The sequence below is a fragment of the Kosakonia arachidis genome, from assembly GCF_900116535.1.
Classification (GTDB): Bacteria; Pseudomonadota; Gammaproteobacteria; order Enterobacterales; family Enterobacteriaceae; genus Kosakonia; species Kosakonia arachidis.
In genome coordinates this window covers 113520-171190 of the sequence record NZ_FPAU01000001.1, presented here as the reverse complement: position 1 = coordinate 171190, position 57671 = coordinate 113520, and the positions used below count along the sequence as shown (strand labels likewise).

At 54.6% G+C, this 57671-nt stretch carries 56 protein-coding genes (2 of these 56 cut by a window edge); 21 read left to right on the top strand and 35 right to left on the bottom strand.

The window, feature by feature from the left end; translation table 11 throughout:
- Positions 1-434, bottom strand: partial view of a tRNA uracil 4-sulfurtransferase ThiI gene (gene thiI, locus BM427_RS00820; RefSeq protein ID WP_090118379.1) — the beginning only. 1015 nt of this gene lie to the left of the window's left edge; only the first 434 of its 1449 coding nucleotides appear in the window; it begins with the start codon at positions 432-434; the stop codon falls past the left edge of the window.
- Positions 435-648: 214 nt separating this feature from the next.
- On the opposite strand from thiI, the gene xseB reads away from it, so the two are divergent.
- From xseB to BM427_RS00800, 4 genes are read left to right on the top strand one after another with little or no spacing between them, the layout of a single operon-like run.
- Complete coding sequence (gene xseB, locus BM427_RS00815) at positions 649-891, top strand: exodeoxyribonuclease VII small subunit (RefSeq protein WP_090118378.1); 243 nt, start codon at positions 649-651, stop codon at positions 889-891.
- 2 nt (positions 892-893) lie between these two features.
- Positions 894-1793: a (2E,6E)-farnesyl diphosphate synthase gene (ispA, locus tag BM427_RS00810; protein ID WP_090118377.1), complete on the top strand. Its 900-nt coding sequence runs from the start codon at positions 894-896 to the stop codon at positions 1791-1793.
- A 24-nt stretch (positions 1794-1817) separates the two neighbouring features.
- Positions 1818-3680 carry a 1-deoxy-D-xylulose-5-phosphate synthase gene (gene dxs, locus BM427_RS00805; protein WP_090118376.1) on the top strand — a complete coding sequence of 621 codons (1863 nt, stop codon included), beginning with the start codon at positions 1818-1820 and terminating at the stop codon, positions 3678-3680.
- Positions 3681-3738: 58 nt separating this feature from the next.
- Positions 3739-4713, top strand: coding sequence for an aldo/keto reductase (locus tag BM427_RS00800; protein WP_090118375.1), 975 nt, complete (start codon positions 3739-3741; stop codon positions 4711-4713).
- Positions 4714-4788: 75 nt separating this feature from the next.
- Here the strand turns inward: BM427_RS00800 and pgpA are convergent, their stop codons facing one another.
- From pgpA to nrdR, 6 genes are all read right to left on the bottom strand, one after another.
- Complete coding sequence (pgpA, locus tag BM427_RS00795; RefSeq protein ID WP_090118374.1) at positions 4789-5319, bottom strand: phosphatidylglycerophosphatase A; 531 nt, start codon at positions 5317-5319, stop codon at positions 4789-4791.
- Positions 5282-6259 (bottom strand): thiamine-phosphate kinase, encoded by a 978-nt coding sequence (thiL, locus tag BM427_RS00790; RefSeq protein WP_090118373.1) that lies wholly within the window; start codon positions 6257-6259, stop codon positions 5282-5284. The genes pgpA and thiL overlap by 38 nt, the downstream gene beginning before the upstream one ends.
- Positions 6260-6333: 74 nt before the next feature.
- Positions 6334-6753, bottom strand: a complete 420-nt coding sequence (gene nusB / locus BM427_RS00785; RefSeq protein ID WP_090118372.1) for a transcription antitermination factor NusB — start codon at positions 6751-6753, stop codon at positions 6334-6336.
- Between the two features lie 19 nt (positions 6754-6772).
- Positions 6773-7243, bottom strand: coding sequence for a 6,7-dimethyl-8-ribityllumazine synthase (gene ribH, locus BM427_RS00780; RefSeq protein ID WP_090118371.1), 471 nt, complete (start codon positions 7241-7243; stop codon positions 6773-6775).
- An 89-nt stretch (positions 7244-7332) separates the two neighbouring features.
- Positions 7333-8436, bottom strand: a complete 1104-nt coding sequence (gene ribD / locus BM427_RS00775) for a bifunctional diaminohydroxyphosphoribosylaminopyrimidine deaminase/5-amino-6-(5-phosphoribosylamino)uracil reductase RibD (protein ID WP_090118370.1) — start codon at positions 8434-8436, stop codon at positions 7333-7335.
- A gap of 2 nt (positions 8437-8438) precedes the next feature.
- Positions 8439-8888, bottom strand: a complete 450-nt coding sequence (gene nrdR, locus BM427_RS00770; RefSeq protein ID WP_007373510.1) for a transcriptional regulator NrdR — start codon at positions 8886-8888, stop codon at positions 8439-8441.
- Positions 8889-9041: 153 nt separating this feature from the next.
- Here nrdR and BM427_RS00765 point away from each other — a divergent pair, with 153 nt between their 5' ends.
- Positions 9042-9584: a SadB/YajI family lipoprotein gene (locus BM427_RS00765; protein WP_090118369.1), complete on the top strand. Its 543-nt coding sequence runs from the start codon at positions 9042-9044 to the stop codon at positions 9582-9584.
- A 291-nt stretch (positions 9585-9875) separates the two neighbouring features.
- Positions 9876-10760 carry a nucleoside-specific channel-forming protein Tsx gene (locus BM427_RS00760; RefSeq protein ID WP_090118368.1) on the top strand — a complete coding sequence of 295 codons (885 nt, stop codon included), beginning with the start codon at positions 9876-9878 and terminating at the stop codon, positions 10758-10760.
- Positions 10761-10858: 98 nt separating this feature from the next.
- On the opposite strand, the gene BM427_RS00755 is transcribed toward BM427_RS00760, so the two are convergent.
- The 7 genes from BM427_RS00755 to queA form a co-directional block, all read right to left on the bottom strand.
- Positions 10859-11539 carry a helix-turn-helix transcriptional regulator gene (locus BM427_RS00755; protein WP_090118367.1) on the bottom strand — a complete coding sequence of 227 codons (681 nt, stop codon included), beginning with the start codon at positions 11537-11539 and terminating at the stop codon, positions 10859-10861.
- Positions 11540-11553: 14 nt separating this feature from the next.
- Complete coding sequence (locus BM427_RS00750) at positions 11554-11919, bottom strand: VOC family protein (protein WP_090118366.1); 366 nt, start codon at positions 11917-11919, stop codon at positions 11554-11556.
- A 144-nt stretch (positions 11920-12063) separates the two neighbouring features.
- Positions 12064-13035, bottom strand: a complete 972-nt coding sequence (gene secF, locus BM427_RS00745) for a protein translocase subunit SecF (RefSeq protein ID WP_090118365.1) — start codon at positions 13033-13035, stop codon at positions 12064-12066.
- 10 nt (positions 13036-13045) lie between these two features.
- Entirely contained in the window at positions 13046-14893 is a 1848-nt protein-coding gene (secD, locus tag BM427_RS00740; RefSeq protein WP_090118364.1) for a protein translocase subunit SecD, read from the bottom strand.
- A gap of 28 nt (positions 14894-14921) precedes the next feature.
- Entirely contained in the window at positions 14922-15254 is a 333-nt protein-coding gene (yajC, locus tag BM427_RS00735; RefSeq protein ID WP_007373486.1) for a preprotein translocase subunit YajC, read from the bottom strand.
- 22 nt (positions 15255-15276) lie between these two features.
- Positions 15277-16404 (bottom strand): tRNA guanosine(34) transglycosylase Tgt, encoded by a 1128-nt coding sequence (gene tgt / locus BM427_RS00730; protein WP_090118363.1) that lies wholly within the window; start codon positions 16402-16404, stop codon positions 15277-15279.
- A gap of 51 nt (positions 16405-16455) precedes the next feature.
- Complete coding sequence (queA, locus tag BM427_RS00725; protein WP_090118362.1) at positions 16456-17526, bottom strand: tRNA preQ1(34) S-adenosylmethionine ribosyltransferase-isomerase QueA; 1071 nt, start codon at positions 17524-17526, stop codon at positions 16456-16458.
- Positions 17527-17712: 186 nt separating this feature from the next.
- Between queA and acpH the strand changes: the two genes are divergently transcribed.
- Positions 17713-18294 carry an ACP phosphodiesterase gene (gene acpH / locus BM427_RS00720; protein ID WP_090118361.1) on the top strand — a complete coding sequence of 194 codons (582 nt, stop codon included), beginning with the start codon at positions 17713-17715 and terminating at the stop codon, positions 18292-18294.
- A 115-nt stretch (positions 18295-18409) separates the two neighbouring features.
- The gene (locus BM427_RS00715) at positions 18410-19012 is read left to right on the top strand and encodes a peroxiredoxin C (RefSeq protein WP_090118360.1); all 603 of its coding nucleotides are present in this window, start codon (positions 18410-18412) and stop codon (positions 19010-19012) included.
- A 181-nt stretch (positions 19013-19193) separates the two neighbouring features.
- On the opposite strand, the gene malZ is transcribed toward BM427_RS00715, so the two are convergent.
- The 5 genes from malZ to phoB form a co-directional block, all read right to left on the bottom strand.
- Positions 19194-21011 (bottom strand): maltodextrin glucosidase, encoded by a 1818-nt coding sequence (malZ, locus tag BM427_RS00710; protein ID WP_090118359.1) that lies wholly within the window; start codon positions 21009-21011, stop codon positions 19194-19196.
- 370 nt (positions 21012-21381) lie between these two features.
- Positions 21382-22731, bottom strand: coding sequence for a proline-specific permease ProY (gene proY / locus BM427_RS00705; protein ID WP_090118358.1), 1350 nt, complete (start codon positions 22729-22731; stop codon positions 21382-21384).
- Positions 22732-22815: 84 nt separating this feature from the next.
- The gene (brnQ, locus tag BM427_RS00700; protein ID WP_090120629.1) at positions 22816-24135 is read right to left on the bottom strand and encodes a branched-chain amino acid transporter carrier protein BrnQ; all 1320 of its coding nucleotides are present in this window, start codon (positions 24133-24135) and stop codon (positions 22816-22818) included.
- A 407-nt stretch (positions 24136-24542) separates the two neighbouring features.
- On the bottom strand, positions 24543-25841 hold the full coding sequence (phoR, locus tag BM427_RS00695; RefSeq protein ID WP_090118357.1) for a phosphate regulon sensor histidine kinase PhoR: 1299 nt from the start codon (positions 25839-25841) through the stop codon (positions 24543-24545).
- Between the two features lie 21 nt (positions 25842-25862).
- Positions 25863-26552 (bottom strand): phosphate response regulator transcription factor PhoB, encoded by a 690-nt coding sequence (phoB, locus tag BM427_RS00690; protein WP_090118356.1) that lies wholly within the window; start codon positions 26550-26552, stop codon positions 25863-25865.
- 200 nt (positions 26553-26752) lie between these two features.
- Between phoB and sbcD the strand changes: the two genes are divergently transcribed.
- Together sbcD and sbcC are read left to right on the top strand one after the other, a co-directional pair.
- Positions 26753-27955 carry an exonuclease subunit SbcD gene (sbcD, locus tag BM427_RS00685; protein ID WP_090118355.1) on the top strand — a complete coding sequence of 401 codons (1203 nt, stop codon included), beginning with the start codon at positions 26753-26755 and terminating at the stop codon, positions 27953-27955.
- Positions 27952-31092, top strand: a complete 3141-nt coding sequence (sbcC, locus tag BM427_RS00680) for an exonuclease subunit SbcC (RefSeq protein WP_090118354.1) — start codon at positions 27952-27954, stop codon at positions 31090-31092. The genes sbcD and sbcC overlap by 4 nt, the downstream gene beginning before the upstream one ends.
- A 74-nt stretch (positions 31093-31166) precedes the next feature.
- On the opposite strand, the gene mak is transcribed toward sbcC, so the two are convergent.
- On the bottom strand, positions 31167-32075 hold the full coding sequence (gene mak, locus BM427_RS00675) for a fructokinase (RefSeq protein ID WP_090118353.1): 909 nt from the start codon (positions 32073-32075) through the stop codon (positions 31167-31169).
- A 99-nt stretch (positions 32076-32174) separates the two neighbouring features.
- On the opposite strand from mak, the gene rdgC reads away from it, so the two are divergent.
- Positions 32175-33086: a recombination-associated protein RdgC gene (rdgC, locus tag BM427_RS00670; protein ID WP_090120627.1), complete on the top strand. Its 912-nt coding sequence runs from the start codon at positions 32175-32177 to the stop codon at positions 33084-33086.
- 46 nt (positions 33087-33132) lie between these two features.
- On the opposite strand, the gene ppnP is transcribed toward rdgC, so the two are convergent.
- The 5 genes from ppnP to BM427_RS00645 form a co-directional block, all read right to left on the bottom strand.
- Complete coding sequence (gene ppnP, locus BM427_RS00665) at positions 33133-33417, bottom strand: pyrimidine/purine nucleoside phosphorylase (protein WP_090118352.1); 285 nt, start codon at positions 33415-33417, stop codon at positions 33133-33135.
- Positions 33418-33503: 86 nt separating this feature from the next.
- Complete coding sequence (locus BM427_RS00660) at positions 33504-34181, bottom strand: AroM family protein (RefSeq protein ID WP_090118351.1); 678 nt, start codon at positions 34179-34181, stop codon at positions 33504-33506.
- Positions 34182-34417: 236 nt separating this feature from the next.
- Positions 34418-34609: a protein YaiA gene (gene yaiA, locus BM427_RS00655; RefSeq protein WP_090118350.1), complete on the bottom strand. Its 192-nt coding sequence runs from the start codon at positions 34607-34609 to the stop codon at positions 34418-34420.
- Positions 34610-34663: 54 nt separating this feature from the next.
- Positions 34664-35188, bottom strand: coding sequence for a shikimate kinase AroL (gene aroL, locus BM427_RS00650; protein ID WP_090118349.1), 525 nt, complete (start codon positions 35186-35188; stop codon positions 34664-34666).
- A 270-nt stretch (positions 35189-35458) separates the two neighbouring features.
- Positions 35459-35920, bottom strand: coding sequence for a YaiI/YqxD family protein (locus BM427_RS00645; RefSeq protein ID WP_090118348.1), 462 nt, complete (start codon positions 35918-35920; stop codon positions 35459-35461).
- Positions 35921-36058: 138 nt separating this feature from the next.
- Between BM427_RS00645 and proC the strand changes: the two genes are divergently transcribed.
- On the top strand, positions 36059-36865 hold the full coding sequence (proC, locus tag BM427_RS00640) for a pyrroline-5-carboxylate reductase (protein ID WP_090118347.1): 807 nt from the start codon (positions 36059-36061) through the stop codon (positions 36863-36865).
- Between the two features lie 38 nt (positions 36866-36903).
- Here proC and BM427_RS00635 read toward each other — a convergent pair whose 3' ends face one another.
- From BM427_RS00635 to BM427_RS00610, 6 genes are all read right to left on the bottom strand, one after another.
- Entirely contained in the window at positions 36904-38427 is a 1524-nt protein-coding gene (locus tag BM427_RS00635) for an FAD-dependent oxidoreductase (protein ID WP_090118346.1), read from the bottom strand.
- A gap of 181 nt (positions 38428-38608) precedes the next feature.
- Positions 38609-38929 (bottom strand): phosphate starvation-inducible protein PsiF, encoded by a 321-nt coding sequence (psiF, locus tag BM427_RS00630; protein ID WP_090118345.1) that lies wholly within the window; start codon positions 38927-38929, stop codon positions 38609-38611.
- Between the two features lie 91 nt (positions 38930-39020).
- Positions 39021-40436: an alkaline phosphatase gene (phoA, locus tag BM427_RS00625; RefSeq protein ID WP_090120626.1), complete on the bottom strand. Its 1416-nt coding sequence runs from the start codon at positions 40434-40436 to the stop codon at positions 39021-39023.
- Positions 40437-40533: 97 nt separating this feature from the next.
- Positions 40534-40794, bottom strand: a complete 261-nt coding sequence (iraP, locus tag BM427_RS00620; protein ID WP_090118344.1) for an anti-adapter protein IraP — start codon at positions 40792-40794, stop codon at positions 40534-40536.
- Positions 40795-41181: 387 nt separating this feature from the next.
- Positions 41182-42372, bottom strand: a complete 1191-nt coding sequence (locus tag BM427_RS00615) for a multidrug efflux MFS transporter (protein ID WP_090118343.1) — start codon at positions 42370-42372, stop codon at positions 41182-41184.
- A 169-nt stretch (positions 42373-42541) separates the two neighbouring features.
- The gene (locus BM427_RS00610; protein WP_425280068.1) at positions 42542-43180 is read right to left on the bottom strand and encodes an extensin-like domain-containing protein; all 639 of its coding nucleotides are present in this window, start codon (positions 43178-43180) and stop codon (positions 42542-42544) included.
- A gap of 151 nt (positions 43181-43331) precedes the next feature.
- Between BM427_RS00610 and ddlA the strand changes: the two genes are divergently transcribed.
- Positions 43332-44432 carry a D-alanine--D-alanine ligase gene (ddlA, locus tag BM427_RS00605; RefSeq protein WP_090118341.1) on the top strand — a complete coding sequence of 367 codons (1101 nt, stop codon included), beginning with the start codon at positions 43332-43334 and terminating at the stop codon, positions 44430-44432.
- A 3-nt stretch (positions 44433-44435) separates the two neighbouring features.
- On the opposite strand, the gene BM427_RS00600 is transcribed toward ddlA, so the two are convergent.
- Positions 44436-44657 carry a DUF2754 domain-containing protein gene (locus BM427_RS00600; RefSeq protein WP_090118340.1) on the bottom strand — a complete coding sequence of 74 codons (222 nt, stop codon included), beginning with the start codon at positions 44655-44657 and terminating at the stop codon, positions 44436-44438.
- A gap of 280 nt (positions 44658-44937) precedes the next feature.
- Between BM427_RS00600 and BM427_RS00595 the strand changes: the two genes are divergently transcribed.
- Positions 44938-45246: a DUF2755 family protein gene (locus BM427_RS00595; protein ID WP_090118339.1), complete on the top strand. Its 309-nt coding sequence runs from the start codon at positions 44938-44940 to the stop codon at positions 45244-45246.
- Here BM427_RS00595 and BM427_RS00590 read toward each other — a convergent pair.
- From BM427_RS00590 to BM427_RS00580, 3 genes are all read right to left on the bottom strand, one after another.
- On the bottom strand, positions 45243-46352 hold the full coding sequence (locus tag BM427_RS00590) for a DUF1615 domain-containing protein (protein WP_090118338.1): 1110 nt from the start codon (positions 46350-46352) through the stop codon (positions 45243-45245). The genes BM427_RS00595 and BM427_RS00590 overlap by 4 nt on opposite strands.
- A 13-nt stretch (positions 46353-46365) precedes the next feature.
- Positions 46366-47586, bottom strand: a complete 1221-nt coding sequence (gene sbmA, locus BM427_RS00585; RefSeq protein ID WP_090118337.1) for a peptide antibiotic transporter SbmA — start codon at positions 47584-47586, stop codon at positions 46366-46368.
- Between the two features lie 133 nt (positions 47587-47719).
- A complete protein-coding gene (locus BM427_RS00580; protein ID WP_090118336.1) occupies positions 47720-48253 on the bottom strand; it encodes an isochorismatase family protein in 534 nt (177 codons plus the stop codon).
- 191 nt (positions 48254-48444) lie between these two features.
- Here BM427_RS00580 and ampH point away from each other — a divergent pair, with 191 nt between their 5' ends.
- From ampH to BM427_RS00545, 7 genes are all read left to right on the top strand, one after another.
- On the top strand, positions 48445-49602 hold the full coding sequence (gene ampH, locus BM427_RS00575; protein WP_090118335.1) for a D-alanyl-D-alanine-carboxypeptidase/endopeptidase AmpH: 1158 nt from the start codon (positions 48445-48447) through the stop codon (positions 49600-49602).
- Between the two features lie 120 nt (positions 49603-49722).
- Complete coding sequence (hemB, locus tag BM427_RS00570) at positions 49723-50694, top strand: porphobilinogen synthase (RefSeq protein ID WP_090120623.1); 972 nt, start codon at positions 49723-49725, stop codon at positions 50692-50694.
- A gap of 158 nt (positions 50695-50852) precedes the next feature.
- Positions 50853-52571, top strand: a complete 1719-nt coding sequence (gene olsF / locus BM427_RS00565; protein ID WP_090118334.1) for a bifunctional ornithine lipid synthase OlsF — start codon at positions 50853-50855, stop codon at positions 52569-52571.
- Between the two features lie 714 nt (positions 52572-53285).
- The gene (gene eat, locus BM427_RS00560; RefSeq protein ID WP_090118333.1) at positions 53286-54662 is read left to right on the top strand and encodes an ethanolamine permease; all 1377 of its coding nucleotides are present in this window, start codon (positions 53286-53288) and stop codon (positions 54660-54662) included.
- A gap of 9 nt (positions 54663-54671) precedes the next feature.
- A complete protein-coding gene (locus tag BM427_RS00555; RefSeq protein ID WP_090118332.1) occupies positions 54672-56060 on the top strand; it encodes an ethanolamine ammonia-lyase subunit EutB in 1389 nt (462 codons plus the stop codon).
- The gene (eutC, locus tag BM427_RS00550; protein WP_090118331.1) at positions 56057-56836 is read left to right on the top strand and encodes an ethanolamine ammonia-lyase subunit EutC; all 780 of its coding nucleotides are present in this window, start codon (positions 56057-56059) and stop codon (positions 56834-56836) included. The genes BM427_RS00555 and eutC overlap by 4 nt, the downstream gene beginning before the upstream one ends.
- 158 nt (positions 56837-56994) lie before the next feature.
- Positions 56995-57671, top strand: the 5' portion of a protein-coding gene (locus BM427_RS00545) for a D-2-hydroxyacid dehydrogenase (RefSeq protein ID WP_090118330.1). 280 nt of this gene lie beyond the right edge of the window; 677 of the gene's 957 nt are visible here — the first part of the coding sequence; it begins with the start codon at positions 56995-56997; the stop codon falls past the right edge of the window.

The following is a 57671-nucleotide window of genomic DNA, read 5'->3' as shown; positions in this document are numbered from 1 at the left end:
TGTGTCAGCTTAACGCGTGCAGATTCGACATGCTGGTTCAGCCCGCCGCCCACGTAACGTTCCACTTCAATAGAGCTGAATTCATGTTTACCACGGCGTTTCACGCGCACGCAGAAGGTTTTACCTTCAATCTGCTCGCGATACTGTACCAGCGCTTTCTCAAAAATATCGTGCAGGGAAGTGAAAGGCACATCTTCCACTTCCAGAATATGGTGGATCCCCGGAATGCGGGTCAGCGCGTCGCGAATAGCCAGGCGCTGGTTTTCATCTTTGGCGCGAACTTCGATATGGTCCCAATGGCGTACAACGGCAAGGGTTTCATCGTAGTGCTTCAGAACGTTACGAATGTTCCCGGTCAAAATTTTAATAAAGCGCAAGCGCACAGATTGGCTTTTGATGGTGATTTCCGGGAACAATTTAATGATAAACTTCATGGCGGCAATGGTTCGTTGGCAAGCCCGACAGGGCCTGTGAGGGAAAATAATACAGCAGCCCATACCTGCGGCTGCATCCAGGCGCGGAAGTATACCACCATCGAATAGACCTTGCGCAATGCATTACCCTTGAGCGTAATTGGCTAAGTGCCACGACTCCGCTACCATAGCTAAGTTGAGTCAGAATGAATAATAGAAGAGTCAGACATTCACTATGCCAAAGAAAAACGAAGCACCAGCCAGTTTCGAAACAGCGCTGAGCGAGCTGGAACAGATTGTCACTCGTCTTGAAAGCGGCGATCTTCCGCTTGAAGAGGCACTCAATGAATTCGAACGTGGCGTGCAACTGGCACGCCAGGGGCAGGTAAAATTACAGCAGGCGGAGCAGCGCGTGCAGATCCTGCTCTCCGATTCCGAAGAGGCGCCGTTAAAGCCTTTCGCACCGGACGCTGAATAACGATGGATTTTAATCAACAACTGCAGGCCTGCGTCGATCGGGCAAATGACGCGCTGCGCCGTTTCATCGCTCCGCTGCCCTTTCAGAACACTCCTCTGGTTAACGCTATCGAGTATGGCTCACTATTGGGTGGTAAACGTCTACGTCCGTTTCTGGTTTACGCAACTGGTTCGATGTTCGGCGTCAGCCAGCAAACGCTGGATGCGCCCGCAGCCGCAGTGGAGTGTATTCATGCTTACTCGCTGATCCATGACGATCTGCCTGCGATGGACGACGACGATTTACGCCGTGGCCTGCCGACCTGCCATATTAAATTTGGCGAAGCCAATGCCATTCTTGCGGGAGATGCATTGCAGACGCTGGCCTTCTCGATTCTCGCCGATGCGCCGATGCCGGAAGTGGCGGCACACGATCGGCTGGCGATGGTATCAACGCTTGCGATCTCCAGCGGCGTGGCTGGCATGTGCGGAGGCCAGGCGTTGGATCTGGCGGCTGAAGGCAAGCAAATTTCACTGGAAGCGCTGGAGCAGATCCATCGTCATAAAACCGGTGCGTTGATCCGTGCAGCAGTAAAAATGGGCGCACTGAGCGCGGGCGACAGAGGGCGGGAAGCCTTGCCTCAGCTCGATCGCTACGCCCAGAGCATCGGTCTGGCATTCCAGGTTCAGGATGACATTCTGGATGTGGTCGGTGATACTGCCACCCTTGGTAAACGCCAGGGCGCCGATCAGCACCTGGGTAAAAGTACCTATCCCGCACTCCTGGGTCTTGAGCAAGCCCGGACAAAAGCCCGCGACCTGATTGACGATGCGCGACAGGCGCTTAGCCTGCTGGCAGCACAGTCGCTTGACACAGCGGCACTGGAAGCACTGGCGAATTATATAATCCAGCGTAATAAATAAAACGACACACTAGATGAGTTGCTGATGAGTTTTGATATAGCCAAATACCCGACGCTGGCGCTGGTAGATACCACACAAGAGTTGCGTCTGCTGCCGAAAGAGAGTCTGCCGAAGCTGTGCGATGAACTGCGTCGCTATCTGCTCGACAGCGTAAGCCGCTCCAGCGGGCACTTCGCCTCCGGGCTTGGCACGGTCGAACTGACCGTCGCGTTACATTACGTCTACAATACGCCGTTTGATCAGTTAATCTGGGACGTCGGCCACCAGGCCTATCCGCATAAAATTCTTACCGGGCGTCGAGACAAAATCGACACCATCCGGCAGAAAAATGGTCTGCATCCGTTCCCATGGCGCGGCGAAAGCGAATACGATGTTCTCAGCGTTGGTCACTCCTCCACCTCTATCAGCGCGGGAATTGGCGTTGCCGTCGCCGCCGCCAAAGAGGGCAAACAGCGCCGTACCGTCTGCGTAATTGGCGATGGCGCGATCACCGCGGGCATGGCCTTCGAAGCGATGAACCACGCCGGTGATATCCGTCCGGATATGCTGGTGGTGCTGAACGACAACGAGATGTCGATTTCCGAGAACGTTGGCGCACTGAACAATCACCTCGCGCAGTTGCTCTCCGGCAAGCTCTACTCAACCTTGCGCGAAGGCGGCAAAAAAGTGCTTTCCGGCGTACCGCCGATCAAAGAGTTGATCAAGCGTACCGAAGAACATATCAAAGGCATGGTCGTGCCAGGCACGCTGTTTGAAGAGCTGGGCTTTAACTACATTGGCCCGGTAGACGGTCACGATGTGCTGGGGCTGGTGCAGACCCTGCGCAATATGCGCGACCTGAAAGGTCCGCAATTCCTGCATATTATGACCAAAAAAGGGCGCGGCTATGAGCCGGCCGAAAAAGACCCGATCACCTTCCACGCGGTGCCGAAATTCGATCCGACCAGCGGTACGCTGCCAAAAAGCAGTGGCGGCATGCCGAGTTATTCGAAGATTTTCGGCGACTGGCTGAGCGAAACCGCCGCCAAAGACGACAAACTGATGGCGATTACACCAGCGATGCGTGAGGGTTCCGGCATGGTCGAGTTTTCACGCAAATACCCGGATCAGTATTTTGATGTTGCCATTGCCGAGCAGCATGCCGTGACTTTCGCGGCCGGGCTGGCAATTGGTGGCTACAAACCGGTGGTAGCGATCTACTCCACCTTCCTGCAGCGCGCTTATGATCAGGTGATCCACGATGTGGCGATCCAGAAACTGCCGGTGCTATTTGCCATCGATCGCGCCGGGATTGTCGGTGCCGACGGTCAGACGCACCAGGGCGCTTTTGATATCTCCTATCTGCGCTGTATACCGGGCATGGTCATCATGACGCCAAGCGATGAAAACGAGTGTCGCCAGATGCTGTTTACCGGCTATCACTATGCCGATGGCCCAAGCGCCGTACGTTACCCGCGCGGCAATGCCGTTGGCGTACCGCTGGAGCCACTGGCGAAACTGCCGATTGGTAAAGGCGTGGTGAAACGTCAGGGTGAGAAGCTGGCGATTCTGAACTTCGGTACATTATTGCCGGAAGCACAAAAAGCCGCCGAAGCTCTGAACGCAACGCTTATCGACATGCGTTTTGCCAAGCCGCTCGACGAAGCGCTGATTCTGGAAACCGCTGCGCATCATGACTCGCTGGTGACGCTGGAAGAGAATGCTATTGCAGGCGGCGCGGGCAGCGGCGTCAACGAAGTACTGATGGCGCACCGCAAACCGGTGCCGGTGCTCAACCTCGGCCTGCCGGATTTCTTCATCCCACAAGGTACGCAGGATGAAGCCCGCGCCGATCTGGGGCTGAACGCCGCAGGCATCGAAACCCGCATCCGCAACTGGCTCGCCTGATCCCCCCTGCCGCTCCTGCTATGCTTAAACGTAAGTTTTTAATAGCAGGAGTGGAACCATGCAATACAGCACATTAGGAAAAACAGACCTCAAGGTTTCCCGCCTTTGCCTTGGCTGCATGACATTTGGCGAACCTGACCGGGGCAAACACGCCTGGACGCTGCCGGAAGAGAGTAGCCGCCCTATCATTCAGCGCGCGCTGGAAGGCGGCATCAACTTCTTTGATACCGCCAACAGCTATTCCGATGGCAGCAGCGAAGAGATTGTCGGGCGCGCGCTACGCGATTTCGCCCGCCGCGACGAGGTCGTCGTCGCCACCAAAGTCTATCACCAGGTGGGCGATCTGGCGGAAGGTCTCTCCCGCGCGCAGATCCTGCGTTCTATTGACGATAGTCTGCAACGACTGGGCATGGAGTATGTCGATCTCCTGCAAATACATCGTTGGGATTACCATACGCCAATTGAAGAGACGCTTGAAACCCTGGATGAAGTCGTGAAAGCGGGCAAAGCGCGCTATATCGGCGCGTCGTCGATGCACGCTCGCCAATTCGCTCACGCGCTGACCTTGCAGCAAAAAAATGGCTGGGCGCGTTTTGTCACCATGCAGGATCACTACAATCTGATCTATCGCGAGGAAGAGCGCGAGATGCTGCCACTGTGTTACAAGGAAGGCGTGGCGATTATTCCATGGAGCCCGCTGGCACGTGGACGTTTAACCCGCCCATGGGGAGAAACTACCGCACGTCTGGTGTCGGATGAATTCGGCAAAACGCTGTACAGCGAAACCGATGAAAATGACAGTCAAATAGCCGAACGCCTGACCGCAGTGGCAGAAGAAATTGGTGCCTCCCGTGCCCAGGTGGCGCTTGCCTGGCTGCTGAGTAAGCCGGGCGTCGCTGCGCCGATTATCGGCACATCCCGCGAAGAGCAGTTGGAAGAGCTGTTAGCCGCAGTGGATTTAACGCTGAAACCGGAGCAGATTGCCGAGCTGGAAACCCCGTACAAACAGCACCCGGTGGTAGGATTTAAGTAACCCGAGAAGGTAAAATGCCCGGTGGCGCTGCTGTATGACCGGATAAGGCGCCAGCCGCCATCCGGCGCATCACCCTCAGATCAAGCCAATCGGCCAGTGGTGGCCAATCAGATACAACAGTCCGGCAGCGATGATCCCGGCAATGATATCATCAACCATGATCCCCATACCGCCATGAACATTGCGATCAAACCAGCGAATCGGCCACGGTTTCCACATATCCAGAATACGGAATAGCACAAAGCCGACGGCGACCCACTGCCAGTCACTGGTCGGGAGCGCCATCAGCGTAATCCACATTCCGATGAACTCGTCCCAGACAATGCTACCGTGATCGTGTACGCCCATATCTTTTGCCGTCTGGTGGCACAGATACACACCGAGGCAAATCCCCAGCATGACCACCAGCGAATAGAGCTGCCAGGGCAGAAATGTCATCGCCCACCAAAAGGGAATTGCCGCCAGCGATCCCATAGTGCCCGGAACAATCGGGCTTAAACCGCTACCAAACCCGGTAGCCAGCAAATGCCAGGGGTTTCGCAAGTTCAGACGGCTTTTGGCGATATCTTTAGCTCTCGGCAAAATGGTCGTATCCTTTCCAGTCAAGGGTGACAGCCTTGCCGCTACGGGTAAAATGCAGCCCTTCCACATCGGCGCTGATCTGCCCGATGCAGGTAAAAGGCACACCGAGCTGGCCGATGGCGACATCCAGCGCGCCGCGATTCAGTTCCGGCACGGTAAAACACAATTCATAATCTTCACCACCGGAAAGCGCCCAGCGCAGCGCCTGCTCAGGCTCTACGTGACGACTGAACGCGGCGGAGAAAGGTAATGCATCCAGATCGATACGCGCACCGCACTGGCTGGCTTTCAGTATGTGCGCCAAATCGGAGATCAGGCCGTCAGAGAGATCGATCGCCGAACTTGCCAGGCTGCGCAGCGCCTGACCATGCAATACACGCGGGGTTGGCCGTAAATGACGCTTGAGCAGAGACTCCGCATCGGCTTTATCACTGACGGATAAACGTTGCTGCAAAATCGCCAGGCCAGCAGCGCTGTCGCCCAGCGTTCCGGTAACATAAATCCAGTCGCCCGGTTTGGCGCCTGAGCGCTTCATTGCCCGTCCTGGCGGCACATAACCATGAATGCCGATAGTCATCGACAGCGGGCCACGCGTGGTATCGCCGCCAATTAACTGCATATCGTAGTAGCTAAGCTGTTCAAACAGGCTGTCGCTAAATTTCTCCAGCCAGCTTTCATCTACCTCCGGCAACGTAAGTGCCAGCGTCATCCACGCTGGATCCGCGCCTACGGCCGCCAGATCGCTTAAATTGACCGCCAGTGCTTTGCAGGCCAAATCCGCAGGATCGATCTCCGGCAGAAAATGGTTGCCCGCCACCAGCGTATCGACGCTAATCGCCAGTGTCTGTTTTTCAATAACGTTGAGCAGAGCACAATCGTCGCCAATGCCGGTTTCTACATCGCGACGGGAATTTCGTACACGGTCAAAGTAACGGGCAATCAGGGAAAATTCGCCACATGCCATACGTTAATGCCTCGGTAGAAAAAAGAAAAAGCCGGGACAGGCGCACACAGCATCGCTTATCACCGGCTTACGGATCATTTTTTGCGGGGACGGATCGCAGGAGCGGCTTTATCCAGCACGCCATTAACAAACTTGTGGCTGTCTTCAGCGCCAAAGGTTTTTGCCAGCTCGATAGCTTCGTTGATCGCCACTTTGTAGGGCACATCATCACGTTTGGCAAGTTCGAACAGCGCGATACGCAACACCGCTTTCTCAACCTGACCCAACTCTTCCAACTGACGGGACAGATACGGCTGCATTAAGCCATCGAGATATGCGCTATTAGTCGCCACCCCGGTCAACAGCTCACGGAAGTACAGAACGTCGACATCTTTTACGTCCTGTTCCGCCAGGAACTGGTATTCAACATCAGCGATGTCGTTCTGGGACAATTGCCAGGAGTAGAGCGCCTGGACGGCACACTCACGGGCGCGGCGACGAGCAGCAGGTTTCACGGAATTCCCCTTACTAAAATCAAGCCCTAATGGCTTTCAATACATTAATCATTTCAAGCGCGGTCAGTGCGGCTTCTGCACCTTTATTACCGGCTTTAGTGCCTGCGCGTTCGATAGCTTGCTCAATACTTTCAGTAGTCAGCACACCGAAAGCAACCGGAATTTCGCTGTCCTGGGCAACATGCGCCAGGCCATTGCTTGCGCCACCAGCAACATATTCGAAGTGTGCAGTGCCGCCGCGAATCACCGTGCCGAGCGCGATGACCGCATCGTATTTAGCGGTTTTCGCCAGTGCACCAGCCGCCAGCGGCAGTTCGTAAGCGCCCGGTACCCACACGACAGTGATGTTTTCATCTTTCACCTGGCCGATGCGTTTCAGCGCATCAATCGCACCTTCGAGCAGGCTGTCATTGATAAAGTTGTTGAAACGCGCAATGGTGATGGCGACGCGAGCGTCCGGAGCAGCAACGTTGGCTTCAATAATGTTCATACATTTCCTTTACAGGTTCAGTTCGGACCCCGCAGGGGGGCGGATTTTAGCATAATATTTTATGTGCTGCTTCCCTTTTACAGCAGGCATCACGCTTGGGTAAGATGCAGGCAGACATCCGGGCCAACCTGCCTTATCTCATTGAATGTAAAGTGCGGCGCATCGGCAAGCACCGACAGTCCCGGCAACACGCACAGGCCGCGCGCGTCCGTACCTAACAGCGTCGGGGCAAGATAAACCACTAGCTCATCCACCAGACCAGCCTGCAATAACGCGCCGGCAAGCGTAGCGCCCGCTTCCACCCAAATGCTGTTAATTTGCTGTTTTCCCAGCAACATCATCAACATCACCAGATCGGCGTGGCCGTTATGTTCCGGCACGATAATGTCACGCACGCTCGCAGGCCAACTGCGCTCATCCGCTTTCGTACGGGCAAACCAGGTTTCACCCGGCATTCCGATCAGTTTGTGCGCAGGCGTGACCCGATTCTGGCTGTCGATCACAATGCGCACCGGCTGTCGCACATTTTCTTGCGGGTAGAGCGCCTGGCTATCGGCATCCAGCTCTTCCCAGCGCACCGTCAGCGAGGGGTTGTCCGCCAGCACGGTAGCGCTGCTGGTGAGAATTGCATGGCTTTGCGCCCGCAGACGCTGTACGTCCCGGCGCGCCTGCGCGGAAGTGATCCACTGGCTTTCACCGCTGGCCATCGCCGTTCGGCCGTCCAGCGATGCGCCGAGCTTAAGCTGCACATACGGAAACCCGGTACGCATCCGTTTGAGGAAACCTTTGTTCAACGCTTCAGCTTCACTCATCATCAGCCCGTGGCTAACATCAATACCTTCCTGCTGCAGGCGATAAAGGCCGCGTCCAGCCACCTGAGGATTGGGATCCTGCATCGCCGCGACAACGCGCGCGACGCCAGCAGCAATCAGCGCTTCGCAGCAGGGCGGTGTACGACCGTGATGGCTGCATGGTTCCAGCGTCACATATGCCGTCGCGCCGCGGGCGCGCTCACCTGCCATACGCAGCGCATGCACTTCAGCATGCGGCTCGCCAGCGCGATAGTGAAAACCTTCGCCAACGATCTCGCCATTATTGACGATCACACAGCCGACGCGTGGGTTCGGATGGGTGGTAAAACGCCCGCGTTGCGCCAGTTTCAGCGCCCGCGCCATGTACATTTCGTCCTGCATGATCAGTCCTGTAGGCGTGCGATCTCTTCGCCAAATTCGCGAATATCTTCAAAACTGCGGTAAACGGAGGCAAAGCGGACATAGGCCACTTTATCGAGCTTTTTCAACTGCTCCATTACCAGATTGCCGATCATTTTACTGGGAACTTCGCGTTCGCCTGTTGCGCGAAGTTGCGATTTAATGTGATTGAGCGCCATTTCCACGTCGTCGGCGCTTACCGGTCGTTTCTCCAGCGCTTTCAGCATACCGCTACGTAACTTATCTTCATTGAAGGGTTCACGTACTTCATTGCTCTTCACCACGCGCGGCATCACCAACTCAGCCACTTCAAAAGTGGTAAAACGCTCATTACAAACCAGACACTGCCGACGACGGCGGACAGAGGAACCTTCCCCTACCAGACGAGAATCGATTACTTTGGTATCCACGGCGAAACAGAATGGGCAATGCATACGGCGTCCTGACGTGTGAGTTAACTGAAATCTATTTTACCCTGGACTGACTTGACAACAAAGGCAGACCGTTTTTGAGATAATGGATCGATGGCAACGCAACCGTTGCGATCTACCATTACAACACTCTTTCTTTTCACGGAAACAGACATAATGACAAGACGTTACCTAAGAACACTCTTACTGGGAAGCCTTTTTGCCCTCAGTGCCTGCGCCCAGCAAAGCGAAGTCAGCCAGTTGCATCAAAGCGTCAGCACGCTGAATAGCGAGATGAGCAAATTGAACAAAGAGACGGTGAAAATCACCCAGCAAAACGCACTGAATGCAAAATCCGGCAGCGGTGTCTATCTATTGCCCGGCGCCAACACGCCAGCCCGCCTGAACAGCCAGATTGGCATGTTGCGTATGTCTCTGCAAAACGTCGCGCCAAATGCCGCAGGAACCCGCGTTCTGTTGCGCATTCAGGGCGAATCGCACGATCCATTACCGGCGTTTAGCGGTACAGTTGAGTGGGGACAAATTCAGGGCACCACGCAAAATTACCAGGAAGTTAACGTACAAAATCAGTTAATTAACGCACCGGCCAGCACGCTTGCACCCAGCGACGTCGATATTCCGTTGCAGTTGAACGGCATCACGCCGGAGCAGTTAGGTTTCGTCCGTATCCACGATATTCAGCCCGCCAGCGCACAGTAATTCCATGGGGCGACAATGTCGCCCTTTATTGCGTTTTGTAACGCTTTTTCTTCTTTTTGCACCTTTGACCATCACATTCACGAATTTGCAATATTGGTAAATGCCAGTACAATCGCCTCGTTTATTGCACGCAAACGTGAGCGCAATCGATTACGCATATGTCAATAATGTGAAACAACACATATTTTTGTGAGCGTGGATACTTATAATAGCGCCAAGAAATATGAAACATTTAATTTCAATGCATGCTTTCTTTCACTCCCTTCTGGGATATCAATCAGTGGCGAAAAGATGAAAAAAACAATCCTCGCAGCCGGTGCTGCTCTGGCGCTTTCTGCGTCTTTTACTGCAAACGCAGCGGATAACGCTAAGCCTGAATACGTTTCCGACTGGTGGCACCAGAGCGTCAACGTGGTGGGCAGTTATCACACCCGTTTCGGACCGCTGATCCGCAACGATACCTACCTTGAGTACGAAGCGTTCGCCAAAAAAGACTGGTTTGACTTTTACGGTTATATGGATGCGCCGGTATTCTTCGGTGGTAATACGGATGCGAAAGGTATCTGGAACCACGGTTCCCCACTGTTTATGGAAATCGAACCGCGTTTCTCCATCGATAAACTGACGGGGACCGATCTGAGCTTCGGACCGTTCAAAGAGTGGTACTTCGCGAACAACTACATCTACGATATGGGCCGCAATGCCTCTGGTCGTCAGAGCACCTGGTATATGGGTCTTGGTACCGACATCGACACCGGCCTGCCGATGAGCCTCTCCCTGAACGTATATGCGAAATACCAGTGGCAAAACTACGGCGCCGCTAACCAGAACGAATGGGACGGTTACCGCTTCAAAGTGAAATACTTTGTACCGATCACCACCCTGTGGGGCGGCCAGTTAAGCTATATCGGATTTACCAACTTTGACTGGGGCTCCGATCTGGGTGATAAGAGCGGTTACGCCAATAACGGCATCAGAACCCGTACCAATGATTCTATCGCGTCCAGCCATATCCTCTCTCTGGGTTACGATCACTGGCACTACTCTGTTGTTGCCCGTTACTGGCACCACGGTGGCCAGTGGAACGACGACGCCAGTCTGAACTTCGGCAACGGCGACTTCAGCGTACATTCTACCGGCTGGGGTGGTTACCTGGTTGTGGGTTACAACTTCTAACCAGTGCGGGGTTGTGTGGGCTGATACCCTCACGCCAACCATCTCCCGCTCACTGTGGGAGATGGGGAAAACACATAGCCAGCTCAAATGCTGGCTTTTTACTGCTTAACCTGCCGCAAAAAATCCGCCAGTGACCTGTCAGCACTCTCGCTAAAATGCCGCTCCGTCTGCACAATATTGAGGCATCTGTCGAGCCGGAAACACCGATAGTCATCGCGCCGTTCACACCAGGCCACCAGTAGCCAGCGCTCCCCCCAGAAGAACAGCCCCAACGGTTGAACCTCACGTTTAGAGAGCTGTCCGGCTTCATCACGATAATGCAACGCCAGCACGCGCTGGGCGGAAATCGCTTGATGAATCATGTCAAAATCGCTGCGGGAGTGGCTTTGCATGCAAAAATCCGGAGCGTAGATACGCGTCTGCTCCGCCTTTCGACGACTCTCCTCGGGCAGGATAGCCAGCACCTTTTCTTGTGCCGACTCCAGCTCGCGCGACAGCGATTCACCGCCCCAGGTTTTGAGCAGGCGAATCGCGACGATCAGCGCCTCTGACTCCTTATTTGTCAGCATCAGCGGCGGTAAGTCAAAACCCGACATTAGCCTATATCCACTTCCTGCCTCACCTTCCACCGGCACGCCAGAAAGTGAAAGGTCGCGGATATCGCGGTAGACCGTGCGCTCGGACACACCAAGCCGCTCAGCCAGATACGCTGCCGTTGTCAGACGCCTGCCCCGCAGGATCTGCACAATCTGAAACAAACGGTCAGCACGTCGGGTCATATCGTATTCAGCTCTCAGGCAGGTTGATGGAGGCCGACGCGATTACCTTCGCAGTCGGTAAACAAAGCGATAGTGCCAATGCCACGTGGCAATTCCAGCGGCCCGAATACGCACTCGCCGCCTGCGGTAACGATACGATCGAGCGTGGCCGCCAGGTTGTCAGTATGCAGGTAGATAATAGCGCCTTCGTGAGACGGTACAATGCCCTCAAATTTTGCCAGTGCCCCGCCGGTACCCGGATCCTCATATGGGAAAACGGCCAGCTCTACGCAATCCATTTTCTCGCGTTTTAACGCAACCTGCATCACAGGCTCATAAAAAGTAATCGCGCGATCCATATCTGTGACAGGGATTTCAAACCAGTTAATTACGCTTTTCATACATCCTCCTGACTGTTGTTTGGGTTCGAAAAGAGTCTACGACAGGGCTCCTGACAGCATACTGTCAGGAGTGTTTGGCAGGAGCAGATAAAAAAAATCCCGACCAACAGGCCGGGATTTTTTGATAACGCGTTAAACGTCGCCTTACGGCAGAATTGACGGCTGATCCGCCCCTTCTTTTTCCACTTTCTGCTGCAACAGATGTTCGCGCTTCATCCCCAGCTTCAGCGCCAGCGCCGATGCAACGTAGATAGAAGACGCCGTACCGATGGAAACCCCGATCAACATGGTCAGCGAGAAGCCTTTCAACATCGCGCCGCCAAAGAGATACAGCATCAGGATCACAACCAGCGTGGTGCCGGAGGTGATTAAGGTACGATGCAGGGTCTGCGTCAGCGAGATGTTGAAGATCTCATACGGCGTACCGCGACGGATCTTACGGAAGTTTTCACGAATACGGTCCGATACCACGATACTGTCATTGAGAGAGTAGCCGATCACCGACATCAGCGATGCCACGATGGTCAGGTCAATCTCAATATGGAACAGCGACAGCACGCCCATGGTAATGATAACGTCATGCGCCAGCGCGATAACCACACCCACCGCCAGACGCCATTCGAAGCGGAACCCGACATAAATCAGGATACAGATCAGCGCAACCAGCAACGCCATACCGCCAGTCTGCGCCAAATCCGCCCCGACACTCGGGCCGACGAATTCGATGCGTTTCACCACAGCGTTCTGGCTGGTCGCTTCGTTAATCACGCTGACAACTTTGCTGCCCAGTACCTGCCCGCCGGTTTCACCCTTCGCAGGTGGCATACGCACCATGATGTCACGGCTGCTGCCAAAGTTCTGCAACAGCGGATCCGCAAAGCCCGCTTTCTCCAGCGCGTCACGCATTAAATCCATGTCCGCTGGTTTTTCCAGCGAAATTTCAATAACCGTACCGCCGGTAAAGTCCAGGCCCCAGTTAAAGCCGCGAACCCCCATCACAATGATAGAGAGGATCAGCAGCCCACCGGAAATCATAAAAGCCCAGTAGTCCCAGCGCATAAAGTCCCAGACTTTACGGCCGTGGTTCAATTGTTCAACAGTATAATCCTGTGCCACAACGCACTCCTCAGATAGACAGCTTGTTAATGCGTTTGCCGCCGTACAACAGGTTGACGATGGCACGGGTACCGACAATAGCGGTAAACATGGAGGTCGCTACACCGATACCTGTGGTGATTGCGAACCCTTTAATCGAGCCAGTACCGACTGCGTACAGAATAAGCACTTTAATCAACGTCGTGACGTTTGCATCGAAAATCGATGAAAATGCGCCCTGATAACCCTCATGAATCGCCTGCTGGACGGAACGCCCGTTGCTCAGCTCTTCCTTAATACGTTCGTTTATCAGTACGTTGGCATCTACCGCAACCGCAAGGGTTAACACGACGCCCGCAATCCCCGGCATCGTCAGCGTTGCGCCAGGCAACAGCGACATAATACCAACGATAAGCACAAGGTTCGCCACCAGCGCAGACGTGGCGATCAGACCAAACTTCTTATAGAAGAAGATCATGAAGATGATCGACACCACCAGACCCGCCAGACAGGCTTCCAGACCCTGAGTGATGTTCTGTGCGCCCAACGTTGGACCAATGGTACGTTCTTCAACAATCTGAATCGGCGCAATTAGCGCACCAGCACGCAACAGCAGCGAGAGCTGACGCGCTTCGGTCGGATTGCTGATACCGGTGATGCGGAAGCTGTTACCAAGACGAGACTGGATGTTGGCAACGTTAATCACCTCTTCCTGTTTCACCAGTACCGCATGACCATTGGCATCTTTCTTACCGCTGTCTTTGTACTCCACAAATAGGGTCGCCATCGGCTTGCCGATATTGTCCTTGGTGAAGTTCGACATGATGTTGCCACCCGCGCTATCCAGTGAAATATTCACCTGCGGCTGGTTGTACTCATCCTGGCTGGATGTGGAGTCAGTGATATGGTCACCGGTCAGAATCACGCGTTTGTACAGCACAACCGGCTGACCTTCGCGAGTCTGTTTCACTTCGGAATCACCCGGAACACGACCGGCAGCCGCGGCAGAAGCGTCCACGCTGGTGTTGACCAGACGGAACTCCAGGGTTGCGGTCGCCCCCAGGATCTCTTTAGCACGCGCAGTATCCTGAATCCCCGGCAGTTCAACCACGATACGATCAGCGCCCTGGCGCTGTACCAGCGGTTCGGCAACGCCGAGTTGGTTCACGCGATTACGCAGGATATTGATGTTCTGCTGAACAGCGTATTCACGCGCTTCATTCAGACGCGCATCGCTCATCACCGCACGAAGTACGTTGTCGCCCTGATTGGTGATCACCAGATCACGGTGGCGGCTGGTCAGGTAAGTATTCGCCTGATCGCGCGCCGCGCTGTCGGGGAACTGGATGCTCAGACCATAATTATCTTCCTTACGCACGGTAGTGTAAGGAATCCCTTTCTCGCGCAGATCACTGCGCAGGCTGTCCATATTTTGTTCCTGCAGCTTGGTCAGCGCTGTTTGCATGTCCACTTCCATCAGGAAGTGCACGCCGCCGCGCAAATCGAGACCGAGCTTCATCGGCTCGGCGTTGATGGCGCTCAGCCAGCGAGGCGTTGCAGGAGCAAGGTTAAGAGCTACGACGTATTGATCGCCTAACGCGCTGACCAGCACCTCACGGGCACGCAGTTGTGTGTCAGTCGAATCAAAGCGAGCAAGAATAGCGCCATTTTCCAGTGCCACGGACTTCGCGTTGATTTTTTCTTCTTGTAGATTTTTCTGGACCTGGATCAGCGTTTGTTCACTGGCGGCGACACCGCGCGCACCAGTGATCTGAACAGCCGGATCCTCACCATACAGGTTGGGAAGTGCGTAAAGCAGGCCGACGATAATCACGACGACCAGCATGATGTACTTCCACAAAGGATAACGGTTTAACACGGCAGTTCCCTTTGGGAAAACGAAATGATTACAGCGCCTTCATAGTGCCTTTCGGCAGAACGGCAGCTACGAAGTCACGTTTGATTACCACTTCAGTGGTGTCGTTCAGCGCAATCGCAATGTAGCCAGTTTCAGCAACTTTTGTTACGCGACCGACCAAACCACCGTTGGTCAGTACTTCATCACCTTTGGCGATGGAGTCCATCAGCTTTTTATGCTCTTTAGTGCGTTTTTGCTGCGGGCGCAGGATCATGAAGTAGAAAATCAGACCAAACACCACCAACATCAGGATCAGAGATATCGGGCTGCCCTGTGCCGGCGCGCCAGCTGCCGCTACCGCATCAGAAATAAAAAAGCTCATTCAAATTCCCTCATTTATTTAATTAATCAACATTCAAAGGTGGAACCAGTCGACCCTGACGTTGGTAAAAATCCGCTACGAAGCTCTCTAATTTACCCTCTTCGATAGCCTTGCGTAAACCAGCCATTAAACGCTGATAATACCGCAGGTTATGAATCGTATTGAGACGCGCGCCCAATATTTCGTTGCAACGATCGAGATGATGCAAATACGCGAGTGAATAATTGCGACAGGTGTAGCAATCACACTCAGCATCGAGCGGGCCGGTATCGCTTTTATATTTCGCGTTACGGATTTTCACCACGCCGTTGGTCACAAACAGGTGACCGTTACGGGCATTACGCGTCGGCATAACACAGTCGAACATATCAATACCACGACGCACACCTTCAACTAAATCTTCCGGTTTACCCACGCCCATCAGGTATCGAGGTTTGTCTGCAGGGATTTGCGGGCAGACATGCTCCAGGATGCGGTGCATATCTTCTTTTGGCTCCCCTACAGCAAGACCGCCGACAGCGTAGCCATCAAAGCCAATCTCTACCAGACCTTTGACCGATATATCTCGTAAATCTTCGTAAACACTGCCCTGAATGATGCCAAAGAGCGCATTTTTATTGCCTAATCCGTCGAATCGGTCACGACTGCGTTTCGCCCAGCGTAGAGACATTTCCATAGAGCGTTTCGCATAGTCCCAGTCGGCCGGGTAAGGCGTACATTCATCGAAGATCATCACGATGTCGGAACCGAGGTCGTATTGGATCTCCATCGACTTTTCCGGGTCGAGGAAAATCGGATCGCCATTGATCGGGTTGCGGAAGTGCACGCCAGATTCGGTGATCTTGCGGATGTCCCCAAGGCTGAAGACCTGGAAGCCACCGGAATCGGTCAGAATCGGGCCTTTCCACTGCATAAAATCGTGCAGATCGCCATGCAGCTTCATGATTTCCTGGCCCGGGCGCAGCCACAGATGAAAAGTGTTGCCCAGAATAATTTGTGCGCCAGTGGCTTCCACTTCTTCCGGCGTCATCCCTTTTACGGTGCCATAAGTACCCACAGGCATAAACGCCGGCGTTTCAACCACGCCGCGTTCAAACACCAGACGACCGCGGCGGGCGCGTCCGTCGGTGGTATCCAGTTCAAATTTCATTTTTTCTCCAGCCAGAAAAACAGTCTGACGTTTAAAGCTAGCGCCGCGGACCTATTCCCCGACGCGTTCAGTAATGGCCTGCGGATTGTACGTGATAAACATCGCATCGCCATAACTAAAGAAGCGATATTCCTGCGCAACGGCGGCGCGGTACGCATTCATGGTGTGCTGATATCCGGCAAACGCGGAAACCAGCATGATCAGTGTCGATTCTGGGAGGTGGAAGTTGGTCACCAGCGCATCGATCACCTGATATTGATAACCCGGATAAATAAAGATCTGCGTATCGCCGAAGAACGGCGCAATCAGCGCATCGTTAGTAGCTTGCGCGGCGCTCTCCAGCGAGCGTACGGAAGTGGTTCCCACGGCGACAACACGGTTGCCGCGCGCTTTCGCCGCCAGCACCGCGTCCACAACCTCCTGCGGTACTTCGGCATATTCGGAGTGCATGATGTGATCTTCAATGCTGTCGACGCGTACCGGCTGGAAAGTCCCGGCACCGACATGCAGGGTAACGAAAGCCATTTCAATGCCTTTATTACGCAGACGTTCCAGCAGCGGCTCATCAAAATGCAGGCCCGCCGTCGGTGCGGCCACCGCGCCAGGCTTCTGGCTGTAAACCGTCTGATAAAGCTCGCGATCGGCATCTTCATCCGGACGGTCGATATATGGCGGCAGCGGCATATGGCCAATGGCGTTAAGAATATCCAGCACCGGGCGCTGATCATGAAACTCAACCTCAAACAGCGCATCGTGGCGCGCCACCATGGTTGCCTGAACATCGTCCGCATCGCCCAGCAGCAACTCAGCGCCGGGTTTTGGCGCTTTAGACGCGCGAATATGTGCCAGAATACGTTTATCATCCAGCATGCGCTCAACCAGCACTTCAATCTTACCGCCGCTTGCTTTACGGCCAAACAAGCGAGCAGGGATCACGCGTGTATTATTGAACACCAGCAGATCGCCAGGGTTGAGCTTATCCAGTAAATCGGTGAAAGTACCATGCGTCAGCGCGCCTGTTGGGCCATCCAGCGAAAGTAAGCGGCAACTGCTGCGCTCGGTCTGTGGGTAGTGGGCAATCAGGGATTCGGGTAATTCAAAGGAAAAATCGGCAACGCGCATGACACGAACTCAAGACAAAATTAAGAGGCGGGTAGTCTAGTGCCCGCGCCCTTTCGCTGCAACCGTTAGCCGCTTTTGGTTCAAAAAATAACCTAAAAAAACAAAGTAACATAACAGCACCTGCGCGGGTTCCACCGGGCGCTCGCGAAAGCAAGAACACCTGCAATAGACAATAATGGACAGAACATGAATTTTTTAGCGCACCTGCATCTTGCACATCTGGCGGACAGCTCACTGCCTGGTAACCTGCTGGCGGACTTCGTTCGCGGCAACCCGGAAAATCTCTACGCGCCAGCAGTAGTGGATGGCATTTATATGCATCGCCGTATTGACGTGATGACCGACAACCTGCCGGAAGTCAAAATCGCCCGTGAAGGATTCCGTGCGCAAACGCGCCGGGTCGCGCCCATCACGCTGGATGTGATGTGGGATCACTTCCTCTCCCGCCACTGGGCGCAGCTCTCCCCCGATTTTTCGCTGGAGGATTTTGTTCGTTATGCCCATTCGCAGGTAGCCACCATTCTGCCGGAGTCCCCGCCGCGTTTTGTGAATTTAAATGACTACCTGTGGTCTGAACGCTGGCTGGAGCGCTACCGGGAGATGTCCTTTATTCAGAATGTACTCAACGGCATGGCGAACCGCCGCCCGCGGCTTGATGCACTACGCGACTCCTGGCAGGATCTCGACGCGAACTACGCCGAGCTGGAAAACCTGTTCTGGCAGTTCTACCCGCGCATGATGGAGCAGGCAATTTCACGCACGCTTTAATCGATAGGTAAAACCTGTCTCAACGATTGTCAAGGGCGCGTTGAGCCACTTCCGCCCTCTTCCTATACTGGCATGCGTTGCGTTCTAATTAACCTTGTAAATCACAGGAGTACACATGGTACTGGTCACTCGTCAGGCACCGGATTTTACAGCAGCAGCCGTACTGGGCAGCGGTGAAATCGTTGAAAACTTTAATTTCAAACAGCACACCAACGGCAAAGCCACTGTGCTGTTTTTCTGGCCGATGGATTTCACCTTCGTCTGCCCGTCTGAACTGATCGCTTTTGACAAACGCTACGAAGAGTTCCAGAAGCGCGGCGTCGAAGTGGTTGGCGTCTCCTTCGACTCCGAGTTTGTTCACAACGCATGGCGTAACACGCCGGTTGAGAAAGGCGGCATCGGCGCGGTGAAATACGCAATGGTTGCGGATATCAAACGTGAGATCCAGCAGGCTTACGGTATCGAACACCCTGACGCAGGCGTTGCGCTGCGCGGTTCTTTCCTGATCGACAAAGACGGTATCGTGCGTCATCAGGTAGTTAACGACCTGCCGCTGGGCCGTAACATCGACGAAATGCTGCGTATGGTTGACGCGCTGCAATTCCACGAAGAGCACGGCGAAGTTTGCCCGGCGCAGTGGGAAAAAGGTAAAGAAGGGATGAGCGCCTCTCCGGAAGGCGTGGCGAAATACCTGAGCGAAAACGTCTCCAGCCTGTAATCGGCAGCGTTTGATAAAAGGCCCGCACTGGACTGCGGGCCTTTTTGTTAGCGTGTCTTCACTTCACGCCAGATACGCAGCGCCAGAAACAGCACTACCACACCGAATATCCAAAGACCATCTACGTATTATCACCTTCGCTAAAAGGGAGACATAACACCCCCCCTCATCGCGTGACGATTCAGGCAGCAGACCAGACAGATGCACTGGTAGCTGAAAGCGTCAGCACATCATCCTGTAACGTACCTGTACCTTCCTGAAGTCGCCAATTTTTCCCCTCTAACAGCGGTGACCCCTCCAGCACCACTTCGCAAGCATCACCGCGGTTGATAGCCACCAGTACGCGCTGTTGCTGCCAGACACGAACAAAAACCAGCACGTTATCATGGGCGTATATCATCTGGCAGCCGCCGCGCCGCATTGCCTGGCTCCGCGAGCGCAGTTTCGCCATTCGCTGGTAAAGTGCCAGCAGTTGCGCATCCTGACGTTTTTTATCCCACGGGAAGGTCTTACGGCAAAAAGGATCGTTCGCCCCGTCCAGACCCACTTCATCGCCATAATAGATGCACGGCGTTCCCGGCCAGCTAAACAGCCAGATCACCGCCACCGGCAACCGGGCAACATCTTTGCCGAGCACGGTTTTAAAGCGCGGCGTATCGTGGCTGTCGAGCTGGTTAAACATGCGCAACTGCTGCTGGTGCGACAGTCCGGCACGGTAGTTATCCATCCATGCCGCGCAAGTTTGCGCATCGATCTGCTGGGGATCGTAGGCGATATCCGTATTTGCCAGAAACGCCCACACCGGCAACGTAAAACCGCGATAGTTCATGGCCGCATCTTCCGCATCCGCCTGTAGCCACTGGCGTGCATCGCCAAAATGTTCGCCAAAAACATAGGCCTGTGGCAGTGTTTCTTTCGCCGCGCGGGTGATCCCCGAAATATGGTGCAGGTTGTTACGCGCCCCACCGTCTTCGCCCAGCATATGCACCACATCCAGCCGCCAGCCGTCCATGTTCCATGGCGCTTTCAGCCAGTGGCGCACAATACTCTCCTCTCCCTGATAAATCTCCTCAACCAGCGTCGGCGACTGATAGTCGAGTTTCGGCAGACTGGCATAACCCAGCCAGTCGCGAGCGTGGCCATGTTCGTCAAAACTGTACCAGCTACGCCAGCGGGAATCGGGGTTATGACAGGCGCCGCCGGTGCCACGGTTGTGGCGATCGAACCACGCATGGGAATCACCGCTGTGGTTGAAAACACCATCGAGGATCAGCCGCATGTTCAGTTGCTGCGTATTGTGCCGCAGGCGCAGCAATGCTTCGTCACCACCAAACTGCGGATCGACATGGCGGTAATCTTCGGTGTCATATTTATGCACGCTGGGGGCGACAAAAACCGGGTTGAGATAGAGTGCGGTAACACCCAACTTTTTCAGGTAGGGCAGCTTTTCACTGATCCCGTCGAGATCGCCGCCATAAAAGGTTGATCCCCCGGCGTGATCTGTTAACGGATCGTCCCAGTCACGCAGTACAATCGGCTGACCTGCGGCATGGTGATGGTAAACCTTATCCTGTTGTTCACTGCGCGGCTGGCTGCGCGCAAAACGATCCGGGAAAATCTGGTAGAACACCTGGTCAGCCACCCACAGCGGCCCGTCATCCGGCACATCAACGGCGAACTGTTCGAGCCGGGAGGGTGGAAAATGGCTAAATCCCTGCGGCGTAAACCACAGTTGCCGATTCTCCCACAGTAGCTTAAAGCTGTAGCGGCGACGCGGTTGCCCGCCGCTGATGTCCAGTGCAACTTGCCAGGTGCTGACGCCGTTCGCCGCAGTTTTCCGCCGCCGGTGCATTGCCAGCGGCATCTCTTCATTGTCGATTTCGGTACGTAGCATTACCCGCTCCGGCACACCGCTCCCACTCAGCCAGAGCGTGATAATTAGCTGATCTTTATTCTGTTTCACAAACGGCGCGACAGGCAGGTGCCATGCATTCAACATCAAAAATCCCCTTTGCTCAAAATGACGCAACTCTTCCACACCCGCACATCTGCCGCCTCCTTCTTTCACTTTTTTTATAGGGCTGAGAGACAGGGCGCAGAGGTAATCCGGCGTGGCGAAAACGCATCATGTCATTAATCGTGAACTGCTGGAAGGCCGGGCCTGAAGGGATTCTGGTAAATATTGCGCGTAGCAGCGCGGTGGATAGCGACGCGTTGCTCACTGTGCTACAGGAAGGGAAGTGACGCGGTGGAAACCCGTCAGGCGCAATGGCGAAAAGTTGCTGATCCCGGAGGGGTGATTTTCTCTCGGGTAACGCTGCACTTCTCAGGCCGATAAAACCTCCAGGCCTGAGAAGGTATCACCGCCATCAGGCGGATTTTTTAAACGCCCAGCCAATCAGCAACAACACAATCCATGCCAGACCTACGTACAACGAAATACGGGTTTCCGGGTGCCAGCCAATCAGCGCGATGATAAACACAAGGAACAGCAGTCCCACAACGGTGGTGATGACACCGCCAGGAACTTTGAATTTCAGCGCCTTCACTTCATCGGCAGAAAGACGGCGGCGGAAACCGATTTGCGACAGCAAAATCATGATCCACACCCATACCGTGGCAAAGGTCGCCAGCGACGCAATGACCAGGAAAATGTTCTCTGGCATGATGTAGTTCAGCCAGACCGCCAGCAGCAGTGCAACAGTCATCACCACTACCGTTACCCACGGGATACCGCGACGGGAGGTTTTGGCAAACATCTTCGGCGCGCTGCCCTGCTCCGCCATGCCGTGCAGCATACGCCCCACGCCAAAAACATCGCTGTTGATCGCCGAAAGCGAGGCAGTCAACACCACAAAGTTAAGAATGCTGGCGGCAAAGGTGATGCCCATATGCTGGAAGGTCAGGACAAACGGGCTACCGTCGGTACCGACCTGGTTCCACGGGTAAATGGACATGATGACGAATAACGTCCCGACATAAAACACCAGAATACGAATCGGTACGGAGTTAATGGCACGCGGGATCGATGTTTCCGGATCTTTTGCTTCACCAGCGGTGATGCCAATGATTTCGATGCCACCGTAGGCGAACATCACCATTTGCAGCGCCATCACCGTGCCCAACCAGCCATTGCTGAAGAAACCGCCGTGGCTCCACAAATTGCTGATCCCGGTCGGCTGACCGCCATTTCCGAAGCCCCAGATGATGATGCCGAAACCGGCGAGGATCATAATAATAATGGTGGCGACTTTAAAGAACGAGAACCAGAACTCCAGTTCGCCGAAAACTTTTACGCTCATCAGGTTAATAGCGCAGATGATCATCACCACGCTTAACACCCAGATCCAGTGCGGCACCGTCGGGAACCAGACGCCCATATAGATGCCGAAAGCTGTTACATCGGCAATCGCCACAATCAGGATTTCAAAACAGTATGTCCAGCCAGTGATATAGCCAGCAAGCGGGCCGAGGTTTTCCTGGGCATAACGAGAGAACGAGCTGGCGGAAGGGTTATGTACCGACATTTCACCCAGTGCACGCATAATAATATACGCGGCTACGCCACCAATAATGTAGGCCAGCAACACGCTCGGCCCGGCCATTTTGATGGCATCGGCGGAGCCGTAAAACAGCCCGGTACCGATCGCCGATCCCAGCGCCATAAAGCGGATGTGGCGGGTGCTTAACCCACGCTTCAGCTTATTCGTACTTTCCATCGTTTCCACTGCCATTATTCAACACAAAAATAAAAAACCACGGGGCGCAAAACCCCGTGGTTAAACAAACCGTATCTGCGACTGTTAATGCGCGCTGGAAGTCACCTGACGCCCTGCAGTGCGATCCCAGACTGCCGCCAGAATCAACATCACCAGGCTCGGCATCAGCCAGGCCAGCCCTTGTTCCGCCAGCGGCAAACGCTGCGTCCAGGCCGGTAAATGCTCAGCAAAAGCGGAGGCTTTCACGCCGTCAAGGATACCAAAAAGCAGGCTAATAAACATGGCCGGGGCAATCACACGGGTTGAGTTGTTCCACCACGAACGGCTGAAGCTCAGCACCACCAGCACGATGCACGGTGGGTAGATCATCGTCAGCACCGGGATGGAGATCTGAATCAGGTGGCTCAGCCCCAGATTGGAAACTGCCATCGAGAAGATGCCCAGAATAAACACCAGCGAACGGTAAGAGAGCGGCAGATACTGCGCGAAAAACTCGGCGCAGGCACAGGTCAGGCCAACCGCCGTCACCAGGCAAGCAATGAAGATCAACGCAGCCAGCAGTAAGCTACCCGCGCCACCAAAGGTGTGCTGAACGTAAGCATGGAGAATCGCTGCGCCGTTAGCGGATTGATCCACCAACGTCGCGCTGTCTGAGCCCAGACGGAACAGTGCCAGATAGAGCAGCGTCAGTCCCGCGCCCGCCATCAGCCCGGCCCAGACGGTGTAACGGGTCAGCAGACGCGCTTCGGTCACGCCGCGTGAACGGGCAGCATTTACGATCACGATACCGAACACCATCGCGCCCAGCGTATCCATCGTCAGGTAACCATTAACGAAACCGTTAGAGAATGGCGCAGTCTGATAAGCTTCCAGCGCATGGCTGATAGGACCGGCCGGCCAGACGATCGCGGCAATCGAGAGAATGGTCAGCGCGATAATTTTCAGCGGAGCCAGGAAGTTGCCCACCGTATCCAGCAGCTTGCCCGGATAGAGCGACACCAGGATCACCAGCGCAAAATAGACGATGCTGTAGATCATCAGCGGCATCGCGCCATCACCGGTCAGCGGCGCAATCCCCACCTCAAACGAAACGGTCGCCGTACGCGGCGTGGCGAACAGCGGCCCTACCGCCAGATAACAGACGGTTGCCAGCAGCACACCAGCGACTTTACCAATCGGTGTACTCAGGCTATCCACACCGCCACCCACTTTGGCCAGCGCAACGACAGTCAGCACCGGCAGGCCTACGGCGGTAATCAGAAAACCAAACGCCGCCGTCCAGACATGTTCACCCGCCTGCAAGCCGACCATCGGCGGAAAAATGATGTTCCCTGCGCCAACGAACAAGGCGAAGGTCATAAAGCCCAGAGCAACAATGTCTCGTGGTTTTAAGTGATTGGTCATAAGTTTACTGCCCGTGGATGTGGTGTCGTCAATAATGGTGAATTTTTCGCCTTCCCAGCCGAACAATAACGCGTATAAACCGTGATACATCAGCGGGAAATGCTTAATATGAAACGTGGTGCAGTATAGTTTTTCGATTTACCACGTAAACATAGTCGGTCTGACACTGTCAGGGGCGCAATTTAAACGCTTATAACGTTTAAAGACAAGATGGGATCGTAAAACCAGATGGATATGCCAGATTAAGATAAATACATAGCCCAATGCTCTATTTATAAGAAAAACACATGGCTGATCATGCGAACAAAAAAGCATCACGCGTACAAAAATAGGTTTAATCGTGGCAAAACAGCAGGAAATTGCGGCCTGTTTTTACAGGCCGCTGGAAAGATAAGCTGACAGGGGTTTCAGGCTGTAGGCGTTTTGGCAACCAGACATTCCGGCAGAACAAAGCTAAAGCGTGTCCCTTTGCCGGGTGTACTCTCTATATCAAGGCGGCTTTCATGATGGCTGACGGCATGTTTTACGATCGCCAGCCCAAGGCCGCTCCCGCCGGTTTGCCGGGAACGGGCTTTATCGACGCGATAAAAACGCTCGGTCAGACGCGGAATATGTTCGGCGGCAATGCCCGGGCCATTATCCTCAACGCTGAATTCTGCCCCCTGCGGCACATGCTGCCAGCGCACAATAATGTGCGTTCCGGCGGGCGTATGATTCACCGCGTTATACACCAGGTTGGAGATGGCGCTGCGCAATTGCTCTTCATTACCGAGCACTTTTAAGGTGTTATCGACCTCAAACTCCAGGTTATGCTTTTTTTGACTGAGCGTCTGTGCTTCCCGCTCAACCAGACGCAGCATCATCGGTACATCGATTGTCTCATTAGGTGGCAGTATCGGCGCCGCTTCAATCTTCGACAGCGTCAGCAACTGGCGCACCAGACCTTCCATTCGCGATGTTTGTTCACGCATGGTATGCAGCGCTTTTTCGCGCGGCACGCCTTCCAGCGTCTGCTCCTGCATCATCTCCAGGTAACCTTGCAGCACCGTCAACGGCGTGCGCAGCTCATGGCTGACGTTAGCGAAAAAGTTACGCCGCGCCCCTTCCAGTTGGTGCATCTGCGTCACATCGCGCGCCACCAACAGCAATTGCTGTTCGCTGTAAGGCATCACGCGGATCTCCAGATGGCGACCGCTGTTCAGTACCAGATTGAGTGGCCGGGTAAACTCTTGATTTTTAAGATACTGAGTGAATTCGGGGTAGCGCAGCAGGTTCAGGATATTCTGCCCGTTATCATCCGGCCAGCGCAGCCCCAGCAGTTGTTGCGCCAGGCCGTTACACCAGAAAATTGCCCCTTCTTCGGTGGCAAGAATCACCGCATCCGGCAACGACTCCGCACCGCTACGAAAGCGTTTGATGAGATTGCCCAGCTCGCGCCGCCGCTTTTTATTACGCATCTGCATCTGGTGCAGCCCGTATAACAGCGGCTCCCAGCTTCCCGTCCCGGGCGGTGGCGTCATACTTTTATCGACCCACAACCACCAGGAGAGGCGCAGTAAATTCCAGAAATGCCAGATCAGCAGCCCGGTTACCGCGGCAAATAAAAACCAGGGCAGGTAACCAAAAATCGCACCGAGTATAAAAGCAGGTAGACAACAAAGGAGGAGCTCCAGCACCAGCCTTTTCCATGACAGCCGTTCCAGCACGCGTCACACTCCTGTCAAATTTCAGAAACGGGTCGAAAAACGATATCCCGTACCGCGCACTGTTTGCACCATACGATCATGGCCGCTGTGTTCCAGCGCTTTGCGCAGGCGGCGAATATGGACATCAACCGTTCTGTCTTCGACGTAAACATTGGTTCCCCAAACATGGTTCAGCAGTTGTTCACGACTGTACACGCGTTCCGGGTGGGTCATAAAGAAGTGTAAGAGTTTAAACTCCGTCGGCCCCATATCCAGCGGATTTTCGCCGGTCATCACGCGATGTGAAGAGGGATCGAGGCTTAACCCCTGCATTTCAATCACTTCTTCCACCGCCATCGGCGAAATACGGCGCATCACCGCTTTAATGCGGGCAACCAACTCTTTCGGCGAGAAGGGTTTAGTAATGTAATCGTCCGCCCCGGTTTCCAGACCGCGCACCCGATCTTCCTCTTCGCCACGCGCTGTCAACATCATCACCGGAATATCGCGGGTCATGGCCTCGCGTTTCAGATGCTTAATAAACTGAATACCGGAGCCGCCAGGCAACATCCAGTCCAGTAAAACCAGGTCTGGCCAGGGTTCGTTCAGTTGATTCACCGCACTGTCATAATCTTCAGCTTCTATCGGTTGAAATCCATTTTGCTCGAGCACAAAGCACACCATTTCACGGATGGGTGCTTCATCTTCAACGACCAGAATTCGTCTCGCCATAATTCGCCTGTTTTCTCATATAAGTCGTCAGTTTGTATAGCGGCGCCATTATGCGTCAGTTTTATGACAGATTTATGAATAACATGACCGCCAGATGAACCTTCCCGCGACATGATGACAGCGCGAATATTCACGCAGTTAATGTCTCTAACACACTGAATGTTATAATCGCGTTTATCCATTTTCGCCACGGAATCGTTATGCGCATAATTCACACTTCAGACTGGCATTTGGGTCAGAACTTTTACAGTAAAAGTCGCGCTGCAGAACATGAAGCCTTTCTCGACTGGCTGCTGAATGCGGCAGAACAGCACCAGGTTGACGCCATTATTGTCGCAGGCGACATCTTTGATACCGGTTCACCACCCAGTTATGCGCGCGAGTTATATAACCGCTTTGTGGTGAAACTCCAGCAAACCGGCTGCCATTTAGTGGTGCTGGCAGGCAACCATGATTCCGTGGCGACGCTGAACGAATCGAAAGAGATCCTCGCTTACCTGAAAACTACCGTTGTCGCCAGCGCAGGCACCGCGCCTTTCTGGCTCAATCGCCGCGATGGTACACCGGGCGCTGTTTTCTGTCCGGTACCGTTTTTGCGCCCGCGTGACATGGTCATCAGCCAGGCCGGATTATCAGGGCAGGAAAAACAGCAGCATCTGCTGGCCGCTATTACTGATTACTACCAGAAGCAGTATGACGCCGCCTGTATTCTGCGCGGCGAGCAGGCGCTGCCGATTATCGCCAGCGGCCATTTGACCACCGTCGGTGCCAGCAAAAGTGACGCCGTACGGGACATCTATATCGGCACGCTGGATGCTTTTCCGGCGGAGAACTTCCCGCCAGTTGACTATATCGCACTTGGACATATTCACCGCGCGCAGAAAATTGGCGGACAGGAGCACATTCGCTACTGCGGTTCACCGATCCCGTTGAGCTTTGATGAGACCGGGAAGCGTAAAAGCGTCAATCTGGTCACGTTCAGCGACGGCAAGTTGGCGGACGTTATCGCACTCGACGTTCCTGCCACGCAGCCGCTGGCAGTGATCAAAGGCAACTTTGCTGATATTTGCCGCCAGCTTGAACAGTGGCGCGATGCCCCCGCCGATATGCCAGTCTGGCTGGATATTGAAATTGAAAGCCACGAATATCTGGCTGATATGCAGCGCAAAATTCAGCAAGTTACCGAAGATTTGCCCGTCGAAGTGCTGCTGGTACGCCGCAGCCGCGAACAACGGGAGCGGATCCTCGCCGGTGAACTGCGTGAAACACTCAGTGAATTGAAAGTTGAAGAGGTCTTCGCCCGCCGCCTCGCACAGGAAGAGATCGATGAGATGCAAACGGCGCGCCTGCAAACGTTGTTCAGTGAAGCGCGCCAGGCGTTGGATAGGGAGAAAGGAGTATGAAGATCCTCAGTTTGCGGTTAAAAAACCTCAACTCGCTGAAAGGCGAATGGAAAATTGACTTTACCGAAGAGCCGTTCGCCAGCAACGGTTTATTCGCCATTACCGGCGCGACGGGCGCAGGGAAAACCACCCTGCTCGACGCCATATGCCTGGCGCTGTACCACGAAACACCGCGTCTCAGCACCTTGTCACAATCGCAAAACGATCTTATGACCCGCGATACCGCCGAGTGCCTGGCGGAAGTGGAATTTGAAGTAAAAGGCATCGCTTACCGCGCCTTCTGGAGTCAGAGCCGTGCACGCGGTCAGGCAAATGGCAACCTGCAAGCGCCGCGCGTCGAGCTGGCAACCTGCGCCGACGGAAAAATCCTCGCCGATAAAGTCAAAGATAAACTTGATCTCACCGCCTCATTAACCGGGCTGGACTACGGCCGCTTTACCCGCTCAATGCTGCTATCGCAGGGGCAGTTTGCCGCCTTCCTCAATGCCAAACCGCGCGAACGCGCAGAGCTGCTGGAAGAGCTGACCGGCACGGAAATCTATGGCCAGATATCGGCCATGGTGTTTGAGAAACATAAAGCGGCCAAAATCCGGCTTGAACAGCTACAGGCGCAGGCGGAAGGGGTGGTGTTGCTCAACGACGAACAGCGCCAGCAATTGAATGCAGGTTTGCAGGCGCTCACTGACGAAGAAAAAACGCTGCTGACCGGGCAACAAACCTCGCAGGCACAGGCGCAATGGCTAAACCGCGAAGACGAACTTCGCGCCGCGCTCGGACGAGCACAGGCCGCGCAGGTGCAGGCTCAGCAGGCGCTGGCTGCTGCCCAGCCGCAACTGGAGCGGCTTGCTCTGGCGCAACCGGCACAGCAATTACGTCCGCTATGGGAACGTCTTGAAGAGCAACATAAAGCACTGACCCGCACCCGCAGCCAGAGTGAAGAAGTAAATACTCGCTTACATACCAGCCTGTTACAGCGCGCGCGTATCCGCGCAACCGCCGTCGGGCAACATGCAACCCTGCTGAGTCGTCAAAAAACGGTTGCCAGTTGGCTGAGCGAACATGCCCACTTCCAGCGCTGGCACAGTGAGATGACCGGCTGGCGCGTGCTGTTTAACCAACTGGAAGAAGAGAAAAAGCAGTGGAAAAGCTTGCAACAGCGCGAGCTGACACAACAGCAGAAATTACGTACGTTGCCGGAGTCCACGCTGGAACTGACGGCGGAAGAGACAGCAGCGGCAATGGCACAGTGCGCACAGCAGCGCCCACTACGCCAGCAACTCGCAGCCCTGCACGCCCGCTTCGCCCCGCTGCGTAAACAGTTGAGCCTGCGCCAGCAAAGCCTGCTGGATCTGCAAGCCGAGCAGGAAAAGCTCACTACAGAGCGGGAACGTAAGCGCACGTTGTATAAAGAAAAGAACCAGTTGCTTACGGAAGTCGCCACCATCTGCGAGCTGGAAAAAACCATCAAAAATCTGGAGAGTGAGCGCGCACGCCTGCAAGCGGGCCAACCCTGTCCGCTGTGTGGTGCCACCGAACATCCGGCGGTAGTGCATTACCAGACGATCGAACCGGGAGTGAATCAGGCTCGCCGTCAGGTGCTGTTTGACGAAGTGCAAAAGGTAAAAGAAGAGGGCGTGGCGCTGGGTGAACGGCTGAAAGGCTTAGCCGAGCGCTATGAAAAAGACGAGCGCGAAGTTCACTCGCTCCAGCAGGAGGAACAAAAGGGATTGCAGGAGTGGGTCGCGCTGTGCGAGAAGTTGAACGCCACGCTGGATCCGCACCGCGAATTGACCAGTTGGCAAAGCGCGCAGGATGCGTATGAACACCAGCTCTATCTGCTTAACCAGCGCCAGACACTGCTTTTTCAAATCCATGAACTGCAACAGCAGATCAACCAATACCAGCAGGCAGTCACCACCCGCCGCGACACGTTAGCTGCAGCGCTGCAACAACTGGATCTGACTCTGCCGCCGGAAGGTGAAGAAGCTGCATGGCTGGCGGCACGCGCGCAGGAAGCAGAACAATGGCAACAGCAGCAGCAACAGCAGACCGCGCTTCAAGAACAAATCGCACTGCTTACGCCTATCCTCGATACGCTGCCCATAGACGAAACGCCCGCCGAAGCGCAAAACGTGGCGCTGGAGGGCTGGCGTCAGGTGCATGACGACTGCGTGTCGTTGCGAAGCCAATGGCAAACCCTGCACCAGCAACTGGCGCAGGAGAGCGAAACGGCCGGGGCGCTGGAGAAACAGTTCCTTGCAGCGCTGGAAAGCAGCGTATTTGCCGATAAACACGCCTTCCTCAGCGCACTGCTTTCCGATGACGAACGCCAACGGCTGGAGCAGTTACGTCAGAGGCTCGACGCCGATTGCCAGCAGAAACAGGCGCTGTCCGCCAGCGCCGAACAAGCCGTTACCGCCCATCGGGCGCAGCCGCCTGCCGGGCTGCAGGAAAATATTACAGCTGACAATATCGCGCAGACGCTGGAACACGTTTCGCGTCAACTCCGTGAAAACACGACCCGCCAGGGGGAACTTCGCCAGCAGTTAAAACAGGATGCCGATAACCGTACGCGCCAGCAGGCAGTGTTGCAGGAGATCGGTCAGGCCAGCACACTGTACGACGACTGGGGCCATCTCAATGCGCTTATCGGCTCGAAAGAGGGAGATAAATTCCGCAAGTTCGCGCAGGGGCTGACGCTGGATAATCTCGTCTGGCTGGCAAACAACCAGCTTACCCGTCTGCATGGCCGTTACCTGCTGAAACGCAAAGCCAGCGAGGCGCTGGAGCTGGAAGTGGTGGATACCTGGCAGGCGGATGCGGTGCGCGATACACGTACGCTTTCCGGCGGCGAAAGCTTCCTTGTCAGCCTTGCGCTTGCGCTGGCGTTATCAGATTTGGTCAGTCATAAAACCCGCATCGATTCGCTGTTCCTTGATGAAGGTTTTGGCACGCTTGACAATGAAACGCTGGATACCGCCCTTGACGCCCTCGACGCGCTGAATGCCAGCGGCAAAACCATCGGCGTGATCAGCCACGTCGAAGCGATGAAAGAACGGATTCCGGTGCAAATTAAGGTTAAGAAAATCAACGGGCTGGGTTACAGCAAGCTCGACGGGAAATATGCAGTGTCATAAGTCATGCGCCGTTCCGTAGGCCGGATAAGACGAAACCGCCATCCGGCCTACAGAGCGTCTTTCCGTCTGTGGTTTTACTCGCCCTGCGGCCACAACCAGGCCGCGCCGCGCACGCCGCTGGAATCGCCGTGCAGCGCTTTGCGGATCGGCGTTTCGCATTCGCCGCCAAATACCCAGTTGCGCACCAGAACAGGAACGGTCTGGTACAGCCTGTCGACATTGCTCATGCCACCGCCGAGCACAATCACATCCGGATCGAGAATATTGACGACGTGCGCCAGCGACTTCGCCAGCCGCAGCTCGTAGCGGTTGAGCGCCAGTTCAGCCACCGCATCCTGCTCGCCGACCAGACGCATAATCTCATTACCTTTTAGTGCATTGCCGCTTAAACGCTGGTAATCGGTGGCAAAGCCGGTGCCGGAGATAAAGGTTTCGATACAGCCTTGCTTGCCGCAGTAACAGGGCACTTCGGCGCGATACCGCAGCTCGTCATCGTCCATCCACGGCAGCGGATTATGCCCCCACTCGCCTGCCGTGCCATTACCCCCAGTATGTACATGCCCGTTGATTGCCACGCCGGAACCGCAACCGGTGCCAATGATCACTGCGAACACCGTTTGCGCCCCGGCCGCTGCGCCATCCACCGCTTCGGACACCGCCAGACAGTTGGCATCATTGGCCAGCCGCACTTCCCGTTGCAGTCGCTGGCTTAAATCTTTGTCGAACGGTTTTCCGTTCAGCCAGGTGGAGTTGGCGTTTTTCACCACGCCAGTATAGGGCGAAATGGAACCGGGGATCCCCATACCGACGGTTCCTCGCAGGCCGGTCTCTTTTTCCGCCAGATCCACCAGCGTCGCAATCAACGCTATGGTTTGCAGATAGTCGCGCGGCGTGGCCTGCCGATGACGAAAAAGTTCTTCGCCGCGATCGCCCAACGCAATAATCTCTGTTTTCGTACCACCTAAATCGATACCGATACGCACATCAAACTCCTCATGGTGGACCACGCATTAGCAATGCAAGGCGGACAACAATTCGCTATCATGCCCGCTGCATTTAACGACAAGGCCGTGGAAAAAATCATGCTGTGGTTCAAAAATTTAATGGTATACCGTCTCAGCCGCGATGTGGTGCTGCGAGCGGAAGAGATGGAAAAACAGCTTGCCCCACTATCGTTTACTCCATGCGGTAGTCAGGATATGGCGAAAACCGGATGGGTTCCACCGATGGGTTCACACAGCGACGCGCTGACCCATACCGCCAATGGTCAGATTATTATTTGCGCCCGCAAAGAAGAAAAAATTCTGCCGACGCCGGTGATTAAACAGGCGCTGGAAGCGAAAATTTCCCGTCTTGAAGCCGAACAGGGCCGCAAGCTGAAGAAAACGGAAAAAGATTCGCTGAAAGATGAAGTGCTGCATTCGCTGCTGCCGCGCGCGTTTAGTCGTTTCAGCCAGACCATGATGTGGATCGACACCGTTAACGGCTTAATTATGGTGGACTGCGCCAGCGCCAAAAAAGCTGAAGATACGCTGGCGCTGCTGCGTAAAAGCCTCGGTTCGCTGCCGGTCGTGCCACTTGCGCTGGAAAACCCGATTGAGCTGACGCTGACCGAGTGGGTACGTTCCGGTAACGTCGCGCAGGGTTTCCAACTGCTGGACGAAGCAGAACTGAAAGCGATTCTCGAAGATGGTGGTGTGATCCGCGCGAAAAAGCAGGATCTGGTGAGCGACGAAATCGCGGTACACATTGAAGCTGGAAAAGTGGTGACCAAGCTGGCGCTCGACTGGCAGCAGCGCATCCAGTTTATGATTTGCGACGACGGTTCAGTGAAACGCCTGAAGTTTTGCGACGAAATTCGCGACCAGAACGAAGATATCGACCGGGAAGATTACGCCCAGCGCTTTGATGCCGATTTTATTCTGATGACCGGCGAGCTGGCGGCGTTGATTCAAAATCTGGTGGAAGGTTTGGGCGGAGAAGCTCAGCGCTGAGTCTGCAGCACAAGAGAAACGCCCGGTTTTTTCCGGGCGTTTTGCATTACAGGTAGCGGCAAAGATAGGCGCTGGGCTCGGCGACCTGCAAATAGAATTCACTCTGGCCAGGCACATTGAATACTTCACCCACGGTGTAAATTTTCCACTCAGTTTCCCCTGGCAGCAAAACATTTAGCGCCCCACTGACCACCGTCATCTCTTCCGGCTGCGCGGTACCAAATGTGTATTCCCCTTCCGCCATTACGCCCACGCTGGCACGGCCGGTGCTGCTGCTGGTAAAACCAATGGATTTCACTTTACCGGAAAAGTATTCGTTACTTTGAAGCATGACTGGCCCTTATAAAGACAATGTATGAAAAACCACTATAGGGGCCGGGATTCACTTCTGTCACGCGAAATTGCACAGCACGGCGACTAGACCAACAGTTCAGATGCGAGACGCGCCACCAGTACGTTAGACAATAATACCGGGACATCCAGCGCTTTCTGGAGCATATCGCGGTGCTGTTGGTGGAAACCCAGACAATCCAGCATCAACACATCCGCACCGCGCTCCAGCAATGCGCGTCCGGCATCAATAAATTCTCTTTCTGTCGCAAGAAAAGGATGCGCCAGTTCGTAATACGGTTCTTTTTCCAGAACCGTCCACTTTTTCTTCTGCTGCGCCATCAATTCAGGTACCGGAACAATGACCCCAACCTGATGCCCGTCGACAATCGACGCCACCAACGGTGGAATAATGCGCTGCGGTTCGACTAAAATCGCATTGCGCGTTACAAATCCCCGGATATCGGCGGTACTCATTAGCAGAATGACATCGTAGCCCTGGTTATCCAGCACTTCGATAACACTCTGCAAATCACGCTCCACCTTTGTACGAGAGACCATACTGAGGCTGTCATCACGTAATCGCGTCGGAATCGCGAACTCGCCAGCTTCGGCACCGTACTCCTCACGTACTTCTTCCGGGTCCATCTTCCCCAGTAGGCTGATATGCGTGATCTGCTGCTCCGAAATATGCTCCGTCAGGAGCGGTAAGACAGCTTGCACTGGCACGACACCAATGGTCAGGATCGCCAACGTTGCACTCATTTTTACTTCCCGCCTTTCAATACTATTACTATTCCACTGTTATTCGTTCTTATCTGTTCTCTTTACACTGCAGTACAGCTTATGTCGGGTGAAAAGAACATCGCACTCCTATGTTCGAATAAATTCCAGCAACTATAAAATAGTAACCGTTGAGCGACGTTAAGCCAGCAAAAAAATGTGATACAAGTCTCTTTCTGGAATGTTCAGGCGTCCAGCCAGAATAATCGTCGCCCGGCTTAACTTTTGTCAGGATCTTCATAACGCCTTTTGGCGTCCAACGCTTCCTGTTCGGTAGGGTGTTCGCTGATCAAAGAGTCCGGTTTCGGATGATCGGCGCGTAATTGATACCAGGTAACAGTCAGGTTTCCTGTGCCTTTTTCAATCGCAACAATGCGGGCTTCACGCGGGTAAGGCGGTTTTGTCGGCATATAGATCTTCCTCATTATTTTCCGGTCGAGCTATAAGTATAGACAAACGTTTCGCTAACTGGCGCGCGCCAGCTGTAATGCCGCCTCAATATCAGACACCACCTGGTCAGGCAATTGCGCCGCATTCACCACGTGGTGAGCCGCTTCTCGATACAGGGCATCGCGCAGCGCCAGCACTTCGCTGACCTCTTCGCTAATCGGCTTACCGGTCAGCGTCGGTCGTTGTCCCTCCTCCGGAAAGGCTTCCAGCCTGTCCGCCAGCACAGCGACAGGCGCGCAAAGGTAAACGACGATGCCTTTTTCGCGCATAAAGTGCCGATTGTATTCACTTAAAATAATACCGCCGCCGGTGGCAATCACCCGTGCGGGCGCGGTGACGGCTTTCAGCGCATCGGTTTCCCGGGCGCGGAACGCCTCCCAACCATCATGGGCAACGATATCCGCGATGGTCTGTTGAGCCGTTTCCTGTAACCAGAAATCGGTATCGATAAATTGACATCCCTGCGCCAGCGCCAGCGCCCGGCCCACAGTGGTTTTACCGCAACCGCGTGCGCCGACTAAAAAAATGGGTAGCGTCATGAGCAGGTGTTCCCTCCGCGTCCCACGCGAGGAGGGACGGAAAATAAGACGGCGATGATATCATCAAACAAGTACAACACTAATCGTAAAAATAACGTTACACATTTATGTCGCTCAGTGCGCTAATCACAAATGAAACCTGATTAGACACCGATTCAACCTGTAAAGATTCCGTGGCGACAGTGTAGCGGCAACCTTACTGAATCTGCTTAAGGCTGGCAAGCCCGCAAAACGGCAAACAGTAGTATATCCTGCTTGCCGGTACCGCATTTACTCCGGCTGACGGCGTTGAACCTCCAACAGCCATTTATCAAGCTGGGCGGCAAACTGCTGCCGATCCCGTTGCGAAAGGCTATCCGGGCCACCGGTCTGAATCCCGCTCGCACGCAGCGTATCCATAAAGTCGCGCATCGTCAGCCTTTCACGGATTGTCGCTTCAGTATAGCGTTCGCCACGCGGGTTCAGTGCCGCTGCACCTTTAGCCAGCACTTCGGCCGCCAGCGGAATATCAGCGGTAATCACCAGATCGCCGGCCTCGCACAGCCGCACAATTTCGTTATCGGCCACGTCAAACCCCGCCGGAACACGCAGCGAGCGGATAATGCGCGACGGCGGCACACGGATATTCTGGTTCGCCACCAGCGTCAGCGGCGTCTGTGTGCGCTCGGCGGCGCGGAATAAAATTTCTTTAATCACATTCGGACAAGCGTCCGCATCAACCCAAATCGCCATTTTCGCTCCTTATTTGGGGGCGCATTGTCGCTTTAATTTCCCCCAGGGGAAAGCAGATATCTTTTAGCTTTAGCCCTGATTGCCATTCCACGTTAAGCTATACCTCACACACAATGACAAGCAAAAGAGACAAACGTGATGGAGAAAAAAATCGGTTTTATCGGCTGCGGCAATATGGGCAAGGCGATTCTCGGCGGGTTGATTGCCAGTGGGCAATTGCTGCCAGGACAGATTTGGGTCTATACCCCGTCGCCGGATAAAGTAGCCGCTCTGCACGATCAGTTTGGTATTAACGCCGCGCAGAGCGCACAGGAAGTGGCGCAGATTGCCGATATCGTCTTCGGCGCGGTGAAACCGAACATCATGGTGAAAGTGCTGAGCGAAATCACATCCAGCCTGAATAAAGAGACGCTGGTGGTGTCGATTGCCGCAGGCGTGACGCTCGATCAACTGGCGCGCGCGCTGGGTCATGATCGTAAAATTGTACGTGCGATGCCCAACACCCCGTCGCTGGTTAATGCGGGCATGACCTCTATTACCCCTAACGCGCTGGTCACGCCGGAAGACACAGCGGACGTGCTGAATATTTTCCGCTGCTTTGGCGAAGCGGAAGTCATTGCCGAAGCGATGATCCATCCGGTTGTCGGCGTGAGCGGCTCTGCGCCTGCTTACGTCTTTATGTTTATCGAAGCGATGGCCGATGCCGCCGTGCTGGGCGGTATGCCACGTGCACAGGCTTATAAATTCGCCGCACAGGCGGTGATGGGTTCCGCGAAGATGGTGCTGGATACCGGAAAACACCCCGGCGAGTTAAAAGATATGGTCTGCTCACCCGGTGGCACTACCATTGAAGCGGTCAAAGTGCTGGAAGAGCGTGGTTTCCGCGCAGCGGTGATTGAGGCAATAGAAGCCTGTATGAATAAATCAGAAAAACTGAGCAAGTAACCGCCGCCCCCTCCCTGTCTGGAGAGGGCGTAGCCCTGTCAGGCCAGCAGTTCGCTGGCCGTTTTCATACTGAGGGGCTTTTGCATCTTTAACAGCAGCCCCGCCGTGGCGCTGTTCTCACCGCAGCTCAGCACTGCTTTCAGCATCCCCTCTTCGCCGTACAATATGGCAAAACGTTTATCGTCAAACGAACCAAGCATTTTCATGGTATCCCACTCGCGAGCATAACCCAGGTATTCGAAGCGGTTGCCGTATTGCATGGTCCAGAAAAACGGTACCCGATCAAACAGGCGACGTTCGCCAAGCATATTCAGAGCGGCCACTTTTCCTTGCTGTTGCGCCACGCGCCAGTGCTCAATACGTCGACGCCCTTCCGGCGCCGGGTAGCTGGCGATATCGCCAACGGCCCAGACATCCGGCGCCGCGCTGAGGGTTTCATCTACGGTCAGGCTGCCGTCCTGTTCATGATGAAGATCGTGAGCCAGCCCGGTAGCAGGCTGTACACCCGTGGCGAAAACCACCACATGCGCGGGCAATGTGCGCCCATTTTTCAGCGTTACGCCTTGTACGTGGTCGTTGCCTTGCAGTGCCGCCGGCTCGCCGGTAACAAATTTCACGCCGTTTTGTTGATGAAGATTTAAGAAACGCTGGCCGACCTCTTCGCCAAATTGTGGCACAAACGGCAGAGCATGGCGCGATACCACCGTGACCTCGATATCCTGATTGCGCAGCGCGGCGGCCAACTCCATCGCAATAAAGCTGTTGCCAATCACCACCAGTTGCTGCTCCTGTTCAACGTCATTGAGCAGCGCCTGCGCCTGGTGGATATCGCGCAGCACATGGACGCCCGCCAGATGGTTGCCGGGGATCTCCGGCCATACCGGCTGCCCGCCGGTAGCCAAGAGCAATTTGTCGAACGTAACATGACGCCCATTCGCCAGCGTCAGTTGATGCCCTTCGCAATCAAGGTGGGTCACCTCTTCGCGTAGGCTCTCCACGCCGGGCTGGTTGTAAAAGGCATCGTCGAGGATATGTGGAACTTCGCTGATCTTCATCTTCCCGGCGGGAACAAATTTACTGAGTGCGGTACGGTCATACGGTGCGCTGTCCTCTTTATCAATCAGGATCAGATGCCCGTTAAACCCGGCATCACGTAGGGTGATGGCTGCCGCGCTGCCTGCCGCGCCGGTACCGAGGATCACCGCAGTTTGCGGGCGATCACCACGGATCAGTGAATAACTGGCAGGCGAACGCGCACGCGGGCTGACCAATACGCGGTTCTCTTCGAGGGTGACTGGATACTGTTTGAGGCTCTTCAGCGCCAGCGGCTCGCGCCACTCGCCAGTGGTAATATCAAAATTGGCTTTATGCCAGGGACAAACCAGCTTGCCATCACACACAGCGCCTTGTTCCAGGGGCGCGCCAGCATGCGGGCATTTACTTTGAAAGGCGCGCACCTGCGCAAGAGTACGGATAAGGATCATCGATGTCCCCGCGACATCAACTTTCACCGGCTGGTTTTCCGGCAGGGAATTCAGATCAGCAACATAGTGGTAATTCATATTTTTTCTCCCGGGTCAGTGTTGCAAAAGCGGGCGTAACGCCGGACAGCGCACAACCACCAAGAGAGACAAAAGTGAAACATTGCTCACCGTTTAAGCCTGGCAGAGATTGAGGAACGGGCAATAAGAACGTGGGAGGAAGCGTAAAGGGTGAGCGAAACGGAACGCCCACCCGGCTGAATTACTGTGTTTTTTTCAGGCAGCCGCTCATGAATTTACTGCGATCTTCGCCTTTCAGCGATTGCTGTGTTGCCTGAGCATTACATTCGCGCATCCGCTGCTGTTGCGGCGTCAGACTTTTTTGCCCAGGCTCGATTTTGGTGGTTTTCAGGCAGTTGCTCATAAACGTCTTACGGGCATCGCCTGTCAGGGTTTGTGTCTTGGCTTGTTGATTACAAAGCGTCATACGTTGTTGTTGCGGGGTCAGTGTTTTTTCCGCCGCACTGAGCGTACCGACAAACAACAGACCAAAGATGAGGGTAACCAGAACTGTTATTTTCATTGCTCCATCCTTCTGTCAATGTGACCCTTTAAGGATGGTCTTAATTACTGAAAAAACCACCCGGCGGAAGAGATTTACCGCCGGGCAGCCGTTACTTCAGGTTCAGGGCCGCTTTCATGGTGTAGAACAGATCGGTCTGATCGGTTAACCCCACCACATTGCCGGCACGCGGGCCGTAAGCCGCAATGCGGACTTGCGTACCGGTGTGTTCCATCGACTCCTCTTCCGAGTTGCCGTAGGTTATCGCCATTACCGCGCCATCTTTGGTATTCAGCGCCTGGCTCAGCCCCGGCGCTTTGGTATCCACCGGGATAATCTGGCTGGCGTGCGCGTGGTCGGCAGTCACTATCACCAGCGTATTGCCCTCTTTTTTCGCAAATTCCAGCGCCTTCTGCACCGCTTCATCCAGATCGACAGTTTCACCAATCTGACCGCACGGATTCGCTGCGTGATCCTGTTTATCAATAGACGCGCCTTCCACCTGCAGGAAGAAGCCCTTCTCGTTTTTGCTCAGCAGATCAATGGCCTTTTCGGTCATTGCTGCCAACGTCGGTACGCTGTCGGTACGTTTGGCATTCGGCGTACAGGTCACGGCAGGTTTGTCGAGATTACCGTGCAGCGACGCTTTCGGCCCTTCCCAACGTACCGGCATATTGCCCTCGGCGAAGAGGCCGAGCAGCGGTTTATCCTGGTTAGCTTCGGTAATGGCCGTCAGCGCAGAGGCATCGCTCACTATCTGGTAACCGCGGGCCTGGGCCTGCTCGCGCAGTGTTTTCCCCTGCCACTCGCCCGCCGTCGCGGTTTCGCCGAAGGTTTTCGCACCGCCGCCCAGCGTCACATCCGCGCGAGCATTCAGCAGTTGCTCCGTGATCGAGCCCTTACCGCCTTTTTCCAGCGCGTTGACGGCGCATTTTTCGCTGGTCACCGTCGGGCCGTAGCAGCGACGGGAGATCACATGCGAAACCAGCGCCGCCGGCGTGGCATCCTGCAACTCAGCGGTAGAGACGTTGCCGGTCGCCAGCCCCGCCGCTTTCGCCATCTCGAGGAGGGTTATATGATCTTTTTCATGAATATCGACGCCGAGCGCGCCGTTGTAAGTTTTGACGCCGGTGCTCCAGGCGGTGGCTGAGGCAGCCGAATCCGTCACGTAATCCGGTTTACCGGTTTTTTTGTCCAGCGCATAGTGCGTGTACTGACCGGTTAACGGTAATGCGTCAATTCCTTTGAAATATCCACCCGCGCCTTCGGCATAATTTCGCGCAGCGGTAATTTCTGAATCGCCCATACCATCGCCAATTAATAAAATAATATTTTTAGCGGGCTTATCGGTGAGTGAATCACGCAATGCAGCGGTTTGATCGGCAGTCAGACGACGCGCACCACCAGGTGTGGAAATATCACCCTGAGCAGCCCGATGATCAAGAACAGAGGTTGCTGTTGTTTCTGCATAAATAACAGAGGTAAAAAAGACAGGTAGTAACGCGAGGTATAATGTGCTCTGTTTCACTTTAATATTCTCCATGTACAAATACTTAAAGAAAATAAAACAGAGCGAATATAGGCAGCGCGTATGACAGCCAAATGACAGCGGCAGGGGAAAAGATTTAGTTACGCGGATGCCTTAAAAGCTTTTTTAGGTACTGTTGCAACAACTCCGTGTCCTGATCGGTAACGTGCGTTCCCTGTCTGACTTCGTCCAGCGCACCTTCAATACTTACAATCAGCGCCTGTTGTTCAGATGCGGCCATTTGACGCAGCAGCGCAGTCACTACAATTTCCAGTGCCTCCACCTGGGCGACCAACTCTTTCGACTCCTCTTCTTTTTCCGCAAGCTTAACCAACAACTCAGCAATGAGATTTTTCATAGCGCAATTTCCTTATGTGATGTGGGAAGACGTTAGCACTCAGTTCTGATGTTGCAAAGAAGATACCTTTTTATTTTGTGCATTTTTTCACAGTCCTTAAATACACACAAATAAAAAGGTTAGCGAAACGTTTCACTGGTAACTTAAGCCAATTCAATTAATCTGTTAGTGGCGCTAAAAAAGGAATACGAAGCGGCTGAAGCGTTATTTTATATATACACAAAATCATTCACACTGCGTCGAGGCGGCAAGACTGCGCAGCCCCAGGAGCTGACATAAGTAAATGACTGGGGTGCAAAGGCGAAGCTTACAAAGAGGCAGTGTGAAGGATAACGTGTATAAGTAATAATTATAGTAAGGCCGAAAAATTTCGGCCTGTTTGCAGCGTTAGCGCTTCACCCGGCGAAATACCACTACTAACTGCCAGAAATTAATGAGTACCACAACGGCAGTGGCGATAAATACCCAACGGAAACCCGCCATTGCCGATACCGATGCCCCCATTAACGGCCCAACGACATTTCCCAGATACATAAACGACTGGTTATAGCCAAAGATACGTCCGGTCACCTGATCGCTGGAGTATTTCAGCAACAGTGTCTGCACCGCTGGCAACATTGCGCCATCGGCAAAACCGAGCATAAAGCGAAGAATGCCAAGTTGCAGTGGTGACGTGACAAATGACATGGCGAAGAACAACACCACCGCGCAACCCAACGTGCCCATCAAAATGCGAGAGGTGCCTATCCGGTCACCCAGTTTGCCAAGGCGCGGTGCGGAAAGCAGCGCTGAAACACCGGGTACAGCGGCGATCAATCCGCTGAGAAAAGCAATATTAGTGGTATGCGGCGACAGCGACTGAATAAACAGAGCAAGGATCGGGCCGATAGAACCGTTGCACAATTGAATCACCATAGTGGTGATAAACAGACTGATGACCAGCGCCGGATAAGGCAAGGTGGAGAACACCGCTTTACCACTCAGCCGCTCGCCCTTTTTCACTGTCGGACGCACGCCCTCTTTAATCAGAAACAGCGTGACCAGAAAGCTCACGACTAACAACAGTGCGGTGATGATAAACACGATGCGCAGCCCTAAATGGTCAGCCAGAAACCCGCCCATCAATGGCCCGCCGATCACACCGCTGATCTGTGCAGTTGCAAGCGTACTCAACGCCCAGCCGCTGCGCTCTCGTGGGACTTGCGATGCCACCAGCGCCATCGCATTCGGAATATAACCCGAAGTCAGCCCCATGATGCCGCGCAGGATCAGCAACTGCCAGACGTTGGTAGCAAATGCCTGCAACAGAATAGTGATCGCCATGCCCAACGAGGCGCGCAATAACATCAGTTTGCGTCCTTTGCGATCCGCAAGGCTACCCCACATCGGCGACACAATGGCAGAGACGAGGAAGGTCACGCTGAACGTTAATCCCGACCACATCGACAGTGCTTCGTGCGAGGTCACACCTAACTGCGCAACGTATAACGGCAAAAACGGCAAAATTTGACTGATGGCGAGACCGGTGAAAAAACAACCGAACCACACCGAGATAAGATTGACCTTCCAGGATTCCATAAATACGCGTATTTGTTGAGGTTTTGACAAACAGCGCACAGGTTAACAAGAATGCGCCATGGATGAGTCACCAGAGATGCGGTTAATGCTAATTCGGTGTTTTATCTGTCAGCCATTGCACACCGCCATAGCGCACGCATAAAAACCATTTTTTTACAGTGGATTATACTTAGCGGCACAGCCCGAACCCGCGCATGCCCAGATGAAAATGGTTGGCATGAGCGGCATTGTATTCGGGTCCAAGGCCATTGCCATAATAACCGCAACTGGCGCTTAGCATCGCCCGCAACCACGGCTGTGTTTCAGGCTGCCGCCACCCATTGAGCACTGTCACCCGCTGACCATCCGCCAGGCGAAAGGCGCTCATATCCAGTGCTTCGGCACTAGCGTGTTCACTACGCCGGGCATCAACACGATTATAAATATTGCGGCACGCATAGCTGCCCAGATGGTCTACCTGGCGCAGCGGCTGGCCGGTAAAATGTTCAGTCAGCGGTCGCGCCTGCTGTTCGATAAACAACGCAGAGCTAAGCGCCAGCGGGCAACTCGCCAGAAAACTGCTGCTCAGTTTCACCGTGCCGAAATCACGCACCCGTACCACATCGGTTAACGGGCAGTCACCGCCGCTGTTCGCTACCGCAACGGAGGTAATAAGCTGCTGCTGATTGGCCTGCGCCAGCAGTGCGGCACAGGCAGACGGCGACAGGCGTCGTAACTTAAACTGAGTGATGCGTCCTGGCGGATCGCTCAACTGTAGCGGCGCGAAGGGATTGTAATAAGGCGGTAAGTAGCGGTAACCCGCCAGCATCAGCGCCAGTAGAGTGCATACAACGACCAGGCTTTTTACGCGCACGTCTCCTCCTCAGCTTTCCCCAAAACATTATGGCAGAAGGCCGCGAATCGTGCGTTTCGTCGTGCTATGGTATGTGTTTTGTAAATAAGTGTGGGTGAACGTAGAAATGGCAAAACTGCGGGTAGGAGTCGTCTTCGGCGGCAAATCAGCGGAACACGAGGTGTCGTTACAGTCAGCAAAAAATATTGTCGATGCCATGGATAAGTCGCGCTTTGAGGTTGTGCTACTGGGGATTGATAAACAGGGTCAATGGCATATCAGCGATGTGAATAATTACCTGCTTAACGCCAGCGATCCGGCGCGTATTGCGCTGAATCCGTCGCAAAACAGCGTGGCGCTGGTGCCTGGCAATACCGCGCAGCAGCTTATTCAGGCACAAAACAGTGCGCCGTTGCCGAATGTCGATGTGATTTTCCCTATCGTCCACGGTACGTTGGGCGAAGATGGCACCTTGCAGGGCATGCTGCGCCTGGCGAACCTGCCGTTTGTCGGCTCCGACGTGCTCGCTTCAGCGGCCTGCATGGATAAAGATGTCACCAAACGTTTACTGCGCGATGCTGGATTATCTGTCGCGCCATTTATCACCCTGACGCGCACCAATCGTCAGCAGATCGCCTTTAGCGACGTTGAAGCGCAACTCGGCCTGCCGCTGTTCGTCAAACCGGCCAACCAGGGCTCGTCCGTTGGCGTCAGCAAAGTGACCAGCGAAGCGCAGTATCATGAAGCGGCGCGCCTGGCGTTTGAGTTCGACAAAAAAGTCATCGTTGAGAAAGGCATCAAAGGTCGTGAGATCGAATGCGCAGTACTCGGCAATGACGATCCGCAGGCCAGTACCTGTGGCGAAATCGTGCTGCACAGCGAGTTCTACGCTTACGACACCAAATACATTGATGAAAACGGCGCGCAGGTGGTGGTGCCTGCGGATATCGCACCGGAGATCAATGACAAGATCCGTCAGATTGCGGTGCAGGCGTACCAGACGCTGGGCTGTGAAGGAATGGCGCGCGTCGATGTGTTTCTGACGCCGGACAACGAGGTCGTTATCAATGAGATCAACACACTGCCGGGATTTACCAATATCAGCATGTATCCAAAACTGTGGCAGGCGAGCGGCATCAGCTACCCTGATCTGATCACCCGCCTGATTGAACTGGCTATTGCGCGCCATCAGGTGAACAGCACGCTGAAAATTTCCGTCAACGGTTAAGCATTACTTTGCTTTATCCGCTGCCTCCTCCTCTTCCTGGCGGCGGCGGATAATCAACCCTGCCAGCCAAAAGCCAATCACCCAGGTCACCAGCCCGACGGCATAAGTTTGCCAGCCTTTGGCCTCAAACCCCAGCAGACCCACAACCCCATTCAGAATAAAAATTAACCCAATCGCAAACGCGTAATAGTGCCAGTCACGGCGTATTTTCGTAGGCAGCTTCATGACAACTCCGGCAGTCAAAAAGGCATCATCACATAGCCTGTCTTTCAGGTCTGTGTTATGTGTGGAAAATCCGAAATGTTACTTGAGTAATGAAAATGTTACAAAAATGTGAGCGCCAACAAAAATCACTCAACCGGTAACCTTCCCGGAGGGAAATTATCACCATTCTGATGTTGACAACAGGGCGCAACTGTCAAAATTAGCCTGAATACTGACCAGCACATCCTGCTGCGTTACTGAAAGGTAAGCAACAAATTGAGTAAAGAGTAACGGAGGTCTTATGGCTGATTTTTCCCTGTCAAAACCCTTCACGGGCGCGAAAAAACGTGATGCCTCAAGGCCAGGCAATATTGCCTATGCCGTGTTTGTCCTGCTCTGCTTCTGGGCAGGTGCGCAGTTGTTGAACCTGTTGGTACACGCGCCAGGCGTGTTCGAAAGATTGATGCAGGTTCAGGACGCCTCCCGCCCACACGTTGAACTGGGGTTTGGCGTCGGCACGCTGTTTGGCCTCGTGCCGTTCCTTGCGGGAAGTGCATTGTTGGGTGTCATCGGTCTTTTCCTGCGCTGGCGACGACACCACCTGCATTAATTCTGCACCATGCAGGCAGCCCGACGATCGTCGACACGCTTCGCAAACCATGCTGTAGTCAGGTTGCGTGTGATTTTCGGGCTTTCTAATTGGATCCCCGGCAACATCTCTCTCGGCAGCGTTTTGCCGCTTTTCTGTTCCGCCAGACGATAAACTTCACGGTACAGCTTTGTCTCTTCAAACTTCTGACTGTCGCCGCGCTCCAGTTGACGGCGAATATCGCGATCGCTCATTCCCAGCTTCGGCCCTAGCTTTCTTACTGCCTGTTCCGTCGTGCCCGTATCGCTGCTGCCGTAAAGGATCACATCGCCATCCAGCGCCAGTTTCACGCCCGTCGCTTTGCTGACCGCATTCTGAAACGCCGCATTGCGGCTGGCGTAGAGCCCGGCGTTAAAGTCGGCGAAACGGTAAATCGGCGCGCTATAGTTAGCGGGATAATTCAGTAGATGGTAAGTGCCGAACCATAAACCGCCGCGACGGCTGAACACTTCCTGACGTACCGTGCCGTCCATCTTCCACGGATAACCCTCGGTGTGTTGTTCGGCAAACGCCACGCTGATTTGCATCGGACCGCCGGTACGCACTGGGTTGAAGGAACCAAACAGCGTCTGCCCCATTGGCACCATATTGATAAAGTCGTCAAAAATGGCGCTTAGCTCTTTTTCCGTCCTGACGTTGTCCAGCCGCTCGCTGTAGCTTTTGCCGTTCGGTGAAGGGATTTTCAGGGCGGTATGCACCAACAGCGGCGGAATGTGCATCCGCAGCGCGCGCTTATCAATCTCTTTCCAGGCGATTTTATTCAGACCCGGCACGGCAGGATCGGCCTGATAGTTCGACTCCTGCTGGGCCACCGCCAGCACCGAGCAGATATTCTCCAGCGTCGGCGCCAGCTTCTGGCTGCTAAATGTGGTGGCGATATCCTGCGCCCATGCATCGCGATCTTTCACGCTGGCGGGCATTTTCTGCCGTACCACGCTTGCCACATCCAATGTTTTTTTGCTCTCTTTTTCTTTCTCCGCCTCCCGCTGGGAGACCGGGCCTTGCGTGCTACAACCGGCAAGGATCAAGGCCGCCAGCAGCAAGCTAAAACGGGGGACGTAAACCATAACGTTCCTTGTGTTAACCAAAACGGTGAGGCACAGGCACAATTTCCTGGCCGTTCAGTTCATACTCAAAACTGCGCAAGCGTTTGTAGATGGACATCAGCTCCACCAGCGTCGTCCAGGAGGCGATCAAATACTGGAACGAGCTACGCACCTGATCAAACACATTGGTGATTTGGCGCATCAGGCCAAAGGTGATCGCCCCCGCAGCAATGGTCGGGAACAGAACAATCAGGCCAAACACTACGTCAACTTGCAGGTAGAGGATACGGGCAATGTTGAAATAGGTGTAGTGGAAATAGATACGAAAATAGTTGCGGCGCACGGCACCGAACAGCGCGGCGATGGTCGGCGGCTGAGCGCGCGAGGCATCATCCTCGCCATAAATCAGCTCTTTACGGTAGGCAGCCTCAACGCGCTGATTTTTAAACTGCAGGCCAGGCAGCTTGATACCGATAAATGCCAACAGTACCGTGCCAAACAGTGCCCAGCTAATTCCGGCGATCACCAGACCATAAGGAATATGCCCCACCAGCGGCAGGTTCTGCACATGCGGCGACAGCGCCACCAGCACCGGCAAAAACGCAATCAGCGTCATGACCGCATTGATAAAGCTGACGCCCATATCTTCCAGCGTCTGGGCAAAACGCATGGTATCCTCCTGCACACGCTGCGCGGCCCCTTCGATATGGCGCAGATGCCCCCAATGCGCCATATAGTATTCGTTCATCGCCGTACGCCAGCGGAACACATAGTGGCTGATAAAAAAGCTATTCAGCACTGACACCGTCACGGCAATCAGCGCGATCCACAAAAAGACGCCAATCTCGCTATAAAGCTGGCTCAGTTTGACCTTGTTGGGCGCACTCAGCGCAAGCTGAATCAAATCATAAAACGGCTGATACCAGGCATTAATGGCAACGTTTACCTCCACTAAAAACCAGGTCACAAAGATGATCAACGCCGTACCGAGTATCGACCAGTACTGCCAGCGGTGCGGTGAGGCGACAAACCAGCACAGCGCAAACAGGCCGACGCAAACGGCATAATAAGCATAAAAAAGTAAAAAGCTGGGGCACCAGAAACGCGTTGCGCTGATTGGGACTTCCGCCGATGCGCCGGTTAAACGCATTAACCAGCCTTCACCGCCAGCCTGCCAGAATACGACAGCGATCAGCGCCCAGATAAAAGCCGACAAAAAGAACAGCGACGGCTTAGGAAAGAAAGATTTAAACATTGATACTCCTGCTTACTTCTTATTATTTACAAAGATGCTGTGTAGCGGATTTCTGCCCTGGGCATAGCGCAGTGATAAAAAAGCGCCGCGCAGTGCGACGCCATGTTGTTATATCAGACTTGAGGGTAACCCCTTAGTTCGCTTGCCATTCGTGAAGAATTGTTTCGACCGGTTTCACATACACCGGATTGCCAGGGACAGTTAACGTGCGCCACACTTCGTTGTAGTGATCGATCAGGGTTGTAGCCTGTGCAGCCGGGCGGTTAGCGGTGGTATGGGCGTCCTGTGCCATGGTGATGGAATAGCCGCGGCTGGCGCCATTTTTCAGCGTGGTATCCACGCAGTAATCTGTGGCGCAACCGCACATCACCCAGGCATTGATATCGTGTTCGTGCAGCACCGCTTCGAGCTGCGTTTTATAGAACGCGTCGCAGGCGGTTTTGGTAACGTACAGGGCATTCGCAGGCTGATGCAGTTCCGGCAGCAACGCAAAACCGTTGCTCCCCTCTTCCAGCCCACCCGCTTCAGCATGCTGAATAAAAATCACCGTATCGGCGGCCTGCGTCAACTGGTTAATACGGGCGACACACTGCTCGCGCTGAACACGCTCGGTGGCGAACACGCCGTTTTGCATATCCACAACCATCACTACCCGTTTACCTGCCATCTGCTCTCTCCTGTTAGTCGGAAAGGAGGAGATTACCACATCAGGCGGAAGTCGTAGTCTGGCGGCAAAATAACCATTTTTACCCATCGTTACGTATTAGGGCGAAAGAATCCCTTAATTGGGCCTTTGCAACACCGTACTAAGTAGTATAAATACGCTCTATCTTTCCCATTTTTTTATGGATCCCTGCGTTGAAACGTTGTCTGCTTTTCTCTGCGCTGCTCTGCGCGCTGGGCCTGGCTTCGGCTCAGGCTGCGGCTCAGTCTCCTGATCCGGTATTTGCATCTGATATTGTTGATCGTTACGCCAACCATATTTATTACGGTAGCGGCGCAACGGGCATGGCGATGGTGGTAATTGACGGCAACCAGCGCGTGTTTAAAAGCTATGGTGAAACCCGTCCGGGCAACAACATTCGCCCGCAACTCGATTCGGTCATTCGTATTGCTTCCCTCTCCAAGCTGATGACCAGTGAAATGCTGGTGAAAATGCTCGATCAGGGCAAAGTCCGCCTTGACGATCCGTTAAGTAAATATGCGCCTCCTGGTACGCGAGTGCCAACCTACCAGGGCACGCCAATCAGGCTGGTGAATCTGGCGACGCATACCAGCGCCCTGCCGCGCGAGCAGCCCGGTGGCGCAGCACAACGTCCCGTCTTCGTCTGGCCAACATACGAGCAGCGCTGGAACTGGCTCTCAACCGCCACGCTGAAAACCGCGCCGGGTAGGCAGGCGTCTTACTCTAATCTGGCCTTTGATCTTTTGGCAGATGCATTGTCGAAGGCGGCAGGCAAGCCTTACCCGCAGCTTTTCGAAGAGCAGATTACCCGCCCGCTGGGGATGAAAGACACCACCTTTACCCCGTCGCCGGATCAGTGCAAGCGCCTGATGATCGCCGAGAAAGGTGCCAGCCCGTGCGATAACACGCTGGCCGCCATCGGCAGCGGCGGCGTCTACTCGACGCCGGGAGACATGATGCGCTGGATGCAGCAGTTTCTGTCGTCGGATTTCTACACCCGTAGCAGCCAGGCGGATCGCATGCAAACGTTGATCTACCAGCGTAACCAGTTAACACGGGTGATCGGCATGGATGTGCCCGGCAAAGCCGATGCGCTCGGCCTCGGCTGGGTCTATATGGCGCCAAAAGAGGGGCATCCTGGGATCATTCAGAAAACCGGCGGCGGCGGCGGCTTTATCACCTACGTGGCAATGGTGCCGCAGCAGAATGTCGGTGTTTTTGTCGTCATCACCCGTTCGCCGCTGACGCGCTTTGCCAATATGAGTGACGGCGTTAACGATCTGGTCAGTGCGTTAAGTAGCAACGCACCGCAGGTGATCCCCGCCTCCTGATTCCACCAGAGGCAGACGGTTTTGCCGTTTGCCTCTACCCTTAACGGCGATTTTGGTAAAACAGAACCTCAGCTTTTCAGCTACAATGCCGTCATCTGTTCCACAAACATCAGGCATACCATGACCGATTTAATTACTCGCCCGCGCCGCCTGCGCAAATCACCTGCCCTGCGAGCCATGTTTGAAGAGACAACACTGAGCAAGAACGACCTGGTGTTGCCGATCTTTGTTGAAGAAGAGTTAGACGATTACAAAGCGATTGAGGCGATGCCCGGCGTGATGCGCATTCCGGAAAAGTATCTCGCCCGCGAAATTGAACGCATCGCCAAAGCTGGCATTCGCTCGGTGATGACCTTCGGCATCTCTCACCACACTGATGACACCGGCAGCGACACCTGGCGCGAGGATGGCCTGGTGGCGCGCATGTCACGCATCTGCAAAGAGACGGTGCCGGAGATGATCGTGATGTCCGACACCTGTTTCTGCGAATACACCTCTCATGGCCATTGCGGCGTGCTGTGCGATCACGGTGTCGATAACGATGCGACTCTGATTAACCTCGGTAAACAAGCCGTCGTTGCCGCCGCCGCAGGCGCGGACTTTATCGCCCCTTCCGCAGCAATGGACGGCCAGGTGCAGGCGATTCGCCAGGCGCTGGATGCAGCAGGCTTTACCGATACTGCCATCATGTCCTACTCAACCAAGTTCGCCTCTTCATTCTACGGCCCGTTCCGTGAAGCGGCAGGAACGGCGCTGAAAGGCGATCGCAAAACCTACCAGATGAATCCCATGAACCGCCGGGAAGCGATCCGTGAATCGCTGATCGACCAGGCCGAAGGTGCAGACTGCCTGATGGTGAAACCGGCAGGCGCATACCTCGACATCCTGCGCGATATCCGTGAGCGCACCGAGTTGCCGCTGGGCGCCTATCAGGTGAGCGGTGAATACGCGATGATCAAATTCGCGGCACTGGCGGGCGCAATTGATGAAGATAAAGTGGTGCTGGAAAGCCTGGGCGCGATCAAACGCGCGGGCGCAGACCTGATCTTCAGTTACTTCGCTCTCGACCTTGCCGAGCGCGGTATTCTCTGAGTCGCCTGCTCTCTCCCCTGCGGGGGAGAGAAATATCCCTTCCGCACCGCTTTTACTGTCATTCAGTCGTCTTGCCGTTGTCATATCTTCATTGTAATGAAATGTAAACGTCATCTTCTCCCTTTACTGTCATCGGCAAGACGGGAGGAGAAACCACCATGTTTAGTCTCGACAACGTACTTGAGGATCTCTGGCCGCAGGCCAGACCTGCGCCCTGGCAAAAAAACCTGCTTCGGCGCCTGCTTTATGAACAGGAGTTCCAGCAGTTTGCCGCAAGCCATCCCCACCTGAAAGGGCTGGATATGGTGGAGCAAGTGTTTGAACATCTACAAATCCGCTGCACCGTTCCCACTCACGACCTCGAACAAATCCCCGAACACGGCCCATTGGTCATCATCGCTAACCATCCGACAGGTACGATTGACGGGATGGCGCTAATGTATGCCGTTTCGCGTGTACGCCGCGATGTGAAGGTGGTCACCAACCGCATGTTGACCCACCTGGAACCGCTCAGCTCGCTGTTTATCCCGGTGGATAATATGGGTGGCCGAACGCGGAAATCCTCCCTGCAACAGATGGAAAACCAGTTGCAGGGCGGCGGCGTGCTGATCTTTTTCCCGGCGGGAGAAGTCTCACGTATGACGCGTAAGGGCATCCGCGATAAAAGTTGGCATGCCGGGTTTATCAAACTGGCGGGTAAGTTCCGCGCGCCGCTACTGCCCGCCTGGATCGACGCGCGTAACAGTGCACTGTTCTATGCCAGCGCGATGGTGTCGGAAACGCTCCCATTCCTGCTGCTGATGCAACAGATGTTTCGCCGCCGGAACAGCAACCTGCCGATCAAAATCGGCCAGCGTATTCCCTGGGATAGCTGGTATACGCCGCAACTTACCCCGCGTGAACTGGCCGATAAGTGTCGCCAACATGTATTGCGTCTGGGTAAAGGACTCCCCGGCCCCTTCAAAACCGAGTGCGCCATCGCACGCCCGGAAGATCGCGTCACGCTACGCCGCGAACTTAATAATGCCGAATGCCTCGGCCACACTGCGGACGGAAAAGTTATTTACCTCTGGCAACGCAACGGGCAGGAAGACTCGCCGTTACTGCGTGAACTGGGACGGTTGCGCGAAGTCGCCTTCCGTGCTGTGGGCGAAGGCAGCGGTAAACGTCGTGATACGGATAAATATGACGACGATTACCTGCACCTGATCCTGTGGGACGATGCCGATCTGGAAATCGTCGGCGCATACCGCTTTATGCCAACATCGCAGCAGCTTGAGGCGCGTGGCGTTGAAGGCTTATACAGTTACAGCCTGTTCCATTACGATGAACGAATGACCGATGTGCTGCGTCATGGCATTGAACTGGGACGCAGTTTTATTCAGCCACGCTACTGGGGACGTCGTGGCCTGGATTATCTGTGGTCGGGCATTGGTGCTTACCTGGCGCGTTATCCGCAGTACCGCTATCTGTTTGGCCCGGTCTCTATCTCCGGCGGCCTGCCGCCCGCGGCGCGGGATCTGCTGGTGGCGTTCTACCGCTTGTGGTTTCCGGCGACCTGGCCTCTGGCCTCATCGCGTCGGCCGTGGCCCGCCACGATGCCGGACGTGCTCGCTCAGTTTAGCGGTGAAGATTACACCGAAGATTTGACCCGGCTAAAATCGCTGCTTGGCAACCTTGGTTGTGGCATTCCACCGCTCTACAAGCAGTATTCTGAACTGTGTGAACCGGGCGGCGTGCAGTTTATCGACTTCGGTTGCGATCCCGATTTCAATAACTGTGTCGATGGTCTGGTACTGGTGGATTTAACGTATCTGAAAGCAAACCGCTACGAGCGTTATATTGCCGCGCATCTACCAGAGCAAAAAGCGGGCTAAATATTGCGCAAAAGGGCGTAATGCGCCGCAGGCCTGAGCGTTGTCTTTGGCGCCGGAGAAGGCGAAATCCTTTTCCGGCATACCTTCATTAACCCTGGATCAAACGCAGCTGCGCCCGTCTGTTGTTCAGACGAGGGTTATGCGTCAGGATGACATATAAAATAGGTCGCCAGGCCATATACATCCTCTTTTATTAAATATTTCTGGATTTGCCTGAAACTATTTTTCCAAATTAATGGCCAGGAAAAATCAGGTCAATCTTTTATCCAGAACAGTATTTAACATCAGGAACTTACCTGATTACTATTTGTTGTAACCGCTCACACAATACAAAATAAACAAATTAAATCAAAATATTAGCTCGGTAGCGCAATAAACAAATATACGTAAGATTATTGTATTAATTAAAGCATCCTGTGTACAAATTGAGCTAAGAATTATCGGATTTAAATTTCCAGTTATTCCCAATTATATTTCCAAAAAATCGCGTCTGTGCCTGTTTCTGTCCGCACGTGCACTTCACCTTAGAAGGTTTCTTCCCCAATTTCACCATGGCAGGGCAGCCTGCACCCATTTTGGGTCGTCGGCGGTGCACTCTTATCGTGCATTTACCAATATGTTGTCTGTAACCCCATGAGACAGAAGGTTTCTCTTTCCTGGCACTGACTTTGCACCTCTGCCTGCAACTGTATTAATGGCGAGGCAGTAAAAAGAATGAACACACAAACAACACTAAAAAGAACACTCGGCAGCTTCCGTCTTTGGGGCATTGCCGTCGGGCTGGTTATTTCAGGGGAATACTTCGGCTGGAGTTACGGCTGGTCACAAGCCGGAACGCTCGGCTTTCTGATTGTCACGCTGGCGATTGCCGCCATGTATTGCGCTTTTATCTTCAGCTTTACCGAACTGACCACAGCGATCCCGCATGCAGGCGGGCCTTTTGCTTACGCTTATCGCGCCTTCGGGCCCACCGGCGGGTTTATCGCAGGGTTTGCTACGCTGATTGAGTTCGTATTTGCGCCACCGGCGATCGCCATGGCGATTGGCGCCTACCTTAATGTGCAGTTCCCGTCACTCGATCCGAAATGGGTGGCCTGCGGCGCGTACGTCATCTTTATGGTGCTTAACATTCTGGGCGTTGGTATTGCTGCTACCTTCGAGCTGATTGTCACCCTGCTGGCGATTTTCGAGCTGCTGGTGTTTATGGGCGTTGTTGCACCGGGTTTCTCGTGGAGCAACTTCACCACCAACGGCTGGGCTGGCGCAGAAAGCTTCAGCGGCCTCGCGCTGCCTGGCATGTTCGCGGCTATCCCGTTTGCTATCTGGTTCTTCCTGGCGATTGAAGGCGCATCAATGGCGGCAGAAGAAGCTAAAGATCCGAAACGCACCATTCCGCGTGCGTTCGGCGGCGGCATTCTGACGCTGACGGTACTGGCAGTTGGCGTGATGGTTCTCGCGGGGGGGGTTGGCGACTGGCGCAACCTGTCGAACATCAACGATCCGCTGCCGCAGGCAATGAAATTGGTGGTCGGCGGCAGCAGCGGCTGGCTGCATATGCTGGTCTGGCTTGGCCTGTTTGGTCTGGTTGCGTCGTTCCACGGCATTATTATGGGCTACTCCCGCCAGATCTACTCGCTGGCGCGCGCGGGTTATCTGCCTGCCAGCCTGGCTAACCTGAACCGTAAAACCCGAACGCCAATTCTGGCGATCCTCGCCGGTGGCGTGGTGGGGATTGCGGCGATCTTCTCCGATTCGCTGATCACTATCAGTGGCATGCCGCTCACCGCCTGTATTGTGACGATGTCGGTCTTTGGCGCTATTGTTATGTATATCATCTCCATGGCCGCGCTGTTCAAGCTGCGCCGCAGCGAACCGAAACTTGAGCGTCCGTTTAAAGCGCCGTTGTTCCCGTACGCCCCGGCTTTTGCACTCGGCATGGCGGTTCTCTGCCTGGTGGCGATGGTCTGGTACAACACCTTGCTGGCACTGATTTTCGCCGTGATGATGCTGGGCGGTTATATGTGGTTTCGTAAAACCGCATCGGCGCGCGAACGTGCCGCGCTGGATCCGCAACTGCGCGCTATCTCCTGAGGAGACGCAATGTATAAAACCACTCTGGCGCACCGCACATGGCAGTTCGCCAGCCTGAAAGAAGTCATGGCCAAAGCCTCCCCGGCGCGTTCCGGGGATGTGTTGGCCGGGGTTGCGGCACAATCAGCCGAAGAGCGTATGGCGGCAAAAATCGCTCTTGCCGATATCCCGCTGCGCGAGATCCTCGACAATCCGCTGGTTCCTTATGAAAAAGATGAGGTGACTCGCCTCATTATCGACTCTCATGACAGCGCCGCTTTTACGTTAATCGCCCATCTGACGGTGGGTGAATTTCGTGACTGGCTGCTGGCCGATACCACCGATACCGCGCTGCTGAGCCAGGTTGCTCCGGCGATCACACCGGAAATGGCCGCCGCCGTCAGCAAACTGATGCGCAACCAGGATTTGATCCTCGCTGCCAGCAAATGCAGCATCATCACTCGCTTTCGCAATACCATCGGTTTGCCCGGTCACCTCAGCGTGCGCCTGCAACCCAACCACCCGACGGATGATCTGAAAGGCATTGCCGCCAGCATGCTGGATGGTCTGCTTTACGGTGCTGGCGACGCAGTGGTCGGCATCAACCCGGCCAGCGACAGTCTGCCTGTGCTGCAAAAGCTGAACCATATGATGGCGGACATCATCGACCGTTTTGCCATTCCCACACAGTCTTGCGTGCTGACGCACGTCACCAACACGTTGCAACTTATTGAGCGTGGCGCGCCGGTAGATCTGGTGTTTCAGTCAGTGGCCGGTACCGAAGCGGCAAACAGCGGCTTTGGTATCAACCTTGCGCTATTGCAGGAAGCCCACGAGGCCGCGCTTTCGCTAAAACGCGGAACGCTGGGCGATAACGTGATGTATTTCGAAACCGGCCAGGGCAGTTGCCTGTCGGCGAATGCCCATCATGGCGTCGATCAACAAACCTGTGAAGCGCGCGCCTATGCGGTAGCGCGGCACTTTAGACCGCTGCTCGTCAACACGGTGGTCGGGTTTATCGGCCCGGAATACCTTTATGACGGCAAGCAGATTATCCGCGCCGGGCTGGAGGATCACTTCTGCGGCAAGCTGATGGGGCTGCCGATTGGCTGCGACGTCTGCTACACCAATCATGCCGAAGCGGACCAGGATGATATGGATACGCTGCTGACGCTGCTGTGTACCGCCGGGCTGACCTTCCTGATTGGCGTTCCGGGCGCAGATGACATTATGCTCAACTATCAGAGCACCTCATTCCATGATGCACTCTACGCGCGCCGCCTGTTAGGGCTGAAGCACGCGCCGGAATTCGCCGACTGGCTGACACGGATGCAGATTATCGACACCCACGGCCAGCTGCGCCTCACCGGCGCAAACCATCCGTTACTGACGGTGATACCACAAGGAGCGCCTGCATGAACTCACCTGATGCCTGGTCCTTGCTGCGCGAATTCACCGACGCCCGCATTGCGCTGGGACGCAGCGGTGCCAGCCTGCCAACCGATGAAGTGCTGAAATTTGGCCTTGCCCACGCCCAGGCGCGTGATGCCATCCATCAACCCTTCGACAGCGACAGCCTGGCAAGCCAGCTCCACGAACTGGGGTTGACCACGCTGGAAGCACACAGCGCAGCGTCGGACCGACATATCTATCTAAACCGCCCGGATCTGGGGCGCATGCTGAGCGAAGAGAGCCGTGCCGATCTCGCCGCTAGCCGCACGCCCGCGCACGATCTCCTGGTGGTGATTGGCGATGGCTTGTCATCGCACGCGGTACATCGCCAGTCTGTTGGGCTGATCCGTGCCCTGTTGCCCTACCTTGAAACGTTGGGGATTTCGCTCGGACCGATTGTTCTGGCGCACCAGTCGCGCGTGGCGCTGGGCGACGATATCGGCGAAACGCTGAACAGTAAAGCGGTGGCCATTCTGATTGGCGAGCGGCCCGGTTTGTCCTCGCCGGACAGCCTGGGCGTCTATCTCACCTGGAAACCGCAGCGTGTGCGCATTGAGTCGGAACGCAACTGCATCTCTAACATTCGCCCGGAAGGGCTGAATTACGAAGCGGCAGCCTTCAAACTGGCGTGGCTGCTCGAACAGGCATTTTTGCGCCGTTTGACCGGCGTACACCTGAAAGATGAGAGTGATAACCCGGCGCTGCATGGCCGCGTCACACCGCGGATTACCGCGATGAGCTAACCCCGTTGGCAATGCAGCTTCGCATTGCCACTTTTCTCCCACCGCTCACTGCCCTTACCCCGTCGCATTTCCCCCCGAAAGGCATGAAGAAAGTGCTTATACCCCGGCAGCGCATCGTCTAAGTTGATGGTGTGATGAAAAAAACAAACGGGTAACCTATGAAAATTGTTATTTTAGATGGCGGTATTCTTAATCCGGGCGATCTTAGCTGGCAGGGGCTGGAGCAACTGGGCGAAGTGGCGGTATATGACAACTCTGCGCCGGAGCAAGTGGCAGAAAGGCTGGTAAACGCCGATATTGCCATAACCAACAAAGTTGCGCTGGGCGAAACGGTATTCAGCCAGTGTCCGGGGCTGAAATTTATCGCCGTAACCGCCACTGGCTATAACATTCTCGATCTGAACGCCGCGCGTTTGCGCGGTATTGCCGTCTCCAATGTGCCCTCCTACGGCACCGCCACGGTAGCGCAATTCACCACCGCCATGCTGCTGGCACTGTGTAACCGTGTCAGCGAACACAGTGTGGATGTTCACGCGGGTGGCTGGCAGCAGCGCAACAGCTGGTGTTACTGGCTGAACCCAATGGTTGAACTGGCAGGCAAAAAGATCGGCATTATCGGTTATGGCCGCATCGGCCAGGCGTTTGGCGCTATCGCCCGGGCGATGGGGATGACGGTGCTGGCCTGCACAACGGGCTCAGCGAAAAGGGCGGAAAACAGTAATGTGCGGTATGTCGATCCCGACACCTTGTACGCCGAAGCGGACGTTATCAGCCTGCACTGCCCACTGACGCCCGCCACCAAAGGGATGATCAACCACAGCACGCTGCAAAAAAT

Coding starts and splice junctions, on each gene's coding strand:
- BM427_RS00590 (WP_090118338.1), bottom strand. CDS start 46,352: ATGGTTTACGTCCCCCGTTTTAGCTTGCTGCTGGCGGCCTTGATCCTT.
- psiF (WP_090118345.1), bottom strand. CDS start 38,929: ATGAAAATAACAGTTCTGGTTACCCTCATCTTTGGTCTGTTGTTTGTC.
- yajC (WP_007373486.1), bottom strand. CDS start 15,254: ATGAGCTTTTTTATTTCTGATGCGGTAGCGGCAGCTGGCGCGCCGGCA.
- proC (WP_090118347.1), top strand. CDS start 36,059: ATGGAGAAAAAAATCGGTTTTATCGGCTGCGGCAATATGGGCAAGGCG.
- dxs (WP_090118376.1), top strand. CDS start 1,818: ATGAGTTTTGATATAGCCAAATACCCGACGCTGGCGCTGGTAGATACC.
- queA (WP_090118362.1), bottom strand. CDS start 17,526: ATGCGCGTTGCCGATTTTTCCTTTGAATTACCCGAATCCCTGATTGCC.
- ispA (WP_090118377.1), top strand. CDS start 894: ATGGATTTTAATCAACAACTGCAGGCCTGCGTCGATCGGGCAAATGAC.
- BM427_RS00635 (WP_090118346.1), bottom strand. CDS start 38,427: ATGAATTACCACTATGTTGCTGATCTGAATTCCCTGCCGGAAAACCAG.
- phoB (WP_090118356.1), bottom strand. CDS start 26,552: ATGGCGAGACGAATTCTGGTCGTTGAAGATGAAGCACCCATCCGTGAA.
- ppnP (WP_090118352.1), bottom strand. CDS start 33,417: ATGCTTCAAAGTAACGAATACTTTTCCGGTAAAGTGAAATCCATTGGT.
- iraP (WP_090118344.1), bottom strand. CDS start 40,794: ATGAAAAATCTCATTGCTGAGTTGTTGGTTAAGCTTGCGGAAAAAGAA.
- BM427_RS00615 (WP_090118343.1), bottom strand. CDS start 42,372: ATGGAATCCTGGAAGGTCAATCTTATCTCGGTGTGGTTCGGTTGTTTT.
- BM427_RS00755 (WP_090118367.1), bottom strand. CDS start 11,539: ATGACCCGACGTGCTGACCGTTTGTTTCAGATTGTGCAGATCCTGCGG.
- acpH (WP_090118361.1), top strand. CDS start 17,713: ATGAATTTTTTAGCGCACCTGCATCTTGCACATCTGGCGGACAGCTCA.
- eutC (WP_090118331.1), top strand. CDS start 56,057: ATGAACTCACCTGATGCCTGGTCCTTGCTGCGCGAATTCACCGACGCC.
- rdgC (WP_090120627.1), top strand. CDS start 32,175: ATGCTGTGGTTCAAAAATTTAATGGTATACCGTCTCAGCCGCGATGTG.
- BM427_RS00760 (WP_090118368.1), top strand. CDS start 9,876: ATGAAAAAAACAATCCTCGCAGCCGGTGCTGCTCTGGCGCTTTCTGCG.
- sbcD (WP_090118355.1), top strand. CDS start 26,753: ATGCGCATAATTCACACTTCAGACTGGCATTTGGGTCAGAACTTTTAC.
- BM427_RS00660 (WP_090118351.1), bottom strand. CDS start 34,181: ATGAGTGCAACGTTGGCGATCCTGACCATTGGTGTCGTGCCAGTGCAA.
- yaiA (WP_090118350.1), bottom strand. CDS start 34,609: ATGCCGACAAAACCGCCTTACCCGCGTGAAGCCCGCATTGTTGCGATT.
- BM427_RS00645 (WP_090118348.1), bottom strand. CDS start 35,920: ATGGCGATTTGGGTTGATGCGGACGCTTGTCCGAATGTGATTAAAGAA.
- proY (WP_090118358.1), bottom strand. CDS start 22,731: ATGGAAAGTACGAATAAGCTGAAGCGTGGGTTAAGCACCCGCCACATC.
- BM427_RS00750 (WP_090118366.1), bottom strand. CDS start 11,919: ATGAAAAGCGTAATTAACTGGTTTGAAATCCCTGTCACAGATATGGAT.
- BM427_RS00580 (WP_090118336.1), bottom strand. CDS start 48,253: ATGGCAGGTAAACGGGTAGTGATGGTTGTGGATATGCAAAACGGCGTG.
- BM427_RS00595 (WP_090118339.1), top strand. CDS start 44,938: ATGGCTGATTTTTCCCTGTCAAAACCCTTCACGGGCGCGAAAAAACGT.
- olsF (WP_090118334.1), top strand. CDS start 50,853: ATGTTTAGTCTCGACAACGTACTTGAGGATCTCTGGCCGCAGGCCAGA.
- ddlA (WP_090118341.1), top strand. CDS start 43,332: ATGGCAAAACTGCGGGTAGGAGTCGTCTTCGGCGGCAAATCAGCGGAA.
- BM427_RS00800 (WP_090118375.1), top strand. CDS start 3,739: ATGCAATACAGCACATTAGGAAAAACAGACCTCAAGGTTTCCCGCCTT.
- hemB (WP_090120623.1), top strand. CDS start 49,723: ATGACCGATTTAATTACTCGCCCGCGCCGCCTGCGCAAATCACCTGCC.
- sbcC (WP_090118354.1), top strand. CDS start 27,952: ATGAAGATCCTCAGTTTGCGGTTAAAAAACCTCAACTCGCTGAAAGGC.
- BM427_RS00610 (WP_425280068.1), bottom strand. CDS start 43,180: ATGCTGGCGGGTTACCGCTACTTACCGCCTTATTACAATCCCTTCGCG.
- nrdR (WP_007373510.1), bottom strand. CDS start 8,888: ATGCATTGCCCATTCTGTTTCGCCGTGGATACCAAAGTAATCGATTCT.
- ribD (WP_090118370.1), bottom strand. CDS start 8,436: ATGCAGGACGAAATGTACATGGCGCGGGCGCTGAAACTGGCGCAACGC.
- BM427_RS00765 (WP_090118369.1), top strand. CDS start 9,042: ATGACAAGACGTTACCTAAGAACACTCTTACTGGGAAGCCTTTTTGCC.
- thiL (WP_090118373.1), bottom strand. CDS start 6,259: ATGGCATGTGGCGAATTTTCCCTGATTGCCCGTTACTTTGACCGTGTA.
- sbmA (WP_090118337.1), bottom strand. CDS start 47,586: ATGTTTAAATCTTTCTTTCCTAAGCCGTCGCTGTTCTTTTTGTCGGCT.
- BM427_RS00715 (WP_090118360.1), top strand. CDS start 18,410: ATGGTACTGGTCACTCGTCAGGCACCGGATTTTACAGCAGCAGCCGTA.
- tgt (WP_090118363.1), bottom strand. CDS start 16,404: ATGAAATTTGAACTGGATACCACCGACGGACGCGCCCGCCGCGGTCGT.
- BM427_RS00555 (WP_090118332.1), top strand. CDS start 54,672: ATGTATAAAACCACTCTGGCGCACCGCACATGGCAGTTCGCCAGCCTG.
- ribH (WP_090118371.1), bottom strand. CDS start 7,243: ATGAACATTATTGAAGCCAACGTTGCTGCTCCGGACGCTCGCGTCGCC.
- aroL (WP_090118349.1), bottom strand. CDS start 35,188: ATGACGCTACCCATTTTTTTAGTCGGCGCACGCGGTTGCGGTAAAACC.
- xseB (WP_090118378.1), top strand. CDS start 649: ATGCCAAAGAAAAACGAAGCACCAGCCAGTTTCGAAACAGCGCTGAGC.
- eat (WP_090118333.1), top strand. CDS start 53,286: ATGAACACACAAACAACACTAAAAAGAACACTCGGCAGCTTCCGTCTT.
- brnQ (WP_090120629.1), bottom strand. CDS start 24,135: ATGACCAATCACTTAAAACCACGAGACATTGTTGCTCTGGGCTTTATG.
- BM427_RS00600 (WP_090118340.1), bottom strand. CDS start 44,657: ATGAAGCTGCCTACGAAAATACGCCGTGACTGGCACTATTACGCGTTT.
- malZ (WP_090118359.1), bottom strand. CDS start 21,011: ATGTTGAATGCATGGCACCTGCCTGTCGCGCCGTTTGTGAAACAGAAT.